Genomic DNA, 57,671 nt, shown 5'->3' with positions numbered 1-57,671 from the left:
TAACAGACTTCCTCAGCATATTTTTCTGTATAATACGTGTCCTGCGGAAAGATATAGAGAACTTCTCTCGCATATTGTGAATGAACGAGAGGAGCTGTAAGCAAGCCTTTTAGCTGTAAAATATACAAGGGTACTGAGATTTTCATAAAATCTTTTTGTTCGATTCCGTTTTCTAAAATTAACTGAAAGAAATATTTTTCCTTCATTAAATAAGTGGAAAGAACCTCTCGATTGAGACTGGAATCCAGTGAGAATTCCCCATAAATAAAGCTGGACGCCAAGAAGTTCTTTCTCTGAAAGCTGAGGATATCTAAAACCATATCCAATAAACATTCTACAGGACCTTTTTTCTTCAAGTCGGCAGCGTTCTTATCTAATATGCTGATATATTCTTCAAAATAGGATATAAAACAATATTCTAGCAATCCTTGTTTATTTTTGAAATAATAAGCGATATTAGCCGTGTTGACCTGGGCCTTGCCCGCAATATCTCTGATGGTAGTGGCATGGTAACCTTTCAGATGAAATAAATAAAGAGCCGCGTCCAAGATAGATTGTTTTGTTTGAGTCTGGCGATTCATACATATCCCCTCGCTTTCCAGAAAACAAGTTTCTTTATAGTTTTATTCTTTTTTTCTCGTGAATAACCTTTTATAATTGCTCGACAAGTTCTTTAGTCCTAGGTTAGATTGCAGGGATATTTGTAAATATATACAGAAATAAGGTGATTATTGATGTTTGATGTCGAATTATATAGAGGAAGTAAGGAAGAAAAGTACCAGCTTTTGTTTAAACAGCTGGCTGCGCTTGTGGAAGATGAAACAAACATGATTGCTAATTTAAGCAATGCATCTGCTCTTCTTAATCATTTTTTGGAAGACGTGAACTGGGTCGGTTTTTATTTAGTGGAAGATGACGGACTCGTTCTTGGTCCATTTCAGGGCTTGCCGGCCTGCATTAGGATACCTTTTGGAAAAGGTGTGTGCGGTACGTCTGCGGCTGGGCGGAGAACACTGCGCGTCGAGGATGTTCATCAATTCCCGGGTCATATTGCCTGTGATGCCGCTTCACAATCTGAGATCGTTATACCCGTCGTGCTAAAGGATGGTAGCTTAATTGGCGTCTTGGACATTGACAGCCCTATTAAGAACCGTTTTGATGAGACGGATCAAAAGATGCTTGAAGAATTCACAGAGATTCTTGCCAAGCATCTCTAAATAGTTTTATAACAGATTAGGGACCCATTCAGAATAATTGAAAGGGTCCCTAATCATTATATGACGCTTAAAAACGGTGTACGTTAACTTTCTTGGACAAGAACTTTGTTTTTTCCACTATTTTTGGCGAGATACAGGGCTTCGTCAGCACGCTTGAACAATTCCTTCACATTATCGGTACGGTCGTTTTTCCAGTAGGAGACCCCACAGGAAATCGTGACTTTGGGACTTGACAGTTCACTGACTTTCTCTAACAGTCGCTCGGCAATACATACACCCAACTGTAAGGGGACTCTCGGTAAATAAATAGCCAGTTCCTCCCCGCCCCATCTCGCTCCGACATCGGATTCACGAATATTGCAATCTATTAACTTCGCGACTTGGATCAATATTTCATCGCCAACCTGATGGCCATACGTATCATTCACTTTTTTGAAATCATCGATGTCAATCAGGATAAACGTTCCCTCTTCATCATCCTCCATGGACTCGTAAATCTTCTTATCTAGATAGTTACGGGAATATAATTTTGTCAGGTGATCTGTAATGACCATCTTCTCAAGCTCTTCCCGAAGCATAGAGTTCGAGAGTGCCAGGCTCGAATGGTGAATGAGTGATTGGAGCAACTTAAACATTTCAAAGGAAAAATAGTAAGGCTTCTCATGCAGAACGACAGCTAAACCCTTCAATGAGTTGTTTTGTACCATCGGGACTGCCATTAATGAGCGGTATTTCATATCCAAGTCGATATTTTGTATGTGTAAATCTCCGATAAATAAGGATTCCTTATCGATATCCATTTTTTCTTTCGTATAAGAGAGGTACGGCTCTGATTCCTCTGTTTCAAAAAAATTCGTGCTTCCTTCCAAGAGCTTTGCCTCGCCATTAGGCAGAAGATAAACAAAACCTACTTCCTGCGCGCGGAATGATTTAATGATCTGTTTTTTCATATAACTCATTGTTTCGTTTAATCGGAGGTTTGAATTTAATCGATGTGATGTTTCATTGATAAGCTGCAAATTTGATATGAGCCTTTTGGATTGCTGGTATAGTTGTGCGTTTTCGAGGGCGCTCCCCGCAGTATTGGCGAGCAATATAATAAACTCCACTTCAGTTTCAGGAAAAACAAGTGAATTAGGAGCCACAACTTGTAAAACACCATAAATCCCCTGCCTGCCTTTGAGAGGTGCATAAAGCACTGAGTTTCTCTCTGCTAATGAATCTTCGAATTGAACGGCGCCCGTCACATATGCTTGCGTGGCGGCATTCTTTTCGCTTCCATATTCCAAATCTTTTATAGGCAGGTTTTCGTGGTTATTATTGTCATGTGAAAGCATCAAATAATAGCTGAAGGATGGATAGACTTCCTGCAATGTGTCAATGATTTCTTTTAACACATCGTCCATGCTCATCGATGAGTGAAATTTCTCAGTAACTCTGTATAATTGCTTGTATCTTTTTTCCTCAAGGATCACTTTATTAATATTGAAGGCATTTTCCAAAAGCTTCGTACATTCTTCCATCAGTTCTTTTCCTGTTTTCGGACCGATTCCCAACAATGAGCCGGAGAATTGTTCCTTTATAGCTACTAGTCCTGTTACTCTTTCTTTCTCTATTAAAGGAAGAATTAACTCATAGTCCTTAAACTCGGGAAGTGGATAGTCGTTATAATAGTACCGTTTCCCTGCTGCCTGTCCTAGGTTCAGGACTAGTTTTTCAGTATGGTACTCCAGCCCATTCAAGCCGGAATCAGTGGAAGCCTCTATGAATAAATTCTCTCTCCAATCATCACACTTAAACAAAGTCACTTCCTTCACCGGAAGAGACTGTTTAATTTGGGCGAACATTGTATGGACAAACTGGTCATATTGAACGTTCCTGTTTACCAAGTCCATGTGATTGAAAAAAATGGTTCTTAAATCATAAAGCAATTCAGTTTTTAGCTGTTCCATCTCTATCATCCCTATAATATACTGCGTTATTTTTGCTGGATATGCATAAAAATTGTTATAGTTCATTATAAACCTTGTTCAACAAAATTTCACCTTAATTGTAAATTTCTTCTTATTAATTAGTCTGAAATCCTTATTTTTGATGACTCTTTATGAATCTTTCTATCTAGCCTATAGATATATCCTTGACTAAGAAGCACGGAAATTATATAATACTCTTTGTGTAAAATATTGCAGCCTATTGTGTTGGCCTTTATGTTTTCATTTTGTTCCTCTATCTAATCATAATCAGATTTTATATCTTTTAATTTAGATTAATGTCTAGCTGCAGCGCCCAGCCCCGACGCACAGGATGTGCTAGTGGCGACTTTGCCACAGGACGTGGCGATTTAGTCGCCCTCGAGGTCATAAGCCAAATTCCTCCAGAAGGCAAAAAACGCCTTCCTACAGAATTCGACTTATGCTGGTCGGGGCTGAACAGGGCGCTTACGCTTTTCATTAGAGGTGTATCACGTAACCCTCAGCTGCTAGGGCGAAGGTACATGAAAACAAAATGATCATGATTGTTATTGCACAACGGTTTTTATTTTACCCAAATAAAAACATTCAAGGAGGAGTCATTCATGTCTCGTTATACTGGCCCAAGCTGGAAATTATCCCGTCGTCTTGGAATTTCCTTAACCGGAACTGGTAAAGAATTAGAAAAGCGTCCTTACGCTCCTGGACAACATGGTCCAAACCAACGTAGAAAGATTTCCGAATACGGAACACAATTACAGGAGAAGCAAAAGCTTCGTCATATGTATGGTGTGAACGAACGCCAATTCCGTACTTTATTCGATAGAGCCGGAAAATTAAAAGGGGTACACGGTGAAAACTTCATGGTACTTCTTGAATCCCGTCTTGATAATGTTGTATACCGTCTTGGCTTAGCACGTACACGCCGCCAAGCACGTCAGCTTGTTAACCACGGTCACATCACTGTTAATGGAAGCCGCGTTGACATTCCATCTTTCAGAGTGGCTGCCGGCCAAACAATCGGCGTTCGTGAAAAATCACGCAACCTTGACATCGTTAAAGAAGCAATCTCAGTGAGCAACTTCGTTCCTGACTTCTTAACTTTTGATGCTGACAAATTAGAAGGTACTTTCACTCGTTTACCAGAACGCTCTGAATTGCCTGCTGAAATCAACGAAGCTCTAATCGTTGAATTCTACTCTCGTTAATGGATTTGCTTCATTAACGACAATATTCAAACTCCTAGAAACCACGTTACTACAACGTTTCTAGGGGTTTTTATTTTTTTCTGCTTTCATCGTTTTATATCACGCTGTTTTGATTAAATTTAATGGTTGTCATATCGAGAAATACAGTTACAATGGTACATAAGGACATGCGCGGGGTGGGTATCGAACCTTCCGGAAGGGAGGTGAGATAGATGGATTTGCCGACTGCAACATTCGTAGTACTATTCATCGGATTAGTCGTACAAATAATCATCGCCACAACAAAAAAGTAATCCACCCCGTCGACCAAAACAGTGGTGGATTACCTTTTGTAATATTTCACTTTAGATAACATCGATCGCCATTCGCGACGCATGTCCTGACCGTTGGTGTTTGCGCACCACGGTCTTTTTTTATTATATGTTGCACTTGTTGAAAACATTTTAAAAAAATAGTTAAAATAATTTTCCAATCTTTACCCGATAAAGTGCTCGCCTACACAGGATAGTAATAAATTAAGACTGTATTAGTGTATTACACTATACTGTCCTGTATTTATCCTGAGTATAACATATGTACGTCGTATTGAAAAATAATTATATTATAAATTTACTTTTAAAAAGGAGTGAGGTCGATTCGTAATTTGGTTAGTAGTATACTACTGTTATTTAGTTATAGCATTATTCTACTTTGATATAATTGCATCCATACTGATCAAATTTTAATAGTAAAATTTACGGAATAATTCTTTTTTAATGAGGTGCTGTGATGGATACTTGCTTATTCTGTGATCCGACGTCTTTTCAAGATCAAAAAAGTGTTTTTCAAAATGAATATTGTCTTTTTCTCTAGATGCCTCAGAATTCCTGGTTGGTTCCGGATTGATTATTCCCAACGCTCATCGAGAGACCGTTTTCGACTTAACGCCGGAAGAATGGACGGCTACCCAACGACTTGCTATTGAGAGTGATAACACTTTTGGATTCCGAATATGCTCCTGATGGCTACAATGTCGGCTGGAACTGTAAGGAAACAGGCGGTCAGAGCATTCCGCATGCCCATTTACATATCAGGACGAACCTTATGCCGGAAGAGACATTCGTTATTGGTTAAAAAGCGAAGCAAATCGGAGATGAACCAGCTGAAGGATAGGTTTCAAACGAAAATTCTGGTGATTCAAACGACAACTTCTCCCATTCAAACGAAAGTCCCTGTCATTCAAACAAAACCCATAAATCAAGCCGGCCCGCGGGCCGGCTTTTTTCATTACTTAATTAATGTATATTTCTTCTTCCCGCGTCGGATCAGGCTGAATTGGCCTTCGATCATATCCTTCTCGGATAACTCGTATGCAAGGTCTATCACTTTGTCACCATTAATTGAGATGGCACCGTTTTGAATATCCTCGCGCGCCTGGCGTTTGGATGGTGAAATATTTGCTTCAACGAGAATATCCACAAGGCTCGCCGCATCCTTGTTGCTGCGTTCAAAGCTTGGGACATCCTTGAAGCCGAGCTTGATTTCTTCAGCTGTCAGATTCTTCACATCTCCGCTAAATAAGGCTGCGGAAATTTTGATGGCCTGCTGCAATGCTTCCTCGCCATGGATTAAGCGGGTCATTTCTTCGGCAAGCGTTTTTTGTGCTTTTCTCAGATGCGGCTCAGTTTCAACGGCCTGGGCCAATGACTCTATTTCCTCATGTGAGAGGAACGTGAAGAACTTCAGGTATTTCACAACATCTGCATCGGCTGTATTAATCCAGAATTGGTAGAACTCGTAAGGCGTAGTTTTCTCAGGATCGAGCCAGACTGCCCCGCCTGCCGTCTTCCCAAACTTCGTGCCGTCCGCTTTCGTCACAAGTGGAATCGTCAGGCCGAATGCCTTCGCACCCTCGTCATTCATTTTCCTGATCAGTTCAAGTCCGGTTGTGATATTGCCCCATTGATCACTTCCGCCGATCTGCAGCTTACAATCCAGGTTTTGGTATAAATGATTGAAATCCATTGCCTGAACGATCGTGTACGTGAATTCCGTAAAAGAAATACCTGTTTCCAGACGCGAAGCGATTGTATCTTTGGCAAGCATGTAATTGATGCCAATGTATTTTCCATAATCACGCAAAAAGGTAATCATGTCGATAGCGCCGATCCAGTCATAGTTGTTAACCATGACCGCTCCATTCTCCCCTTCAAAATCAAAGATGCTCTCCAACTGCTTCTTAAGGCCGTTCACATTGTGCTGAACGGCTTCCATTGTTTGAAGTTTACGTTCTTCGCTTTTTCCACTCGGATCCCCAATCAGCCCTGTCGCTCCCCCTACCAGCACAAGCGGACGGTGGCCGTGCTGTTGAAAACGGCGAAGCGTCAGGAATGGCAGTAAATGACCAATATGCATACTATCGCCAGTTGGATCCATTCCGCAGTAAAGAGAAATTTTTTCATTCTCTAATAGGTTTTTCAGCCCTTCTTCATCTGATTGCTGATAAATAATCCCTCGCCATTCGAGATCTTTCAACAATTCCATTTGTCTTCCTCCTTATGATCGTGATTATTATTTTAAAGCAAATAAAAAACGCCCCTTCATAAATTATGAAGGGACGAATGAAATTCGCGGTACCACCCAACTTGAGGACACATCAAACACGCCCTCCGCTTAAAACGATAACGGTCGCTGCCGTTTGCCGCTACTAAGTTCACAGCAAATGCTCGAGGAGGTAATTCGCTTCTCTATATATACCGGTTTCCACCTGCCACCGGCTCTCTAAAAACAGTGATAGAGTCACTACTGAATCCTGTCATAGCCTTTTGAATAATGTTTTCATTAATATTGATTTTTATCATAAATTAAAATGATTGTCAATATTCCTCTGAGATTATGGGGAAATGTTGAAAATTAGCATCTTGTATTGAGTATATATGCTATAATGATATGTGATTTTTAGGGGGATGACACTATGAAAAATTTTCTAAATCAATTGCCATCTAAATGGAGGAAATTCACCGAATTTCTTCAAAACAAAAAGACGAGAAAATATTCTCGGATTACATATGGGGTAGTTTGGAATTTATCGCTTTTATTCATTATATTATCGGTACTTGGCTTCTCATTTGCCGGTGGTGTCGGTGCGGGTTATTTTGCAGCCATGGTTAAGGATGAGCCTGTCCGGACAGAGACTGAGCTAAAAAAAGATATTTACAACTACGAGGAAACCTCTGAAATATACTTTGCGAATAATGTATACCTCGGTAAGCTTCAAACCGATTTAGAGCGTGAGGAGGTTGCGTTAGATGAGGTATCTCAGCATCTTCGCAATGCGGTAATCGCAACAGAGGACGAATATTTTTATGAGCATGACGGCGTCGTTCCTAAAGCAATCATGCGGGCGTTGTATCAGGAAATGACAAACTCCTCCGTCCAATCCGGTGGAAGTACACTGACACAGCAATTGATCAAAAACCAGGTACTAACCAATGAAGTTTCTTTTGAACGTAAAGCAAAAGAGATTCTTCTTGCTCTTCGCGTGGAAAAATTCCTGGAAAAAGATGAAATTATGCAAACATATCTCAATGTATCCACTTTCGGAAGAAATTCATCTGGACAAAACATTGCAGGTGTTCAGTCAGCTGCAGAAGGAATTTTTGGCAAGGATGCTAAAGACCTGAACATTCCACAATCCGCGTTCATTGCCGGGCTGCCGCAAAGCCCTTTCGGCTATACGCCTTATACACCGCAAGGGACGATTAAGGAAAATTTAGAGCCGGGGCAAAACCGGATGAAAACGGTCCTGAAACGGATGCGGGACGGTAACTATATTACCGAAAAAGAATATCAGGACGCTTTGAAATATGATTTAACGAAAGATTTTATCGGCAAAAGGCCTTCTCCAATTGAGGATTATCCATGGGTCACTTATGAAATCGAAAAACGATCCGTTGAGATTCTTTCCCAAATCCTCGCTACGGAAGACGGCTACGAAGAAAGCGAACTAAAGAAAGATAAAGATTTAAGAGAGCAATATATAACACTCGCTGACCGTAACTTGCGCCAGAACGGTTATAAAATTCATTCAACCATCGACAAAAAGATCTACGATCAAATGGAGAAGGTAGCCAAGAACTATCAATACTATGGAAGCGCGAGACCAGAAGAGGTAACAGATCCAGAAACGAAAAAGACGAAGACAGTTATGGAGCCGGTCGAAACAGGCGCTGTGTTAATCGAAAATAAGACAGGAAAAATCATCAGCTTCGTAGGCGGACGGGATCATGACCGGGAACAAACGAACCATGCTACTGCATCGCTTCGACCAAACGGCTCCACGATGAAGCCGCTTGTTGTTTATGGACCTGGTATTGAGCTCGGAAAATTGTCACCGGGTTCTGTTAAAGTAAATGTGCCGGTAAGAGCCATACCTGGTTCATCAAGAGCATGGCCAAGCAATTATGGCGGAAGTTTTTCTGGGTTATCAACTGCCAGGGAAGCATTAAAAAAATCATATAACGTTCCTGCTGCATTATTTTATAGGGATATCATGAATCAAAGACCTACTAAATATCTTGAAAAAATGGGCTTCACAAGTCTCGATCCAGTTGACCATACGAATGTCGCTCTCTCACTTGGTGGCATGAGACATGGAGTCACCGTAGAAGAAAACGTCAATGCCTATGCCACCTTCGCCAACAAGGGGAAGTTCGTTGACGCTTATATGATCGATAAAATCGAAACGAAAGACGGAAAGGTCATTTACCAGCACAAAGCAAAACCGGTTGATGTCTTTACGCCGCAGGCTTCCTATCTGACAATTGACATGATGAGGGATGTTGTTTCAAGCGGAACTGCCGCTTCTCTGAGAAGCCGCCTTGCGTTCTCGGCCGATTGGGCCGGCAAGACTGGTACGACCACAGACTATGAGGATGCCTGGTTTGTCGCCTCCAATCCAAATGTGACATTTGGGACGTGGATTGGCTATGACACGCCTAAAGCCCTTGAACAGAATTATCGAGGGGTTCCCTACAGCAAAAGGAATATTAACTTGTGGGCGCAGTTAATGAATGCCGCCTATAAGGTACAGCCTGAATTGGTCGCACCAAAGAAAAGGTTTGAAATGCCAGGTGGAATTGTAAGACGTTCCTTCTGTGCCGTTTCTGGCTTATTGCCATCAGATGCCTGCTCAAAAGCTGGCATGGTACAAACAGATTTATTTATCGCGAAATTCGTTCCGGGCCAAACGGATAACAGCTTTTCAGGCTCCGGCAGATTCGTTCAAATCGGAAGCAAAAGGTATGCAGCGCTTCCTTCCACTCCAAGTGAATTTACGACTGGCGGTTTCACTGTAAGTCCTAGTAACTTCGAGCAAATTGGCGGGAAGTATGTGATCGATCCCGGGTCGATATTCCCCGGGTTTAAAAAGGGCGGCGGAAGTATGCTATCGTCCAATGCCGTACTGAACGATAACGGAAAAGCGCCAAGTCCGCTTTCTGCGAGTATGAAAGGAAATTCAATCGTTTGGGGCAAACACCCGGAAGGCGATGTCATTGGTTATAGGGTTTATAGTAATGGCAGAAAAGTTGCCAGCATCAAAGCAGGCGGCAAGTTGTCGTTTAGCGGCGGGGGCGGTTCTTATTACGTAACCGCAGTTGACATTGCCGGTAAAGAGTCGGCTCCATCCAACATCGTTTCCAAGGATGGAAAACCCGTCTCAGCAGAAAAACCGCAAGTTAAACCTAAACCTGAGAAGCCTAAAGAAACCAAACCAAAGCCTGCAGATCCTAAACCTGCGGAGGACCCTAAACCAGAACCAGAGGCACCTCCTGCAGATCCTGCAGTCCCTGAGAATCCAGATGCATAAATCAAAAAATGACGTGCCCATTGGCACGTCATTTTGTTTGATTTTAAGTTAGTCTATAGAAGAGTGCAGCTTAGTCCTCCATGGTCGATAGGTCACCTGTCGGCAAATCAAGCTCCCAAGCTTTTAAGACACGGCGCATGATTTTACCGCTGCGCGTTTTCGGAAGCTTGTCGCGGAATTCAATTTCACGCGGAGCCGCATGTGCAGCGAGGCCCTTCTTAACAAACTGGCGAATTTCTTCAATAAGTTCATCGCTTGGATCATACCCGTCGCGAAGGGCGATGAATGCTTTGATGATTTCGCCGCGAATCGGATCTGGCTTTCCAATTACGCCAGCTTCAGCAATAGCGGGGTGTTCAACCAGCTTGCTTTCTACTTCAAACGGGCCGACACGCTCCCCGGATGTCATGATGACATCGTCCACCCGGCCTTGGAACCAGAAATAGCCTTCTTCATCCATGTAAGCCGAATCGCCTGAAACGTACCAATCGCCAGGCATAAAATAAGATTCATACTTTTGCGGGTTATTCCAGATTTGGCTCATCATCGATGGCCAGCCCTTTTTAATCGCAAGATTCCCCATTCTGTGTGGTGGCAGCTCATTCCCTTGATCATCAACAATGGCCGCTTCAACACCCGGAATTGGTTTGCCCATCGAACCCGGTCTAATTTCCATAGCAGGATAGTTACAAATAACCTGGGCGCCAGTTTCAGTCATCCACCATGTGTCATGGATCCGCTTCTGGAAGACTTTCATGCCCCAGCGCACTACCTCAGGATTCAGCGGTTCTCCAACGCTCAGGACATGGCGGAGAGAGCTCAAATCAAAATTCTTCACAATTTCGTCCCCCGCTCCCATAAGCATGCGGAAAGCAGTCGGTGCACTATACCAAACCGTGACGCCAAAGTCTTCAATTGTTTGATACCACGATTCCGGTTTAAAACGGCCGCCCACAATTACATTGGACGTTCCCGTAAGCCACGGACCGAAAATACCATAGGAAGTACCGGTTACCCAGCCTGGGTCCGCCGTACACCAATACACATCATCATCGCGTAAATCCAGCACCCATTTCGCTGTTTGATAATGTTGGATCATGGCATTATGCACATGAAGGACACCTTTAGGCTTTCCGGTTGAACCGGAAGTATAGTGAAGGATTAACCCATCGTTCCGGTCTACCCATTCAATGGCTAAATGTTTATCAGCCTCTTTCAATTTTTTGTTGAAATCATAATACATCCCGTCTTCTTCAATGTTTTCGCCGACAAGGAAAATATGCTTTAAAGCGGGAAGATCTTCGACTGGAACCCTGGATAATAAATCAGGAGTGGTGATCAAAACTTTTGCTTCGCTGTCTTCGAGCCTGTCTTTAACGGCACCTTCCATGAATGCCTCGAAAAGCGGACCGACAATCGCTCCAAGCTTAATGACACCCAAGAGGGCGAAATAAAGCTCCGGGGACCGAGGCATGAAAATGAAGACACGATCACCTTTTTCCACATCGCCAAAAGTTTTTAATACATTGCCTGCCTTGTTTGTATAGTCCTTCATATCCTTGAAGGTATACTTTTCGTCCCGTTGTCCATCTCTGTAATACAAGGCAACCTTGTTTTTCTTATGCGATTCTGCATGGCGGTCGATTGCTTCATAAGCGAGGTTCACTTTTCCTGTTTCGGACCAGGAAAATTCTTTTTCAGTTTCTGACCAGTCAAATTGCTTGTACGTTTTTTCGTAATTCTGCAGGTTGAATTCTCCCATAACTACTGGTAGCGCTTCCACTTTCATATACCATATCCCCCTTTGATCGACATTACACTATCTATTATAGTATAGAAATACTTTTTTCTCAATTTTTTAAATATTTAATTTTATATTAAGATAGCAATTTACTAGAATTAGATTAAACAAGAAAGTACATAAAAGTTTTGGTTTTTCTATCCTTTTTTTTATGTATAATGAAAAGGACTACTTTACATAGGTGGTGAAGGAATGGATCATAAAAAAACGTATAATGCCAAGGAATTGAAAACGGCACACGGTCCACTGATCATTGAAGGACCGGTTTCATCCGAAAAAATGAAAACGTATGAATTTCACCATGATTTAGTAGCTTTCCGTCCCCCTGCCCAGCAGCATAAAGCTTTAATTGAAATTGCCGACCTTCCCGAAGGACGGATCATCATAGCTAGGCATAAAGATACAATCGTTGGTTATGTAACCTATTTGTATCCGGATCCATTGGAGAGATGGTCCGAAATTGAAATGGAAGATTTAATTGAACTGGGTGCGATTGAGGTAATTCCTGAATTTCGCGGGGCAAAGGTTGGAAAGAATCTTCTGATTGTGTCCATGATGGATGATGCCATGGAGGATTTCATTGTCATTACTACTGAATATTATTGGCATTGGGACCTTAAAGGGACAGGGTTGAATGTATGGGATTATCGGAAAGTCATGGAAAAAATGATGAGCGCCGGCGGACTCGTTTATTACGCCACAGACGATCCGGAAATCAGTTCCCACCCCGCAAATTGCCTTATGGCCCGCATTGGGAAAAGAGTCCCTCCGGAATCCGTACAAAAGTTCGACCAACTGCGATTTATGAATCGCTTTATGTATTAAATCGGAAAAAGGAGGCCTAAAGGATGAAAATTGAAGAAATCATGATAAAAGACGTCGTCACTCTAAGGGAAACCGATACAATACATGAGGCCGTCAAATTAATAAAAGAAAAGCGGATCAGGCATATTCCGATCGTCAATGAACAATTCCAGCTGATTGGTTTAGTTTCTGACAAGGATATCCGTGAAGCGGCTCCTTCCATTTTCCGCACCGAAGAATTCAAAGAGGATCTGCAAAAGCCCCTGGGCATGGTCATGAAAACCGATCTGATCACCGGACACCCACTGGACTTTGTCGAGGAAGTGGGCGCCGTATTCTATGAAAATCATATTAGCTGTCTCCCGATCGTAAAAGAAAATAGATTAGTAGGGATCTTAACCGGAACAGATTTATTGCATAGCTATGTAGAACTAACCGGAGCGCTTCAGCCAGGGTCGCAGATTGAAGTGAAAGTTCCAGACACAGCAGGAATGCTTCACGAGGTTTCATCCATTATCAAGAAAAGAAATGCGAATATCCTGGGTGTGCTCCTGTATCCTTATAAAAATGATGAAGCTTACAAAGTCCTTGTACTTCGTATCCAAACAATGAATCCATTTATGGTGGTGGAGGATTTAAAAAATGAAGGCTATACCGTTTTGTGGCCAAGTCTTCCGGGAAGCCCATCATGAAGAAAAACGCAGTGTTTGTCTACTCCGATGAACTTTTAACTTATAAGTTCCATGACAAACATCCCTTTAACCAGAAAAGGCTACAAATGACGCTTGATTTATTAAAAAAACACCATGCGATAAATGATGAGGATATTGTTGAACCAAGGATAGCTACGGATGAAGAGCTGGAGCTGATTCATGACCCCGGGTATGTAAACGCTGTCAAGCTAGCCGGACAAGGTATGCTAACAGAGGAAAAGGGAGCAAATTTTGGAATTGGCACGGAGGATACACCCATCTTTTCAAAGATGCATGAAGCAAGTGCACTGCTTGTTGGGGGTACCTTGACTGCGGTCGACCAAGTGATGACTGGTCAGACAAAGCATGCATTGAACCTGGGAGGCGGGCTTCACCATGGTTTCAGAGGGAAGGCCTCAGGCTTCTGCATCTATAATGATAGCTCAGTTGCCATCAAATATATGCAGGAAAAATATAATGCAAGAGTGCTCTATGTTGACACTGATGCCCATCATGGGGACGGGGTGCAATGGTCCTTTTACGATGACCCCAATGTTTGTACGTTATCGATTCATGAAACTGGGAGATATTTATTTCCGGGAACCGGAAACATCAATGAACGGGGCCAGGGAAAGGGTTATGGCTATTCTTTTAACATACCTGTAGATGCCTTTACTGAGGACGATTCCTGGCTGGAAGCGTACACGACCGCTTTCAGGGAAGTAGCGGAGTTTTTTAAGCCGGATGTCATCCTGACCCAAAACGGGGCGGACGCCCATTATTATGACCCGTTGACCCATCTGTCATCAACGATGCAGATATACAGGGAAATACCAAAGCTTGCTCATGAAATGGCCCACGAGTACTGTGACGGCCGCTGGGTAGCTGTAGGCGGCGGGGGATATGACATCTGGCGTGTCGTTCCGAGGGCATGGTCTTTGATCTGGTTGGAAATGACGGAGAACAGAAAGAACACCGGGGCCCTACCGCCGGATTGGATTGAACAATGGCAAACAGAGTCTCCAGTAACACTCCCTATGGAATGGGAAGACCACGCGGGCATCTATCAGCCAATCCCGCGCAAGCCTGAAATTATGGAAAAAAACAAGCAAACGCTTGAAAAAGCGCTCTATCCCATTAGATCTAATCGGAAGACTTCGACATCAAATGGAGGCTTTAAATGAATCAAAAAAACGTCCCGAGGGACGTTTTTTATTTGGTGGATTGACGTTTTTCAATGCGATGCGGAAGCACGACCTTTTCCTGCTCATCCGCAGTTTCCTTATTCATCAATTTTGTTAATAATCTCATGGCTACAGCACCGATATCATAAAGCGGCTGGACAATGGTTGTGATCTGCGGGCGGACCATTAGCGTCAAGCGGGTGTTATCAAAGCTGATTACCTCAAAGTCATCCGGAACTTGATTGCCCTTATCCTGGGCTGCGTGCACGATTCCGAGTGCCATCTCATCCGCACCAACAATGATCGCTGTCGGTTTTTCGGATGCTTCCAGCAGCTTATCAAATGATTCAATGCCTGAATCATATGTATAATCCCCATCCACCACATAAGATTCGTCGAAAGGTAAATTCGCGTTCTTCAATCCCCTTTTATAGCCCGCTAATTTTTTCTCATTAATAGGCTCAGACAGGTTTCCGCTGACAAAGGCAATCCTGCGGTGTCCCTTCTCAGCGAAGGAAGTTACCGCATCAAAAGCTGCCGCCTCATAATCAATATTGACAGAAGGAACCTGGCCGGTGTCTTCCACAGAACCCGCAAGCACAATTGGAACAGGAGATTTTTGAAATTCCTCAACATGCTCATTGGTTATATTGGATCCCATAAATACAATGCCGTCCACTTGTTTGCCAAGCATCGTATTTAATAAATGAAATTCTTTTTCTTGATTTTCGTCTGAGTTACTTAAAATAATATTATATTTATACATCGTAGCGATATCTTCAATCCCCCTGGCCAATTCAGCGTAGAAAATGCTGGAGATATCGGGGATGATTACACCGACAGTCGTCGTTTTTTTGCTTGCCAATCCTCTTGCTACTGCATTCGGACGGTAACCCAAGCGGTCAATGACATCCAATACCTTTTTTCTGGTGGCCGGTTTAACATTCGGATTCCCGTTAACAACTCGCGATACCGTGGCCATTGAGACGCTAGCTTCACGGGCCACGTCATAAATCGTTATATTATTCATTTTTACCACTCCTTCATTTCCTGTATTTTTCCCTGAATATAAATTGTTTATTTTGGTTCTTTTCAATCTCTATCTGCTATAGGGCATTTAAAAAGCAAGAATAACAATATGGAATGTTCACGGTTGAACAATAATAGATAGATTATCGGAACAAATAAATCATTTACGATGAGAAAACACACTTTTATGTATATAATCATACGACAGCAACCCATTTACTGCAAATGTATCTGTCTTACTTTTTGGCGAAAATTGTAGAATTTGTACTATATGGTGATCTATACCAATAAAAACAGCCCTAGCAATCGCTGCATAAGGGCTGTTTTTCGTTCGAACTATTTAGAAATGGTATCGGTCAAACCGTTACCCAGTTCTGCTTTTGGATTTCACGGTAGAACTCCTCAAATTGGTCAAAGTCCATTTGCTGGGCCGAATCTGATAAGGCCACAGAAGGATCAGGATGAACCTCAGCCATAACACCGTCGGCCCCGATGGCCAAAGCAGCTTTTGCGGCTGGAAGAAGCAAATCACGTCTACCGGTAGAATGGGTGACATCGACCATGACCGGCAAGTGTGTTTCCTGTTTCAGAATTGGTACCGCTGATATATCAAGCGTATTGCGTGTCGCCCGCTCATATGTCCGGATTCCTCTTTCACAAAGAATAATATTGCCATTTCCTTGAGCCATGATATATTCTGCTGCGTTGATGAATTCATCGATTGTCGCAGCCAGTCCACGCTTTAGCAGCACTGGTTTATTCACGGCTCCCGCCGCTTTCAGCAATTCAAAGTTTTGCATATTTCTGGCGCCGATTTGGATCACATCAATATAATCAACAGCCGTTTCAATATCATTCGGGCTTACGATTTCACTAATAACCGCCAAACCGTATTCATCCGAAACGCGCTTTAAAATTTTCAATCCTTCTATACCAAGCCCCTGGAAATCATAAGGAGAAGTACGTGGCTTATAAGCGCCTCCGCGCAATAATTTTAGTCCTTTACTCTTTACTACTTCCGCAACCTTTGCAACCTGCTCGTAAGACTCGACCGCACACGGTCCAAATACGAAGCTTGGTATGCCATTCCCGATCAACTCGCCTTTAAGATTGATAATCGTATCTTCAGGCTTTTTCTTTCTTGAAACCAATAAGGCTTTTTTATGATCGTCCTTCTGAAGGTCCAGACCGAGCTTAAAGATTTCTTTGAAGATATGTTTAAGGGAAGCTTGGTCAAGCGGTCCGTTATTATTGGACTCAATCAAATCGAGCATCTTTCTTTCACGAACCGGATCATAACGGTTCACACCTTGTTTTTCTTTAACGCGACCGATTTCCTGCACCAGTTCTGCACGCTTGTTAATAAGCTCTAGTAATTCAAGATTAACGTCATCCAGTTTACCGCGCAGTGTTTCAAGTTCTGTGTTGCTCATTATAATCCTTCCTTTCGCCTTTTAAGATACGTCCGGTTCAACAATCATCAGCCTTGTTTTAACTGACTGAGTGGTGACAATCTTTCAATTGCTGCCGGCTGCTTTAATGAATAGAGAATATATGGTACATTCTTATATAATTAGAGATTATTATATATGATATAAAGAAGAATGTCACTATTTTTTCTTTAATAATTAAACGCTTTTAAGCACTAAAGTATATTTTCATAAAGAGAAGGTGTTTTCATTGCAGGAAAAGATATTCGCTCTTGATATCGGGACCCGTTCCGTAGTTGGTATCATTCTGGAAAAACAGGATCAGCATTTTCATGTCAAAGATATCCTGACAAAAGAGCATACCGAACGGGCCATGCTCGACGGCCAGATCCATGATGTAGTTGCCGTATCAAAGGTCATTCAAGAAGTAAAAGCCCGACTCGAGGAAAAGCACGGCCCTCTGCATAGAGTTTGTGTTGCTGCTGCAGGGCGGGCGCTTAAAACAGAACGGGCATCCATTACAACCGATATCAAAGGGAAGCCGATGATGAGTCGTGAGGATATCCTTCATTTAGAATTAAGTGCCGTTCAGCAGGCGCAAGCCCTCGTCGCCGATAAAAATGCCGCTCATGCTTTGTCCCATTATTATTGTGTCGGTTATTCGGTTTTATACTATCGACTTGATGGAGAAGAAATCGGCAATTTAATCGATCAAAGCGGTGATGAGGCTACAGTCGAGATCATTGCGACTTTCCTGCCAAAGGTAGTTGTTGAATCGCTTGTTGCCGCCTTAAAGCGGGCCGACCTGGAAATGCAGGCTTTGACCCTCGAGCCGATCGCCGCGATAAATGTCCTGATACCCCAATCGATGAGACGATTGAACGTGGCACTGGTCGATATCGGGGCCGGCACTTCAGACATTGCCCTTACTGATTCAGGAACGGTCGTCGCCTATGGCATGGTTCCAGTCGCCGGAGATGAAATAACGGAAGCGATCAGCGACCAGCTGTTGCTTGATTTCCCACTTGCGGAACAGGCAAAAAGGCAGCTAAGCGATCAAGAGGAAGTAACAGTGACAGATATCCTTGGGTTTGAGACGTCCTTGCCGAAGCAGGAAGTAATTGAACAAATTTCCCCTGCCCTTGATCGCCTGGCCGGGGCGATAAGCACTGAAATATTATCTTTAAACAGTGACAAGCCGCCAAAAGCAGTAATGCTTGTTGGCGGTGGAAGTTTAACACCTGAGCTCCCTGCCCTTTTGGCTGACAAGCTGGATCTGCCCATAAACCGGGTTGGCATTCGGGGCCTTGATGCGATACAGAATCTTTCATTAGATGACTCCCTGACAAAAGGGCCGGAGCTTGTAACGCCAATCGGGATCGCGATTGCCGCCCATCAAAATCCGATTAAATATATGAGTGTCATCGTAAATGGCCAGGCTGTCAGACTATTCGATATGAAGCGAATGACAGTAGGCGATTGTTTACTAACCGCGGGAATCAAATTAAACAAATTATATGGAAAACCCGGTATGGCAATGATGGTCAGCCTGAACGGGCAAATCGTTACGATCCCCGGCGTGCATGGAAAAAAACCATCCCTTCTTTTAAACGGAGTGGAAGCGTCGCTGGATGACGAAGTGAAAAATGGTGACGAGATAACCGTCGAGAAAGGAATGGACGGCTCTTCATCTTCTGTACGTGTATTCGATCTAATCGATCATGTACCAAAAAAAGTCGTTACGATCAATGGCAAAAAGTATACGATAAAAGCTCAAACTATGAGAAACGGTTCTGTCATAAGCGGAGATGACCTTGTTAAAGACAGGGACGAGATTATTTGCCGCCTTCCGCAAACGATCAAGGAGGCTCTTTCCTTGCTTTCCTTGGAGCATCTGCTTGTCCATGTCCAGCCGTTTGTAATCCGAATAAATGAGAATGACAAACAGATTAGCGATTTTTCCGGAAAGATTGAGAGAAACGGACGGCAGGCACAGCCGGGGAGCCCGTTTGAAGATGGGGATGAAATCAACGTAATGACTGCTTCAATCCCAAATGTTGCTGATCTGGCAAACGCCATCAACGTACAAATGAATCATTCCATCCCTGTCACATTCAATGGAGATAGAATCATATTATCGAAGAGTCTGACTGAATTTCATCACGATGGGGAGCTTTTGACGGAAGAAGATTTGATTAAGAACGGAGCTGTTTTAAAGTGTGTCCAGCGTAAAAGAGAACCGTTTCTTTTTCAGGATGTTTTCAGGTTTGTAGAAATCGATATGCCGAATACGTCAAATGGCCGGTTTTCTCTTTTGAATAATAATCAAGAAACCGGTTTTGATCAACCAGTTTCCGCGGGAGACGAATTGAAAATCGTTTGGACGACGATGCCGCATCGTTCGTAATTTATTGTCTGGACTGCCAGATACCAATAAAGGACCCTCTCTTTGTGATAAAGAGAAGGTCCTTTTAATTACGACAATAGCGCCCGGTCATTTGCCAAGCGTGTTCCGCGGATGCTTTGGAACTCTTGCATCAAGTTTTCTATCGTCAATGTTTTTTTCTTTTCCTCGTCAGCCTCCAGGATGATTTGCCCCTTATCCATCATGATCAGCCTGTTACCCAAATCCAAAGCTTGCTGCATATTGTGCGTAACCATGATGGTAGTTAATTGATACCTTTCCACGATCTCTTTCGTCAGGGAAGTAATGAGCTCCGCACGGGATGGATCTAGGGCTGCTGTATGCTCATCTAATAAGAGGATGGAAGGCTCCGTGAAGGTTGCCATCAGCAAAGATAGCGCCTGTCTTTCTCCCCCTGACAGCAGGCCCACTTTAGCTGAAAGCCTGTTTTCAAGGCCAAGATGCAGGGTTTCCAGAACTTCCTTAAAATATTCTTTTCTTTTTTCGTTACTCCGCTTTTTAAGGTTCTTCTTTTATTGCGGGAATATGCCATCGCTAAATTTTCTTCAATCGTCATAGTTGGGGAAGTTCCGGCCATCGGGTCTTGGAAAACCCTTCCTATCAATTTGGCGCGCTTGTATTCTGGGAGATAGGTGACATTCTTTGTTTCTATTTTCACTTCCCCCAAATCAGGCTGCAGCACTCCTGAGACAAGGTTCATCAGTGTCGATTTTCCCGCCCCATTACTGCCAATCACCGTTACGAAATCTCCTTGTTTCAGATGAAGATTAATATGATCCAAGGCTATCTTTTCGTCAGGTGTGCCTTCATTAAAAACCTTATGAATATTACTCAGCTGTAGCACTTGTGTCACCATTCCCTTCTGCAGGAACACGCAATGAATTTCTGTGTTCAGCCTGTCTCCGGGCTTTTCGTTTCCGTTCTTTATATCCGTCCCTTATCTTTGGAAGAACGAGGGCGAGGATCACAATGAAAGCCGTAATCATTTTCACATCGCCTGGCTCAAAGAATTCAACCCTGAGCGCAAGCGTCACAACGATTCGATAGATAATCGCGCCGCCAATTACCGCCAAAGTAGCCCGGGCGATTGTTTTTACCCCAAACAGGGCTTCCCCGATGATCACGGACGCAAGGCCAATGACGATCATCCCGATTCCCATCCCGACATCTGCGAATCCGCCTTGCTGCGCAATCAATGAACCGGAAAGCGCGACTAATGCATTCGACAACCCGAGCCCTAATACAATCATGATATTCGTATTGGCAGAAAAGCTTCGGATCATTCTTTGATTGTCCCCTGTTGCCCGAAGCGCCAAGCCAATTTCTGTCTTGAGAAAAAGGTCGGTTAAAATTTTTATGATAAAAGTAATCACAAGCATGAATAGTAAAATGCTCCATGTCTGCGGCAGGCTATCCCCCAACCCGATTGCCGTTAACGCATTATTCACTGCCGTATCGATTCCGATGTTGCTCCAGGCATCTCTGATATGTGTAAAAACGGAATCTGTGTTCAGTAAAGGAACATTCGATCTTCCCTCCATAATTCTAAGATTAATAGAATAAAGAGCGATCATCATTAATATTCCAGCTAATAATGAGTTAATTTTACCAACCGTATGCAGAAGCCCTGTCAAGCACCCGGCAAGGAAGCCGGTTAACATAGCAACGACTGTTGCCGTAAATGGATTGACCCCGTTTACAATTAAAATCGCTGCTGTAGCGGCCCCGGTGACAAAGCTGCCGTCAACCGTCAAATCAGGAAAGTCCAGAATTCTGAAAGATAAATAAACGCCAAGTGCCATGATGGCATAGATGATTCCCGATTCAAATGCAGAAAACAAAGCTGTGAACATCGTAAATCACCCTTCCTTATTCTCCTTCATAAATTTCGCCGATTTTTTCCCACTCTGGCTTGATGTTCACTCCCTGTGCCTCTGCAGCCTTTTTATTGATCATCAATTTCAAGTCTTTTGGAAGTTCCACCGGTATATCGGAAGGCTTTTCACCTTTCAAGATAGCCGCTGCCATTACGCCGGTTTGGTAACCAATATCTTCGTAACTAAAGCCACTGGCCGCAACTGCCCCTTTTTTCATGGAATCCAATTCACCGACAAACAACGGAATCTTCTTGCTGTTTGCAACTGAAATAACAGACTCGAGCGCAGAAACAACCGTGTTATCTGTCGGGATGTAAATGGCGTCCACTCTTCCTACTAGTGATTCAGTTGCCTGTTTGACTTCTGCAGTTGTAGAAATGGAGGTCTTTACAAGCTTGGCGCCATTTTTCTTTGCCAACTCCTCCACCTGCTCGACCTGAACTACTGAATTTTGTTCACCTGAATTATAGACCACTCCGATCTCCTTAGCACCGATTTCTTTCGTAATGAAATCAATTGTTTTGCCCGTTGCATCCGGATGATTATCAGTCGTCCCTGTAATATTGCTTCCCGGTTTGTCCAATGCTTCAACCAATCCTGCCCCAACCGGGTCTGTTACGGATGTAAAGACGATTGGAATCTCTTTGGTAGCATTTAATGCACTCACTGCGCTTGGCGTAGCATTGGTGAATATTAGGTCAACCTTATCGCCTACAAAGTTATTCGCAATCGGCTGGGTGTTATTCTGATCGCCCGAAGCGTTTTGGAAATCAAACGTTACATTTTCGCCTTCTTTAAATCCATTGTCTGCAAGGCCTTTCTTAAATCCTTCGGTCGCAGCATCCAACGAGGCGTGCGGAGCAAATTGAGTCATCCCAATTGTGTACTGCTTTTTCTCGTCTGTTTTATTTCCATTGTCACCGTTTGAAGCGTCACTGCTGCAACCCGCTAAAGCGAGAAGGCCTGCAAGGATTAATGGTACTGCACTTATTCTCTTTTTCACTAGAAAGTCCCCCTTGTTTTTAAGTACCGTCAAAAAAAATTATATTCTAAAAATTTAATATATTATGTATGAAAAATCAACCATTCTTTTTTTTTCAAGAAAAAAAGCCTCTCCCTAATTGGAAAAGGCTATTCACATTCATCTATGATTTCAGTGCGTTTGACAATGATTCGTTCGTGATTTTCCAATGGGAAGCATTCCAAACAGGTGCACCGTTTTTAAAAAGAATCGCTTGCGGCGATTCATGCTTTATATTGAAGGTGTCCGCTACATAATTAGAAAGCGAGCGGGCTTCTTGCACGGCAAGATAAGCTGTGTTGAGGTCAGCATGGTCTTCAATGAAGCTTTCATACTCTTCAAAAGCAGCACCGCTTACAGGGCATGTCAAGCTATGCTTGATAAGCAAAAAGCGATCCTGTTTTGCCAGTTCCTCAAATTGTTCTTGTGTTTCAATTTTTTTTGCTGCCATTTCTCTTTCTCCTTTCATCAGTTACACATAAAAGCGATGAAGTCATCTTACCACTTCATCGCCCTCTATGCCAAAAATACGGCTTGTCCTTAATTCGGTTCAGAAAAAAATATTAATTGTAGCGGTTTTCGGTTTCTTCAAACGCCTTTTTTGTTTCGTCCAGCTTCAACTTGGCCGCATTGTTGCCTGGAGTCGTGGCGGAAGAAGAAGTTGCATCAGCGGTAGAAGTGCCGTTAGAAGCAGCTGTTAAATCAGTTGTAGGGGCCTTTGAAGTGGAATAGTCACTTACACTTCCACCACTGTCATTAGAAGAAGATTCCCCGTTACTTCCTTTCATGCTTTTTACTTTATTCATCAAGTCTGCTGATTTGTTTGTTACCATTTCGGTTACATTGTTCGTTTTTTGCTTGGCAGTTTCAGCAAAACTACCTCCTTTTTCCATAGCCGTTTGTCTAAATTGCTCCGTTTTATCCGATAGATTTTTTGCTTGAACATTTAAGTCATTGCGTAAATCCTTGCCCGATTTGGGGGCCATGAAAAGAGCAGTTGCCGCTCCTACTACCCCGCCAATCAATGCTCCCATGATGAAATCCTTTGAACTTGACTGGTCTTCCTGGTAAGGCCTTTGATATTCCCTTGTGTATTCTGGATAATCTTTTTGAGACATGAGTAATTGCTCCTTTCAGATTTTAATGCGATCTTAGAAATCTCTTTTTTGCTAAATTATCTGTTTCTTCTACTCTCGTTTCTGTGAGAGATGTATTCTGAACGGCAGGCAGGTTCGTTTTTTTTCGCGCTTTCCATTTATCACGGATTTCCATTGCCACATTGCCCCATTGAACAATTTGAGAAATCTTTTCCTGATTGTTATCAATGCCCGTCTGTACTTTATCGGACACCTTTTGGATCGATGAATTAAAGTTTTGAATCGATGTTCCCACATTCTTCACCGCGTATACGACTGAATTCAGGTTTTCCGATTTCTTTTGCAGGTCCTCTGCAAGTACGTTCGTTTTATGAAGGAGAGACGCTGTTTCAACCGTTACCCCTTGCATTTGCCTTTCAAGTCCATCCAATGTGTGTGCTACGCTATCAAGCGTTGTCTGAAGCGATTTTAATGTCCTTGATAAGAATATAACCAAGACTAAAAACGCAATCGCTGCTACAGCAGCACTCAAATATAATATAACTTCCATAAAGCACCTCCGATAATTGTTTCAGTACATCGTACCGTTTATGTTGTAATTGTTAAATACCACGTTCCCTTTTATTATAAACGTATTTATTTTTTCAATATAGCCCCTAAAATTCCTGCTTTTTCATAATAGCATTGCTTCTCATTCCTTTATTATTTTCTAATAGACAATATTTTAATCGATACATGCTATTATTTTTAGTATTAAAAGTGAAATTAATCCGTTTTCCGGTTACAATATTGAGGAAATTAGCATTTACATATGGAGGAATGATTATGAAAGACCCTAGAATAGAGAGGCTTGCGAAGAACTTAATCAATTATTCGGTCAAACTTCAAAAAGGGGAAAAGGTTTTAATAGAAAATTTCGGCCTTCAGCGAGAGCTTGTCACAGCACTGGTGAATGAAGCGTATGCCGCCGGTGGTTATCCTTTTGTGACGTTGAAGGATCAACAGGTAGACCGTGCGTTACTGCTGGGTGCCCAGGAAGAGCAATTTAATATGATGGCCGATTTCGAAGCTGAAGTGATGAGCAAAATGGATGCTTACATAGGGCTTCGCTCCGGTGATAACATTAATGAGCATGCCGATGTTCCTTCCGACAAGATGGCGATCCATGGAAACACCGTTTTTAAAAAGGTGCATAGGGAAATTCGTGTACCAAAAACAAAATGGGTAGTTCTCCGCTATCCGACTTCCTCCATGGCCCAGCTGGCAAAAATGAGCACAGAAGCGTTTGAGGATTTCTATTTTGATGTTTGTAACCTCGATTATGGAAACATGAGCGATGCCATGGACAGCTTGGTTGATTTGATGGACAACACAGACAAAGTCCGCCTGGCAGGTCCCGGGACCGACTTAACCTTCTCCATTAAGGGCATTAAAGCCATCAAATGTGCCGGTGAGTTAAATATTCCTGACGGCGAAGTGTACACAGCTCCTGTGAAGGATTCCGTAAACGGCGTTATTACGTACAATACTCCTTCTCCTTACCAAGGCTTTACTTTTGAAAACGTGAAGTTGACTTTCAAGGATGGGAAAATTATTGAAGCCACAGCCAATGACACAGAGCGTATCAACAAAGTCTTTGACACAGATGAAGGCGCGCGTTTTATCGGTGAATTTGCAATCGGTGTGAACCCGTATATTCTCCATCCGATGCAGGATATCCTGTTTGATGAGAAAATCGACGGCAGCTTCCACTTTACCCCGGGACAATGCTATGATGACGCTTATAATGGAAACCAATCCAATATTCACTGGGATATGGTTACTATTCAACGGCCTGAATACGGCGGTGGTGAAATTTATTTCGATGATGTATTAATCCGCAAAGACGGCCGTTTCGTTCTGCCTGAACTGGAAAAGTTAAATCCTGAAAACCTAAAATAAGAATCATTCCGATATTGGTGATATATTCTCGATTTCGTTGATATAAAACACCATTGTAGCTAAAATTGCACAATGGTGTTTTTCATTTATCAAACTTCCAGTAGAATATCTATTTCTTTAGAAATGTTCAAAAGCAAAAAAGCGGAAATCCATCGCACTGGATTTCCGCTTTTCTTATTGGACTTGCTGAATTAATTTTTCATAAGCTTCCTGGAATTTTTGGATATCCCCGGCACCCATAAATAAAATCACGGCATTACTATGTTTTAATAACGGAGCGGTATCTTCTTCACTAAGGATTTCCGCGCCTGGGATTTTCTCCCGTAGATCTTCAATTGAAAGCTTGCCTTGATTTTCACGGGCGGAGCCAAATATTTCGCAAAGATATACCTTATCCGATAAATTAAGCGCTTCGGCAAACTCCCCAAGGAATGCCTGTGTGCGAGTGAAAGTATGCGGCTGGAACACAGCTACGATTTCCCGCTCCGGATATTTTTGTCTGGCTGAATCTATCGTTGCTTTAATCTCAGTATGATGATGTGCATAGTCATCAATTATAATTTGGCTTCCCGCTGCTTTTTCAGTAAAACGGCGCTTTACTCCACTGAAGGTTAAAAGCTGGGCTTTGACCGCTTCTGTATCTAAGTTCTCATATTTACACAAGGCAATGACTGAAAGTGCATTCAGTACACTGTGATTGCCATATGTCGGGATCGTGAATGTTTCATAATACGTATTCCTGACAAAAACATCGAAGGTTGTTCCTTTTTCAGAAGTAGTTATGTTTCTTGCTTGAAAGTCATTTCCCTCGGCAAATCCATAAAAAATCACCGGTACCTTTGCCTGAATCCGCTGAAGCTGTTCGTCGTCTCCACAGGCAATGATTCCTTTGTTCACCTGCAGCGCCATCTCCTGAAACGCCTGAAAAACGTCTTCAATATTCGCATAATAATCAGGATGATCAAAATCAATGTTTGTCATAATCGCGTAATCCGGTACATAGGAAAGGAAATGCCGGCGATATTCGCATGCTTCAAATACAAAATATTCCGCATCCTCTACACCTTTACCCGTGCCGTCTCCTATTAGGAAGGACGTCGGCTTTGGACCGCTCATGACATGCGAAAGCAAACCGGTCGTAGACGTCTTGCCATGCGCTCCGGTTACGGCTACACTTATGAAGTTCTTCAGGAAATCACCAAGGAAACGATGATAACGGATTACAGGCAAGCCAAGCTCCATCGCTCTTGTAATCTCAGGATGCGTATCAGGAAACGCGTTCCCGGCGATGATGGTCATACCCGGCTGTATATTTTCTTCACTGAATGGAAGGATTTTAATTCCGGCCTTTTCTAAAGCAATCTGTGTGAAAAATCTTTTTTCATAATCGGAACCCTGAACATCGAGATTCATATCATGAAGCACCTGTGCCAGTGCACTCATGCCCGAACCTTTGATTCCAACAAAATGGTAAGCAGTCATAAATTGAACCTCCACCAGTCCATATCTGTATGACAGTATATGACGTTTTCTGTTATTTGCCTTCAATGGACAAAGCGTACGGCTTTCCATTTGCCCATATTGGCTTAATTCTTTGCTGTATTACTAAAGTTTTCTACTTCAGTCAATGAAACCAATTATATCACTTTTTCCCCACGTCGACTATGTAAGGTGCATGCCAATAATTAAAAACTTTGGAAATCCCCTGTTATCGACACCTATTCCACTCTTTCAAGTCTTGGATTCGGGCGGTACCTGCGCCCCTCTTTTGCCTGGTGCTTGCCATTCAAAAGCACATTATCGCCAGTGAAGCTTACGGTAATTTTCAAGAGACTGCTGCCAATTCCGTACATATCAACGGGAACACCAGCTTGCTCAAATTCCTCGATCCGTTCTTCGGTAAAACCTCCGCTTACGACGATGCGTACATGTTGAAAGCCTTCTTCATCGAGCGCTTTACGCAAAGCAAACACCAACTCCGCGTTTACTCCTCTTGGATCAAAAGTACCAAGCAGATGTTGATTCCTTACAAAATATTTATCAATCATTGTTTTCGATGTATCTATCCGGACCCCGCGCAAAGTATCACCAAAGGCCCGGGCTAGCTTCAATGAATCGGTAATTACATCATTGTTATAATCAACAAGAGCGATCAATTCATCTTCTGGATATTTTTTATGATAAGCTTCAGAAGCTGCGACAATGTCGCCATTAAATAGCTGAATAAGCGCATGCGGCATCGTGCCCATGCCTTTTTTGCCCCACCATTCGCTCATGGCATGTGTAGCCTGAGCTGTGGCTCCGCCAATATAGGCGGCATAGCCGTCTCCGGCCTGCTGTGTAAAATGATCATCGCGATCACCCATGAAAATAACAGGCTTTTGGGTTCCTGAATAAGCTGCGGCCTTTACAACATTATATACGTTCGTGGCTACGGAAGTTCTGCGGGCGAGAATGCCATCAATGATCCCTTCTAAATAGCCGAATTCCTGATAAGGTCCCGTAATCGTAAGGACCGTTTCAAACGGGCTGATTTGATCGCCGTCTTGTAAAGAGTGAATTTCAAGCGAATCAGGATGGTCCGCGAATGTCTTGATCAATGCAATCACTTCATCTGTTCCGCACAGAACGGCATGCTTTCTTTGAAAGAATTGCATCGTAACGGTATGATCGGGACAAAAATCTTCAGCGATTTCTTTCGTTTTTAAAAAATAAACGGCTGAAAACCATCCTTCTTTCACTCTTTCATCAAATTTAAAAGTATGATTCGTTAATCTCTTGATTTCACCCTTCAATTTCAACTCGATTTCCTTCATCCTAAGTGCTCCCCTAATTCCTATTCAAAGCCTTTAGCTTAGTACCATTTATGATATCCAAAACTGTAAACGATCGCGGCCCGATTGATGGCGTTAGTTTTCGCCATTCTTCTCAAGGATATATTCAAGTTCCTCTTCAGATATTAACACATCGCGAGGTTTGCTGCCTCTTGATTCGGAAAGAATTCCCTGGCGTTCCATCATTTCAATCAATCTCGCGGCTCTGTTATAGCCTACATGAAACCTTCTTTGAAGGCTGGAAGCAGAAGCTCCGTTCTGATTGACCGCGAATTCGCAGGCCTCATAAAATAATTCATCCGTCTCTTCAGAAATCTGGGCCTTGCTCAACAGTTCTTCCTGTTCAAATAAATAGTTCGGCGCTTGCTCGTTTTTCACATGCCTCACGACTTGATCTATTTCTCCATCACTAACATAAGTCCCTTGTAAGCGAACCGATTTCGAAGATCCATTTTCCGCGAACAGCATATCGCCTTTACCGAGCAGCTTCTCGGCGCCGCCGCTATCGATGATCGTTCGGGAATCCACCTGTGAGGAGACGGAGAAAGCAATCCGCGTCGGAATATTAGCTTTAATTAAACCTGTAATGACATCCACAGAAGGCCGCTGTGTGGCCACGATCAGATGAATACCGCATGCACGGGCCTTTTGGGCAATCCGGCTAATCGCTTCCTCTACATCGGCAGGAGACATCATCATTAAATCTGCGAGCTCATCGATAATCACAACGATATAAGGCAGCTTATCAGCGTATTGCCCGGATTTTTCAGCCATTTCATTAAAACGGCTGATATCGCGGACACCAGTATGAGCAAATAGCTCATAACGGCGCTCCATCTCTTCTACCGCCCATTTCAATGCCGCAGTAGCAGCCTTAACATCGGTAATGACCGGGCTCACCAGATGAGGAATGTTGTTATATGGCGCTAGCTCGACCACCTTTGGGTCAATCAGCAAAAGCTTTAATTCCTGTGGTGTAGCTTTATACAACAAGCTGACCAGCATCGTATTAATGCACACACTTTTACCCGAGCCTGTCGCGCCTGCGATTAACCCATGCGGCATTTTATTTAAATCGGTGACGATTGGCTGTCCGGAAATATCCAGTCCAAGCGCAACAGCCAGAGGTGATGTGTTTTTTCTGAACGCTTCACTTTCAAGCACCTCCCGTAAAAATACCGGCTTGCTTTTACGGTTCGGAATTTCAATCCCGATTGTGTGTTTCCCTGGGATTGGTGCTTCCATCCGGATATCCTGCGCGGCGAGACTCAGCTTAATATCATCTGCTAAATTCGTAATCTTGTTGACCTTCACTCCCGGTTCCGGCTGCACTTCAAAACGTGTTACTGCAGGTCCCTGCGTTACATTTACTACTTTCGCCCTGACATTAAAGTTTTTCAGCGTGTCATTTAATAATTGCGACTGATTATTCAACCACTCCCGGTCACTTTGGGCATGGGCCGGCGGTGTCAACAGATTAATGGATGGGAAAGCATAATAAGGCGCCTCTTCAGTATCGTCATCTATACTTTTCATAGCAAGCGCTTCTTCTTGCCCTTTATTCGTTTCATGCTCTAAACGGTTTTTTTTTACAAGTCCTCCGCTTTGCTTCCAGTCGTCTCTGTCTTGCTTTGTCATCATCACATTGAATGGAAGATGTTTTTTTCGCGGGCGTCCTGTCTGCCGCTCTTCTTCGACCTTCTTTTCGGGATTTGCGGAAGCAGCTTTTCCTTCGAATGCATGAAGTCGATTTTCACTTGGAACATTATATCTATCATGCTGTAACTCTGCAGTTTCACTAGGTGGATTAGTCCCCAATTCCGGTCCAGTTGTGGACACCCAGCTGTTATCTATTGGTAATTCAGGTTCAGCAACATCCTCTAATAAAACGGAAGCCTGTGAAGAAGCAGCAACTTCTGATAATATTTCCTGTTCTTTTTTTCGGTAGATGGCAGGAACATCATATGGCTCTCTGTCCAGTTTTACAGCAGTTGGTTCCTTGCTTTTAAGCTCGAATTCAACTACGTCTAGCTCTTTAGGTTTTTTCTTTTCCGGTCGCTGCTCAAATCCGTAAATGGGAGATGGGGTTTCTGTAGGCCGGAACGGAATATTGGAAGGCAGAATCTTCCTTGGCTTATTTTCAGCAGATGCCGGAGTCGCTTTTTTTCTTGTTTCATTCTGCTCCTGGTGTGCTGTCCGCTTCTGTTCGATAGCTCGGTCTCTTTGCCCTGCTTCTTTTTTCCTGTTTAACCGATCATGGTCCGATATCAATGGAAATTTAAATTGTCCTTTCGGGTATTGATAGAGCACCTTTGCATCCGGATCGTTTGTTTTCATTGGAGAAATGGGTGCCGCGCCGGGTCCTGCCTGAATCGATTTTGTTTTTTCCTTAAGCTTCGAAAAGTCCATCTTTTTTAATTTTTCTTTATCAATTGGTTCATCAAGGATAATTTCTTCTATTTCAATGATTTCTTCATCTTGAAACCAGTTTCTCATTTTTTTATACCATTTCAAAAATATCACTCTTTCTCTCACTCGTTCTTTACTCATTCTAACAGGATTTCACAAAATTTGTAGAAAAATTAACAGATTGGTACAATATGCGGATTGTTTGGATAACATTGGCTGTGAGACTGTTTGTAGCCCCTTTTTTCTAGTTCCCCCTACTTATCCCTAAGTAGTGACATTTCAAACATCAACTTTTATTTCGACAAAATTCTACACATATTAATATAGGACAATAAAAAAGGAGTAAAACTTCCATCTGATCCAGCAATATCATTTGCTGTTTCCATGAAAATTTAACTCCGGTTTTATTGCATATTAGAATTATTGCTCGCGTTTCTTATTTTTACCCAATATGAAGATCGGCTCAAGTCCATCTTCTTCATAAAGGAAGGATAATGCAGTGATTGGAACATGTCCGCTTGCAAAAAAGCTCATCGCCATTTGCGCCAATATATCATAACCAGTATCGTTTTCGACATCCACGATAATGATGACATCCTGATGGGGAATGGCGATTGCCATCGTGCCCTTCATTTTGCCTTTCATCTCTCTCAACCATGCCTCATTTAGAATTCTGCTTGCATCATATCCGTCGTTTGTATTTAGAAAATAAAAGGTATTTCCTGCCACCGTATCTGTCTTTACCGGCGTGGTAAGAGAACGGACGTTGAAGCGCGCTACCTGACGAATCCGTTCAGTGTTCCAATTTTCTTTCTGTAACAGCTCCTGGTCTATCAGGCGGTACGTATTTCCAAGGTCCAGTGCATAATAAATTCTTGTCTCAGCTGTATGCTCATCGAACAAGAACCGGTTCCCTTCCGCAGCCTCTTCCGGGAATGATGTAGATCTTATAACAGGATAAATTTGTTTTTCGCGGCCTTCCAACGTATGCTCTTCCCCCATGACGTTCAACGCCTCTTCCACGTAATAGACGACCTCGTCAACTGCTTTTTCCTTAAGTGTTTCCCACTTTGCAATAATCGCTGCCAATTCGATGGATATCCCTTTTCCTGTAGTGGTGTTTTCAATCCGCAGAACATCTTTCTCACTATCAAACCGAAACGTCCGATTTTCCGTACCAATTCTCTGTTTCAACAGGTCCTTCATTTTCTTTCCGTCCATTTTCATTCTGATTCACCCCTATCCGTGTAAAATAAATGGCCCCCATCCTTAAATGGGGGTGATCGATTTAATTTTGTGCTCGATTATCTGGATTTGTGCTCGATAATCCGAATTTGTGCTCGTAGATCCGGATTTGTGCTCGATAATCTGGATTTGTGCTCGTTCATCGCGATTTATGCTCCATGACCCTTCACCAGCACATTTTCAGATTTGATTACAACGATTGAATGAAATTTTCAATCTCCTGTTGCGTCTTACGATCCTTGCTGACAAAACGGCCTAATTCCTTGCCATCTTCATAAGCAATGAAGCTAGGGATTCCAAACACGTCATTTGCTATGCAAATATCGATAAATTTATCGCGATCGACATGTACGAAGCTATATTCCGGGTATTTTTGTTCAATCTCAGGCAAAATCGGTTCAATTACGCGGCAATCAGGGCACCAATCTGCCGAGAATAAAAAGATGTGTTTACCTGCGTTTTTCAATTCATCATATTGCGCTTCAGATTCCAACTGTTTCATATATCCTTCTCCTCCATCGTATATCTATAATCAATTGTTAAAAGCTAGTTTTGTCCAATGCTATTTTGATAATACCAAACAAATAGGCACAGACCAAATAAAATGCAATTTAATGGTGATTATACTAAACTTAGTAACAACATATTAGTTTGGAGGCGACAGTATGAAAATGACCGTTTATTTGGCAGGTGAAATTCACTCGGCTTGGCGAAACGAACTGAAGGAAAAAAGCGAGGCTTTACAGCTTCCGCTCGAATTTGTCGGCCCGATGGAAAATCATGAACGTTCGGATAATATCGGAGAAGAAATCTTAGGCCCTCAGCCTTCCAGTATATTGAAGGACGCTGCAGCTTCAAGCATCAATAATCTGCGTACTGAGCTGCTTTTAAAGAATTCAGACCTTGTCATTGCTTTGTTCGGGGAGAAGTATAAGCAATGGAATACAGCCATGGATGCGAGTGCGGCCATATCTCACGGAAAACCGCTTATTCTGATTCGTCCTGTGGAATTGCACCACCCGCTTAAAGAATTATCAGGCAAAGCAAGCGTGACCGTTGAATCTGTTAACCAGACATTAAAGGTTTTATCCTACATTTTTGAAAAATAACATAAAAATCCTTGTCGCTTAAAGTGTCCGACAAGGATTTTTCTATGCGTATCAATGGTTTTTCTGTTTATATTCGTATTGACCAATAAGCATTTTCATAATATGTTGAAACATTTCAGCACGCGTTACCCGTTCGTTTGTAAAGACACCGATGGCCCCTTCTTTTTTTCGGATGTTTCGCTTTTTTGTAAAATCGTCCATAACCGGACCCAGTTCCTCACCTGCAATCAGCCTTAGGGAGATATTATCGGGCAGTCGTACCCTGGCACCGCCGGCAATCACGATGGATCCATCCCGGTCAGCTAATGCTCCCCAATTGCAGACAAATAAACCATATTCGGTTTGGACAACTCCTCCTTCAAGGCCGATGCCAATCACAGCTTCACTTTGTTTTAAACAATTTTTTGCGCGGTTAACCGCTCCTTCAATGGTTTCTTCATCAGAGAAAGGCTGGTCAGCGACTCCTGATGAAACATCTAGCGAAATGACTTCAGCAGATTGACCATATTCATCCATGACAGCTTGGGTCTTCGCCGGGTTCGTGCTTCCAATTGCAACTTTCAAAATTGTATCCCTCCGAATATTACCCATTGTCCCTAATGCTTGCCAAAGTGGTTTTATCACATGCTCTGACAAGCTTGCCAAGGAGCTCGCGGGCTGCAGCATAATCATCGACATGGATGATAGAAGCATGCGTATGGATATAGCGGGAACAAATACCAATTACGCCGCTGGGTACTCCTTCGCCTGCAATATGTACTTTTCCGGCATCCGTACCGCCCTGGGAAACAAAATATTGATAAGGGATGTTATGGGATTCAGCAGTATCCAGAATAAATTCGCGCATGCCTTTGTGAGTAACCATCGACCGGTCAAGTATCCTCAGTAACGGTCCTTTTCCCAGCTGGCCAAATTCCGACTTATTCCCAGACATATCGTTTGCCGGACTGGCGTCTACCGCAAAGAATATATCTGGTTTTATCATAAAAGCCGCTGTTTGGGCTCCTCTTAAGCCGACTTCCTCCTGAACGGTTGCACCCGAATATAAGGTGTTTGGCAATGTTTCATCCTTCAAATCCTTTAACAGCTCAATGGCTAGGCCGCAGCCGTAGCGGTTATCCCATGCTTTGGCAAGGATTTTTTTCTCATTTGCCATCGGGGTAAACGGTGTAAGCGGGACAATTTGTTGGCCTGGTCTCACTCCGATCCTTTTCACATCCTCCTGATCATCAGCACCGATGTCGATCAGCATATGTTTCATATCCATGGGCTTGGAGCGCTGGGTTTCTTCAAGCAAATGCAAGGGCGTGGAACCAATCACGCCGATAACAGGGCCATTTTCAGTTATGATCTGCACTCTTTGCGCAAGCAAGACCTGGCTCCACCAGCCACCAAGAGCTTGAAAGCGAATCATTCCATTCTCTGTTATTGAAGTCACCATAAAACCTACTTCGTCCATATGTCCGGCAACAAGAACTCTAGGTCCATCAGCACTTCCTTTTTTTACGCCAAAAATGCTGCCCAAATTGTCCTGTACGATCTCATCCGAATATTTATCAAGCTCTGAACGCATAAATTTCCTAACGGCATGTTCATTTCCGGGTGCACCAGGTAATTCAGTTAACGTCTTAAACAGTGATAAACTTTCCTGATCCATTTCTATACCCCTTTTACCAGTCTATTTTCATACATCCCCATTCTACAGAAATATACGATGAGTTGCCATATGAATGCTTATCTGTTTTACGTTTGTTCTTGGAAGAGTGTTGTGATTATTAGGCATTCCTTTTATTCTTTTGTATACTATAAGAAGACTATTCAATTTCAATTTGGAGGGGAACAATATGAAGATAAGAACCTTGCTTCTGGGTGCTGCAGCTGGATTTGCCGCGGGATATGTGACGAAACAAGTAGTGGAACAAACAGGTGGTCCTTCTCCTGAAAAAGTGCTGGAAAAAGTAAAGTCAGCTGTCAAAAAAGATGGAAAAATATATGGCTCCTGGATTCTTATGAAGCCGGAAAATTATCAGAAGTTCGATTTGAATTATCAAGTGTACAAAGGCGGAATCACCCGCCATGAAAACGGGAAACCGGAACAATTTGAATTTATCGCCGACGCTACTACCGGGACTATTATCGATCTCACCAAAAAATAAGCTGAAAATAGGTAACAGGCTGACCTGATAGGGCAGCCTGTTTTTTAATTAGGACATTGACTTAAATTGTGCTTCAAGCCGATAGATTCTGTTTCCTTTTTGGGAAAATCTTTCTTCGTATTCCGTCATGATGTTTCCTTCCAAATCGCTGTGGTGCAAATCCAGGCTTACATATGTGAGCAGCATGCCGTATCGCGAAATGCTCATGAGCGAAGATTCAAATAGTCCCTGATTATCCGTTTTAAAATGAATCTCGCCATTTTCCGGAAGAATATCTTCATACACCTGCAAAAAGGTTTCGTATGTCAGCCTGCGCTTTTCATGGCGTTTTTTTGGCCATGGGTCAGAAAAGTTTAGATAAACCCTTGAAACATCACCTTTGCCGAAAAAATCACGCAGGTCATTCGCATTCACATTCATTAGCTTTAGATTCGGCAATTCCGCTTCTATAAGCCGATCCAGTGCTGACACGATGACATTTTTCGCCAGTTCGATCCCAATGAAATTAACATCAGGATGGGCTTTGGCCATTTCCGTAATAAAACGGCCCTTCCCGGTTCCAACCTCTATATAAAGCGGATGATCATTCGCAAATACTTCTTTCCATTTCCCTTTATGGCTATCAGGCTGCTGAATCACATAATTTGGATATTCCTTTAATCTTTCCTCAGCCCAGGGCTTATTTCTTAAACGCATCGATGGCACCTCTATTTACCTTTAGCTTTCACATCAAAAACAGTTTTATTCAATAATTCAACGTATAATTGCGCGCGCAAAACACACTATAAAAAGAAATCCTACAAACCAAGAAAGGGTGTGCGCATATGCCGCTTTCTCATGAAAATCAAGTTTCCCTATTAAAGGATATATTAAGCAATCATCAAAGTGACTGCTGCGGATCGGTTTCTGAATGCGAGCAGGTGGAGCGGCTCGTAAAATCGTTGATGGTCAACGCGGATATTAATCAAAATGTAAAAACGGTCTTGGAAGAAATCTATCGGTACTGCCAGAATGGAATCAATTCATCAAATCTGGATGCACATATTACGTCACACCAAAACCAGTTGAACACATGGATTGATGATATCGACCAGTTTTCATGATCATTTTTTAAGAATGGAAGCAATGTTTTGAATCAGCCGATTCATTTCCTCAAGGCGATTCTTTTCTTTATGCCACTGAATGGAAGACAACGATTGAGCAATCACATGCCATTTCATCCGCATTTCAAGACTGGCATCGAGGATTATGCCATACTGGCTCAACCACGCGCGCCAATCGTCCTTTGGTATATATGAATAAAGCAAGACTCCCAGATCAATCGCAGGATCGCCAATGATGGCGCCATCCCAATCAATCAAGAACAATTCTTCACCTTTCGTCATGAGCCAGTTATTATGATTCACATCACCATGGCAGACAACTGTTTCGTCACAGTCGATCAGCAATAGGTTATTTTGCAAAAAAGCGATGGCCTCATATACCACCGGCAGCTGAACGATATCATGGTCAAGGCTGGTTTCTAGTTGTGTCAATATGCTTTCAGGCCTTAAAGGGGACTTTCCTAATCTTTTCAACATCGTCAGCAACGGTTTGGATCGATGGATTTTTCGCAAAAGCTTTGCGACTCTCTCCTCATTCATTTCCTGGTGGGAAAGCTCCCTCCCATTCAACCAATGCTGTGCTGTTATCACATCACCGTTTTCAAGACGCTTTGTCCATACAAGCTTGGGGACGATGCCTTCCGCTGACAAAACCGCCAGAAAGGGGGATGAGTTGCGTTTTAGAAAAAGTTTTTGTTCATTATCTTTAAGGGCGATGAAGGCTTCTCCTGTAGCTCCTCCAGCGGGAACTATTTCCCACTCCTGACCTAATAAATGTTCCAAAGTGTGTTCACCTTCAATTTCTTCAAAAGATACCATGAAAAGCGGAAGCGCCCTTGCATAGAAGGAAGAACGACTAAGATCGCCATATCGTTATGTCTTTGTCGTTCTGACCCGTTTAGAGGAATGTCGGCTAAGACCCGCCACGTCGTCCATGTGACGAACGCCGACGCCAGCACATCCTGTGCAAGTCCGAGGGGCTTGGCGCTGTAGCTAGACAACTGTCAAAGTTAAAAAAGTTATACTGCCTTTATCTCCTATGAAAAACAAAACTAAAATAAAAAAGACAGCTACAATAGCCATCTTATTAAATTTTAGTGGAAAAGCCGTTTCTTAGTCAAGTCAAATTATGATATTTTTATGGGAAAATGCTCCTACAAAGCTTTTATGATTCTTTTGCAAGAATTCTTATCTTCCTCATCAACATTTTAGCCCGCACTTTAGAATCCCCGACTATTTCGCCATCAGCCTGAATCTTGACGGGGCTTTTAGAAGTAATCTCCACTTCCCTGCATACAAAGGATGTTACATTTTTCAGACGCAAATGACCACCCCAGAATACAGTTATAAAGACCAATAAAAGTTTTACATGTGGAATGTCATGAACTGCTATTAAATTGAACCAGCCGTCATCATCCTCAGAATGGGGTGAAATATTTATCCCGCCGCCGAAGTAAGACTGATTGGCCGTGACAATAAACCAAACCTTCTTAAACACATGCTCAGTGCCGTCGATTACAACAGTCATATCAGTTCTTTTGTAAGTAAGCAGCTTTTTCAGAAAAAAGTAAATGTAAACCAGCTTTCCCAGCTTCAAAGCATTAAACCGGCTTTTCCAGGCTGAATGATTCACTTCATATGTAATTTCCGCATCTATCCCTATACCAAAACTATTAATAAACGCAGCTTGCGTCTCTTTCGTTTCCAAATGTCCGATGTCGACGCACCTGATTTTCTTTGGACTGTTGTTTAAAATCAGCGATATTGCCTCCATATAGCCTTTAGACCGTTGAATTCCGCGGGCATAATCATTTCCTGAACCAGCAGGAATACTTGCAATAATTCCATGCGGGTAGCCAGCAGCCCCATTTATGACTTCATGGAGAGTACCGTCGCCTCCTACTGCTGCGACTATAGTGTCTTTGTCTGTTTTAGAAAGAATTTCACTCGCGATCTGCTTTGCATGTCCTTTATACTCGGTATAAAAGGAATGATAAGCAATATTGTTAGTAAGCAGTTGTTTTTCGATTTGCTGCCAGATCTTCTGGCTGCCTTTATTCTGTGCAACGGGATTAATAATAAAATATAAATCCTCCGCTACCCCTGTCCTCTTGCGTTCATCATTATTGAATTTGATCGTCTTCATCGATAACACCCTGATCCACATCCCATTCCAACCGTCTGCTCGATGTCGTTTGACAATACTCCAATAAAGCCTGGGCAGCTTTTAATTGCTGGTGCTTTAACGGGGTAGACAGGTCCCTCATTTTCTGAAACCATTCGGGGAACTTACGCTTATCAAGAAGCATCACATCAAATGGCGCAAGGGGATAATCAATATATCCATTCCGCGAAACGATTGCTTTTTTAATCGGCAAAGTGACGTCATAAAGTGAAAAAAGCTGGGCGACAATTTTCTCCATTCGGTTTACGGCAAGCAATGGATTTAATATCTTTTTATCTCTATGCTGATGATGTCTTTTTACCCAAAATCTTTCACTGGAGCCAACAAAAGCCGCATCCTCTTCTCCTTCAATGAAGGTAATGCACCAGGCATCGGTCGGACTTAACAAAATCACTTCCACCTCGACTGGAGCATTCTTTAATAGAAAAATAGGTTTATATAATAATAGAAAAGTATCAGGAAAACGCTGCAAAAAGAAACGAAGCTTTTCATCCAGAAAGAAAGGCTGATCGACAAATGACTTCTCATGTATTGTGGAACTTCCCCATTTTATTTGAAAACGGAGGAGCTGATTCAAGAATGTTTGTTTTAATTCTTCAAGGCTGTTTACACTCGATGAAATTTGCAGGGAAAATAAATTTTCCTCCTGAACCATGGCGGTGGGCCTTTCTTGACCCTGCGCCTCAGGTTCCTTCTTTTCACTTCGTTTAAAAATTCCTTTTACTCTTTCCTTTAAACCTGTTTTTTCATCGAGCATCCAGTCTTCTTCCAGATTCCCGGCTGCCGGACGGGAATACAGTTGCTCCAACTCACCTGCAAGGTAGGCCGCCTTCAGCTTCTCCCATTGCTGCTGCTTCAAGCGGACAAACTGTGTCGGATAACGATATATATCCTGTTCATATCTTGAGATGTAATCCTGCAATTTAATAAGTTGTCCCATGCTATCACACCAGTCTCTATTTTATAAAAAATTCATTGATATTTATTTCAGAGGTATAGTAAATACCGGTTCGTATGACGGAGAGGCTCCGATATGCGTTTGATAAAGCGTGACCGCTGTTGCGGAAAAGGAATGACCTCTTGACGCAAGGCCCGCTTTTATCTGAAGCTCTTCAATTGAAAAAGGTCTTTCCCCTATATATTTTCTCGCCATGGTAATATGCGGTTTAAATGGTTTTTTATCCAATGAAAAACCAGCCTCCTGACAAGCATTGTACACTTTTTTCTGAATTTGAAAAAGCCTCTCCTGAACAGCCACACTGGTCCACAGTATTCTCGGAAGATTTTTGCTGCCAAAAGTGCCGATTTGAAAAAGCTCAAGCTGGAAAGAAGCTTCATCCTCCAAAGCTTCTTTGACGAGATGAATGGATTTTTGCTTCATATCCTCAGGTGCATTTCCAAGAAAGCTAAGGGTGATATGATAATCAGCTTTATGGAGCCATTTTTTGAAAGAAAACTCCGGTTTTATTTGCTCTGTTATCTCGGAAATATATTCTTTCGTTTCATCAGGCAATGTCAAAGCATAGAAAAAGTGAGTATTTGAAGTCATGTTTGATACCTTCCTTTTTTTATCTTATCATAAACACATCTTGCCCTCTTATTCTCCCGTTTAAAATTCCCGCACAAGAATCGTACAGGAATTTCGTCTTTTTCTTATGAATGAGATCCGCACTGTTTTGTTACTTTATCCCGGAACATTTGCTGAAGCTTCCTTGTGAGTTGGCCTGGAGAGCCGTCACCAACAGATTTGCCATCAATTTCAATGATTGGGAGAACCTCAACTGTTGTTCCCGTCAAGAAAACCTCGTCCGCGTTTAGAAGCTCCTCCACTGAAAAAGTTTCTTCCGAGTAAGGAATTCCATTTTCTTTGCAAGACCTGAGCATCACCTGTCTCGATATCCCGTTAAGGATCAAATTCGTTGCTGGATGTGTCTTCACCTTTCCATCCACAACAATTGAAACGTTGGATGAACTTCCTTCCGTAACGATCCCGTCCCGATGCTGCAGCGCTTCAAAGCAACCCGCTTCTACCGCCTTTTGTTTTGCGAGGATATTCCCGAGCAGGTTTAAGCTTTTGATATCACATCTTAGCCAGCGAATATCTTCTGTCAAAATCGCTTTTACACCCGTTTCGGCTAATTCAGTGGAATAAACTAAAGGCTTCGTATAGGCTACATAAACCGGATCAACGGCAGGAACAGGGAAGGCATGATTCCTTGGCGAGACGCCTCTTGAAAATTGCATATAAATCGTTCCATCTACCAATCCGTTTTCTTGAATCAACTGTTTGAGCTGCTCTTCAATCTCCGGCACCGTAAAGGACATCTTCAACGAAATACTCTCAGCGCTTGCCATGAGACGATTGAGATGATCCCTGCTTGTGAAGAGCTTTCCGTTATATACACGGATTACTTCGTAAATCCCATCGCCAAACTGGTAACCGCGATCATCTAAATCTAGCTTTATATCCGATTTCAAGGTGATTTCACCGTTGAGAATCATTTTATCCATCGTGTATCTCTCCCTTGATTTCTTATTTTGCCAATTCATAAATAGCGTGGGCATATATCGCCGCAGCCTTCAACAAATCATCTATATCAATGTATTCATCCTTTTGATGTGCGATATCCTCGCTTCCAGGGAATAATGGCCCGAATGCAACCCCTTCTTCAAGCGATCTCGCATAGGTTCCGCCACCGATGGAAAGCAGTTCTGCTTTCTGTCCTGTTGCTTCTTCGTACACCCTTTGAAGCGTTTTAATCAGGAAGCTGTCACTTTTCACATGATGCGGCCCAGAATTGGAGTCGGATTCTATCTGAAAACCAAGCCTGTTTCCTGTACTTTCGAGGACTTTGTAGCCTTCTTCCCATTGAAAGGTAACCGGGTAGCGCATAGAGAAGGAGATGCTCCCGCCTTTTTCTTTATAGTAGCTAAGGATTCCCGCATTAAGAGTCAAATCGCCTGTGATTTCATCTGAATAGGCAATGCCTAGTTTGTTGCCGCGGGAATCTCCGAATAAGTAATCATGGACGAAAGTAAAATAATTTTTAGCCTGCTGCGGGATGGCGAGCCCTGATAAAAACGCCGCCAAATATAATCCAGCGTTGACGCCGTTGTTCGGCTCCATACCATGAGCCGAAACCCCTTCAACCTCCAAGATGATATCCTCATGCTCAATGGTGGCTTTGCCATTCAGCGAATGCTTTTCGGTAAACGTCTTGAATCGCTGGGTCAATTCATCCAGCTGTCCAGGTGCATGCAGGCGGGCAATCGCGTAATCCGGTACCATATTCCGCCGTCTGCCTGAGGTGAATTCCACAATATCCAGCTCGACTTTGGCTCTACTTGCAGTATCCCGATTTTGTTTAATCGAAAAATCCCAGATTCCTTTTTCGGCGTTGATGATCGGGAAATCCGCATCAGGAGCAAAGCCTAGAGTCGGCATTTCTTCGGTTTCGAAGTAACGGTCGACACATCTCCATTCGGACTCCTCATCTGTCCCGATAATCATTCGGACGCGTTTGTTTAAGGGAAGTCCCAGTTCTTTGATGATTTTCATCGCATAATAAGCCGCCATTGTCGGTCCTTTATCATCAATTGCGCCTCGCGCAAAGATTTTCCCGTCCCTGATTTCTGCGCCATAAGGATCTGAGCTCCAGCCGTCTCCCTCAGGCACCACATCGACATGGCAAAGGATGCCGACTAAATCATCACCCTGCCCCATTTCCAGATGTCCTGCTATATGATCGACATTCTTTGCCGTAAAACCGTCCTTTTCACCCAGCTGCAGCATAAATTCGAGCGCTTCCTTCACCCCTTTGCCGAGCGGTGCCTCGGGAGAAGTGCTTTCTTCATCTAGAACACTTCTAATATGAAGAAGGTGTTGGGTGTCCTTTAGCAAGTCACCCTTCCGATTCTCTACTTCTTTTTGCCAATTGATTTCTGTCACGGACGACACTCCTATTCTTTGGATAATCTAATGTTATTTTATCATTATTTGCTAAAATTAACGCTCTACGTAAATAACTGAGTGAATTTATTAGTGGGTTAAGCTCCCTCCTTCCTCTTGTTTCATACTGTAAAGAGATAAGAATGAAAAGGAGACAAGAAAATGAACCAAAATAATCCACGAACACTTGCCTGGCATGAAACGCTTGAACTTCATGAATTGGTTGCTTTTAGCTCAATCGGTCTGATGAAGGTTAAGAAGGGCTTAAAAAAAATTAAAGATGATGCATTGGAGCGTATTTACCTGCAAACCATTCAGGACCTCGAGAAAAACTTGCAAGAACTGCTTCAATTTTATCCATATGCTCCTAAACCGGGAGAATCAGATGAATATAGGATGTATGGGGACGGCTTTTTTGCAGGGGATTTGCTTGCCTTTGCAAAATCCAGTGTAAGAAACTACGCTGTCGCCATTACCGAAACAGCAACACCAATGCTAAGAGAAGTGCTGAAAAAACAGTTGAACGGGGCCGTCAAAGTCCACGAACGGATTTTCAATTATATGTACCAAAAGGGATTATATCCGGCGTATGACCTGAATAAGCTTCTCGAAAATGATGTCAAGCTTGCGAGGAAGGCTCTGTCTTAATGGATTAAATCGTACAGAATTCCATTGCAGCTCGACATACTTTTTAGAAAGTTATTCCATTTTAACTTTCTTTGCCGAACAGCCACTTGTTTTGTCACCCTGAAAGGAAACATACACGAAAAAGAGAATATGTACCTCAAGGGGTGATAGAATGAATACAAGTACGGTTTCAAAATTGTTGGGCGTTTCTCCAAGCACTATTAAACGTTGGATTAAAGAGCTGCATTTGGATATGGAACGCAATGATCTTGGCCACTATTTGTTTTCAGAAGGTGACATTGAACTATTAAAGCAGATACAGGAACAGCTATGCAGCGGAATGGTTCTGCAGGATATCGCGGTCACCAAAAAGAAAATACGCAAAGGATCAATTAAAAGCCATAATAGCGATCCTTCCATAGAAAAACTGGCATTCAATGTGAATGAGCTGGAGAGAAGACTGGATAAAAAAGCGGACGGCGTAGCCTTCTATCAAATATTACAGCATCGAAGTGAGATAGATGAACTTCAGCAAGAAGTGCAGAGGCTACATGAACGCTTAGATGCCTTGGAGGATAAACAAAGCGAAATAAAGAAAAGTCCTCCTGCTGATTTGCTCGTTTTTGATCAATCAAGACCAATGAAAAAAACGCGAAAGAAAAAGTTGTTATCCATATTGTTTGGATTTTGAGGATGATAGTATTCTTTTAAATATATGTATATCAAGAATATAAGACGCCTGGAGAAAAAAATCCAAGCGTTTTTTTGTTCTATTCATTTTGTAGAATATGATTTGAAAATAAATGATAAAACGAAAATTAATGCTCTAATGGATTCTCGCCGTAAATCTCCCAAAGACGAGGGAATTTGTTACGGAGTCTTTCCTCATCATCCTCATCCCAATCCAATTCTAATTCCGAATCAAGCATTGCATCATCGGTGAGTTTGGTATACAAATCATAATAATCATCAGGATCCAGTCCCGTTTTCTCCTCATAAGCCAAACAGGCCAAAGAAAGTATATCTTCGAAATCAGGCATATCCTCTTCTTCCAACGCTTCCAAGTGCGGGATGATTGACTCAGGATCCTTAATAGCCTCTTCGTACATATCCTTGCCAAGATATAAAAGCCATGCCCTGAAATAGTCGAAACTATCATCCGAGCAACCTCCCATGACAATATAGGCAGCTGCCCATAAATCAGAGGTGTATGACTTCTTATAGTGCTTGTTAAAAATATAATCAAACCTTACAATCTCTTTTATAGGGCTTTTGGACAAATGGGTGACCAGCCACTCAAACTGCTCCTCCTGGTCTTCACCCTTATTCTTGGCTTTTTCAAGCAAGCCCCAAAAATACTCTTCTGTCATGGTACTGTCCTTGATAATGTGCCCGGAGTATTCTGAGACTGTATAGCCCTTTTTCAATTTGGATTGAATTAATTTTTCCGCTTCTTTTAAGCAATTTTCTTCAGAATTGAAGTCTTTTGTTTTAACATTTCCGACCGTACCTATTTTTCCATAGGTTACTGTATAAGAACTTCCTAAGACATTAATCTTCCAAAACTTATTAGAGGATCCATCTTGGTAAATGAGTAAAATCTCCATACTTTCCTCTCCTTATTAATTTATAACTCTATGATAATGCAATTACACAATGTGTGGAAGCTACCTCGTACCCAAACTATTTCCGTCTGCCCTTTGACTTCTGTTTCTGAATGCTTTTGTCCCCGGCTGGGATTTCATCCATTTTGAATATTTCCCGATGTCTTCATCAGCTTTGAGCAAAATACCGAATGCAAACAAAATTATACTGACTATTAATACATCGGGAATTAAATCTTGCGTTTCACCATCCAAGAAGTTCCATATATATAAGAAGCCTATCCCTGTTCAGAACAGAAATAGGCTCCAATTCGTTATTATTTAGATAAAAGATCAATAATCTCTTCGTTTTCATAATCTTTAGCATAATCCAAAGCTGTCATTCCTTCTTCGTCCTTTATTGTGGTATCTGGATTATATCCTAGAAGTAACTCCACCATTTCGGAATCTTCAAAGCTTGATGCGTAGATCAAAGGTGTCGATTTCCAAGTATCGATCGTGTTAATGTCTGCTCCGTTTTCAAGCAAGAATTTTGCCGCCTCGGTATCTTCGGAACTAACTGCCCATTGAAGTGCAGTGGAACCATCTTCATCCTTTGCTTCAATATCTTCCCCTTCAGAAATCATTTTTTCCATTTCTTCAATATCCCCGATGTCTGCAGCTTCCATCAAAGGTGTAGCCCCTTCAATCTCATAATCCTCATAGATTCCGACCTCATCACTGAATATCCCCGACAACGCATCCATACTTGCTAACTTATAAATAGCCACTCCGACCCCTACAGGTAAAGCGATGAAGACAACGGCAGAAATGATCACCCCTGCTACAACCGTCCTCTTTTTCTCCTTCACCAATAAATGATCTTCCGGTGCTACCCAATGGTCAAGGGCATTTAGTCTTTTGGGGAGATGTGGATGAGAAGCCAGCTTCTCACTGAGCCAGGCAAAAAATCCGCTTTCTTCCCTGATTTGTTCAATAAATGCTTCCTTGTTTACCTTATGGGAAAGCTTCTTCCCGATTGCCAGCATCGTCAGCGCCTCTTTAGAAGCTTCCAGGTTTTTTGTATAAAAAGCAGCATATCGATCGCATGTATACTCGCAGGCCCTCAAATATGCTTCTCCCAAAAACGGGATATACATGGCCGGAAGGAGCAGAAAATGCACCAATACATGGCGGCGTTTCAAATGGGCAAATTCATGTACCAGCACAAATAGCAGCTCATCCTCTTTTCCTTCCTCGCTTAAATCAAAAATCTCCGAATACATAACAACCATATTTTTCCCGAAAAAACGGGTCGCAAAAGCATTCAAAACACCAGTGGCTTCCACCACGTAAATGGATGGCATTTTTTCCAGTCCCATTTCGTTTGCCACTTGGACCGCTTTTTCATAGATTTCCGGAAATTGTTTTTCACTTATTCGGACACCATTCCGCCGGATTGATGCCATCGAAAGAGCATGAGAAAAATAAGATATTAGAATAATTACCGCAATGATGATGATTCCGATTATCGAAAATAGCAACGATATGTATGCCAAAATAGAAAATAGCATGGTAAGTGCAAAATACCTATTTTCTTTCGGGTGTACAAGCTGGTGTCTTAATGTTTCTTCTTGAATCAAAAATGTTTCCCCCTAGTAATCTCTCTGTTTATAGTTAGTAAAGACTAAAAAAGTATAAAGGAATTAAAATATTATTAAAAGATGCAATTTTTCCCTTTATATGGTTTTAGATATTTTAATTGTTTCTTCACCAAAAGAAGTGGTTTAAGCTTTTAATTATCCGTTGATTCCCGCTCCAGGCGCTCGCTTTCCGCGGGCAGTCCGGGAGCCTCCTCGGCAAAGGGCACGCCTCCGGGACTTACACAGGATGTGTTGGCGTCGACGTAAGACATAAGGACGTGGCAGATCTTAGTCGACGTTCCGTTAACTGGCCTGCTTTTCCCGCAGGACGTTGAATCATCATCCATGAATAGGCACCGCACGAGAAAATGCGTATGCATTTTCGAGGAGTCTCGCATATCCTCGCCAATCAACTTTGTTGCAAAATTGACTGAGATATTACGTTAATCAATATTAAACCACCAGTTATGGTGAAGAACCTTTTAATTTTGTATATACATATCACAGGAAGGTAAATATTGCAATTCTTTTGTAAATTCAGTTATTTACCATGGAATTTCACATACTATAAGAGTAAAATAAAACCAATGACAGCTAGTGTATACATCTTGGTTATAGAGGAGTTATTGGTGGTATAGCAAGTACATAAGGCAGCTGAAAAGCTTCCTGATATCGGTTGTTTTTCACTTCGTTTTTGAAGTGAGTTAAAAATGAATAGGAGTGATTTTTTGAAACCTTCAACTAATCGCATGTTAACCCGTATTAAATCCGTTTATATGTTTATTAATGATAACGGTACGGTTTCTACTCAAGAGCTTGTGGAAGAATTTGGCATCACTCCCCGGACAATACAGCGCGATTTAAATGTGTTAGCTTATAACGACTTAGTACAAAGCCCAAGCCGAGGTTTGTGGACAACTACCAACAAACGGGTAAAAATATCATCTTAAAAAGAGTAAACTTGCTTTAAACCATAGAGAACTCCACCTAAGTAGTGTTTGTTAAAAAGAAATGAGGCGAATCCTTTTAAAGGATCCGCCTCAATTTTTATTCTTTTCCATATGATTTAAGAGCTTCAATTTCCTCATCCGTCAATTCCCGATATTGCCCAAGCTCCAACTCTTCGTCAAGCTGCAGGCTGCCCATTGAGAGTCTCTGTAAGTATATGACCCGTTTCCCGACAGCTTCAAACATCCGCTTTACCTGGTGAAACTTACCTTCTGTAATCGTGAGCTTAATATCAGAACGGATTCCGGACTTAAGAATCTCAAGTTTACCCGGCTTTGTCTGATAGCCATCATCCAAGGTAACCCCATTTTTAAAGGCTTGAATATCTTCTGCGCCGACTTCTCCGTCAATGACAGCGAAATATATTTTTGGTACGTGCTTTTTCGGTGATAACAGCTGGTGTGCAAGCTGCCCGTCATTGGTCAGCAATAATAATCCTTCCGTATCCTTATCAAGACGGCCTACTGGAAATGGTTCGAAAACGGCATCTTCAGGTTCCAGAATGTCAATCACCGTTTCTTGATAATTGTCTTCCGTTGCCGAGAGGATACCCTGGGGCTTGTTCATCATCAGATAGATAAACTCTTTGTATTCCACAGTCTCCCCATGCACGGTTACCAGGTCTTTCTCAGGATCAACATGTTCCTTCGCATCCTTTAACACCTTTTCATTAACGAGGACAGCGCCGGATTTGAGCAGTTTTTTTACTTCCTTCCTGCTACCATAACCTGTATTGGCTAGTAATTTGTCAATTCTCATATGGCCCTCCCAGATATGAAAAAACCTTGCTGCTTTGCTAAGCAGACAAGGCATTCTTTATGAATATCTTAAGCAATATCTTACACTTTTAGTTTTAATTTTCTTTGGAGCTTCTCGATGCGATTTCCGAATAGCCTATGGGCAAGCGTACTCTTTAATGAAAGAACCGCATATACAAGACCGCCAAACAACATGCAAAGCGCAGTAATTAAAACCGCCTGCCACCGGCCTTCAGAATCCAATATGAGAAACATAATGCTTTCCATTACCCAAACGACCAGCGCCATGATTCCCGAGAGAATAAAAATCAACATTGTTCTTTTTACAATAAGTTTATAGCTGTATTCGGTGAAGAAACGAATGAAATATAAATTCAGCAAACATGCAGCCAGATAGCCTAATGTTGTTGCATAAACAGCACCTGCTGTATCAAATAGCTTAATCAATGGAATATTTAAGCTTAATTTAATCAGCAATCCTACTAACAAGCCCAGCACTGTGAATTTTTGCTGATTAATCCCTTGTAACACGGCAGCTGATACGGAGAATAAAGCAAATAAAATGGCAGTTGGTGCGTATGTTGCCAGGATATTAGCCCCAAGCTGGTTGTGTCCATAAAATGCCGTATAAATAGGATCTGCAAGAATAGCCATTCCGATAACTGCTGGGATCGTGACAAATAATAATATTTGAAATGCTTGATCAAGCTGATGCCGGAATGCATTCATATCGCTGCTGACAAATGCACTGGTTACTGATGGTACAAGCGCCATCGAGAAAGCAGTTGCAAGCGTCATTGGGATAACTACAAGCTTTTGCGTATTAAAATTCAAAATACCAAAGGCCTGGGTCGTCGCGTCCCTATCCATTCCGATCGAAGCCATTGCCCTGCTAAAAGTAAGGTTGTCCACGAACTGGAAAAGCGGCATCGCAATAGCTACAAAGATAAATGGGATAGAAGAAAAGAAAATTTCCTTGTAAACTTCGATCAAGGAAATATCCACCGTTCCCTTATCGGCAGCCAATAGCTGATTTAAATATGGTTTTTGCTTTTTCCAATACAGTAAAAGGAAAGCTAAACCGCCTATCGCACCGATCGTTGCTGCAAAGGTAGCGACACTAACTGCTGTTACTATATCGCCATCTAAAATTTTTAAGACGACAAATGCTCCACTTAATAGGAAAATGATACGGACCAACTGTTCAATAACTTGCGAAACAGCAGTCGGCTTCATATCTTGATGTCCTTGAAAAAAACCGCGGATAATGCTCATGGCAGGCACGATAATTAGCGCAAAGCTGACTGCACGAATCACCGTCGTCAAATCTTCTTCAGAGAACTTTCCATAACTGCCCAAACTAGCCAATCCCGGCGCCATCGCATACATAAGTAAAAAGGCTAAAAAGCCCGTAACCACCATTAGCTTTAAACTGGATTTAAAAAGCTTTTGACTGACCGCATACTCTTCGATCGCATTATATTTCGAAACAGTTTTTGATACGGCAAGCGGCATCCCTGCCGTTGCTAAACTGATAAAGATTGTATATGGAATATACGAATATGAATAAAGTCCGGCTCCTTCTTCGCCTAACAATGCATCAAATGGAATGACATATAACAAACCCAGAACTTTAGATAATACCGAACCAAGGGTTAATATAAACGCCCCTCTTAAAACCTTAGATGACATACAATCCCTTCCTACCATTCAGTTGCATTCGCACGTTCTTAATCTTATCATAATTCATTCTATATCGGAAAAATAAATCTTAGAAATATATGGGCAGATAACCTGTAACAGACTTGGTTTTTTATTATGCTGCCGTTTACTATATAATGAAGAGATGAAAATCAGAAAAAGCGGTGATTAAAATGAAATATGATGTAATTGTGATCGGCGGCGGCCCTTCCGGATTGATGGCTTCGATAGCGGCCGGAGAAAAAGGGGCACAGGTGCTTCTGATTGATAAAGGAGAAAAACTTGGCAGAAAGCTTGCCATATCAGGCGGAGGGCGGTGTAATGTAACGAACCGTCTCTCGATTGACGAAATCATAAAACACATACCCGGCAACGGACGTTTTTTATACAGTGCTTTTTCGGAATTCAGCAATGAAGATATCATTGCCTTTTTCGAAAAGCTTGGCATTGAATTAAAGGAAGAAGATCACGGACGGATGTTTCCTGTCAATAATAAAGCGCAAAGCGTGGTTGATGCACTGATTAACCGGATGAAGGATTTAAAGGTTACCGTTTATACAAATTCTCCTGTTGCGGACGTATCATATGAAAACGGGAAAACGAGCGGCGTGCGTTTAAAGGATGGCCACTATTTTGAGACTGATTCTGTTGTCGTGGCAGTTGGCGGCAAGTCTGTTCCGCATACCGGCTCCACCGGCGATGGCTACGCTTGGGCAAAAAAAGCCGGACATACTATTACTGATCTATTCCCTACCGAAGTACCCGTGTTAAGCGATGAGCCATTTATTAAGCAGAAGACATTGCAGGGACTGTCACTCAGGGACGTATCATTGAGTGTATTGAATCCTAAAGGTAAGCCGCTGATCACTCATAAAATGGACATGATCTTTACCCATTTTGGGGTATCGGGACCCGCCGTATTGCGGTGCAGCCAATTCGTCGTGAAAGCGATGAAAAAGTGGAATCTGTCTCATGTAACGATGAAACTTGATGTCCTGCCTGATAAAAACAAGGAAAAGCTTTTTCAGGAAATCATTAAAGAGATTAAGGCGGAACCTAAAAAAGCTGTAAAAAACATTTTCAAAGGGATGTTGCAGGAGAGGTACCTTCATTTTCTTCTGGAAAGAAGCGGTATCGACCTTCAAGAACAAGGGAGCGCGATCTCGCATGATAAACTTCGTAAGTTCGCTGAGCTTTGCAAAGACTTTCATTTCACCGTTAATGGAACTCAGCCACTTGAGAAAGCTTTTGTCACCGGCGGAGGCGTGTCGGTGAAAGAAATCCACCCGAAGGAAATGGGCTCCAAATTAATGAATGGATTATATTTTTGCGGGGAAATTCTCGACATACACGGGTATACAGGCGGGTACAACATTACTTCCGCTCTTGTCACAGGCAGGCTCGCCGGGAAAAATGCAGCCTTATACAGCCGGAACGAAAAATAGCACGCTATCCGCGTGCTATCTTTATAAAATCCTATTATAAATCCATACTCAAATATCGCTCACCTGTATCCGGTGCGATACAAAGCACTCTTTTGCCTTTTCCTAAACGTTTTGCGATTTCAATTGAGGCATATATAGCGGCTCCTGCTGAAGGACCGACAAATATTCCTTCTTCACTCGCTAATCTTTTAAATGTATCAACTGCTTCCTCATCTGCTATTTGAATAATCTCGTCATAGACGTCTGTATTCAGTATGTTAGGAACAAATCCCGGACTCGTGCCTACCAGTTTATGAGGTCCAGGCTGGCCTCCTGATAATACAGGTGATCCTTTTGGTTCAACCACGGCAATGTATAAGCCAGGGATTTTCCCTTTTAAAGCTTCCCCGGTTCCGGTAATTGTTCCTCCCGTGCCAGCAGTTGCCACGAAAGCATCAAGCTGTCCATCCATCTGTTCGAAGATTTCCAGTGCTGTCGTACTCCGGTGAATATCAGCATTTGCTTTGTTTTCAAACTGCTGAGGAATGAAACTGCCCGGAATTTCACGCTGTAATTCAAGGGCTTTTTCAATCGCTCCTGGCATTTTCTTTTCGCTTGGCGTCAGCACAACTTCCGCACCATAAGCTTTTAAAATATTGATTCGTTCTTTTGTCATATTATCAGGCATAATCAAAATCGCCCGATAGCCTCTCGCTGCTGCGGTCATGGCCAAACCAATGCCCGTATTGCCGCTCGTCGGTTCAATGATCGTATCTCCTGGACCCAGCAGCCCTTCTTCCTCAGCCACCTTGATCATATTAAAAGCTGCGCGATCCTTTACACTTCCTGAGGGATTAAACATTTCGAGTTTTACATATACATCCGCTGCATTTTCAGGGACAAGCTTATTAAGTCGGACAACAGGCGTTTCCCCGATTAAATCTGTGATATTATTGACAACCTTCATTTTAAAAGATAACCTCCAATATTAGATAAAACGTGACTTCCGTACTAAGTATACAATGGTTTCTTGAAAGTTGCTTAGTTGTAAATCTGCAATGACCAGTTTTTTCACATTTATAACAAACTATTTAAAAAGGAGAGGCTTGTATGATTTGGCTTATGATTTTTCTACCGCTACTTATCGTCACTGCCCTAGCCCTATATTTAAATCGAAAAAATAAGATGGGGAACCCCCTGATATGTTTGAGGGAAAAAACGACAACGTTGAATCAGCAAAGGCTGAAGCACTGAAGGGGCCGTTCTGCGGAAATAGCAGCGTATAAAACATAAAGAAAACATTTCAACCATGATCATTGAAATGTTTTCTTTCATTATTTTTTATAAATGATCATTGCACTGAAACAGTAAATTTGTTCTTCTTCCTCTTCAGCGGTTGCCGCAACATTGTATTTAATATCGACAATCTGCTTATCACGGATGTCTTCAAGAAACGAATTCATCTCTTCCTCTAGATCCTTTTCATGCTCATAATCAAATAGCTTCACTTGAATCATGGCTTTCCCCTGCCCTTTTTACAAACAGGGTTGCCCCTAATCCTGAATTTTATACAAAAGTCGGACATAAATCAGGTTCCGGGCATATATTTTAATTTTCGGGCATATATCTTGGATTTCGGGCATATCCCAAATCTCGGGCATATTTCTAAAATTCGGGAGTTATCCAACATTCCGATCGTATCCATTCTATTTCAGGATTACTTTACAATCACTTCTCCATCCCAATTCATCATGCCTCCAACCATGTTGCGCACTTTATAGCCTTGTTCCTGCATGTAGTGACAAACATTCAGGCTTCTGCTTCCTGATCTACAGATGAAAATATATTCCTTATCTTTGTCAAAGTAATCAAGATTCTCGGGAATCGTACCCATCCGGATGTGCTTTGCTCCTTCGATCATCCCATACTCCACTTCCTCATCCTCGCGGACATCCACTAACTCGAGCTTTTCTCCTGCTTCCAGCTTTTCCTCTAATTCATCAGTTGTAATCGTTTTGATCTCTTCCATATGGGCACCTCATTACTTTAGAATTTCGTTCCTTCATTATAGCAATAACAACCGCTTCCACCAAACTTTTAACTCCACACAAAAACCTCCCTCATTATAAGGGAGGCTTCCATTTAGTTTGCCACAATATTGACGAGCTTGCCAGGTACGGCAATTACCTTGCGTACGGTTTTGCCGTCGATTTGTTCTTTGATCGTCTCATCATCCATTGCAATTTCCTCTAACTGCTCTTTCGTAATATCCGTTGGCACCATTAATTTCGTTTTGACTTTGCCATTGATTTGGATGACGATTTCGACTTCATTGTCGATCAGTTTTGCTTCGTCATAAGCCGGCCATGTTTCGTAAGAGATGCTTTCTTTATGGCCAAGCTTTTCCCAAAGCTCTTCGGTAATATGAGGAGCTACCGGGGAAAGCAATTTAGTAAACCCTTCGATATAAGCTTTCGGAAGCGTATCCGCTTTATAGGCCTCGTTGATGAATACCATCAACTGCGAAATCGCTGTATTGAACTTAAGCTCTTCATAGTTCTCGGTCACTTTTTTCACCGTTTGATGATACACTTTTTCCAATTTGCCGCTGTCATCGTTATCGACTACTTTAGAGGTAAGTGAGCCATCTTCCTCAATTAATAATCGCCATACACGGTCAAGGAAGCGGCGGGATCCATCAAGGCCGTTGGTCGACCAGGCAATCGAGGCATCCAATGGCCCCATGAACATTTCATAAAGGCGAAGCGTGTCTGCGCCGTGGCTTTCAACAACCTCATCAGGGTTTACGACATTGCCTTTTGACTTGCTCATTTTTTCATTGTTTTCCCCAAGAATCATCCCCTGGTTAAATAGCTTCTGGAAAGGTTCCTTCGTAGGAACAACGCCGATATCATATAAGAATTTATGCCAGAAACGGGCATACAATAAATGAAGGACAGCATGCTCTGCCCCGCCAATATAGATATCAACCGGAAGCCATTCTTTCAGTTTTTCATAATCGGCGATTGTCTCGGCGTTTTTCGGATCGATGTAGCGCAGGAAATACCAACTGCTGCCTGCCCATTGCGGCATCGTATTTGTCTCGCGACGCCCCCTGCGACCGTTTTCGTCCGTTACATTTACCCAATCCTCGATATTGGCTAGTGGAGATTCCCCTGTACCGGACGGTTTGATTTCGGTAGTTTTCGGAAGCAGCAACGGAAGATCTTCATCTTTTACTGCTTCCACACTGCCGTCTTCCCAGTGGATGATTGGAATCGGCTCCCCCCAGTATCGTTGGCGGCTGAAAAGCCAATCGCGCAGGCGGTAGGTAATTTTCTTTTCACCAATGCCTTGTTCGCTAAGCCATTCAATCATCGCCTTGATCGCTTCTTCTTTTTTCATTCCATCCAGGAAACCTGAGTTGACATGCTCGCCGTCACCGGAATAAGCTTCTGCTTCGATATTTCCTCCAGCAACGACTTCTTTGATTTCTATCCCGAATTTTTTCGCGAATTCATAATCCCGTTCATCATGGGCCGGAACCGCCATGATCGCTCCCGTTCCATAGCTCATTAATACATAGTCCGCAATCCAAATCGGAATGTTTTCCCCGTTAACCGGATTGATCGCATAAGCACCGGTGAATACGCCGGTTTTATCCTTTGCTAAATCAGTCCGTTCCAGCTCCGATTTATTTTTGACGGTTTGAACATAATCCTCTACCGCACGCTTTTGTTCCTTGGTCGTTATTTTATCAACAAAGGGATGTTCGGGAGAAAGCACGGTATACGTTGCACCAAATAGTGTGTCAGGACGAGTCGTGAATACGGTGAATGATTCATCGTGTCCGTCAATTGCAAACGTTACTTCAGCACCTTCAGAACGGCCGATCCAGTTTCTTTGCATATCCTTGATGCTTTCAGGCCAGTCAACCTCTTCCAGGTCGTCGAGCAAACGGTCTGCATACGCCGTAATCTTAAGCATCCATTGCTTCATCGGACGGCGTTCAACCGGATGGCCGCCGCGCTCGCTTTTTCCGTCGATGACTTCTTCGTTTGCCAAAACCGTCCCGAGTGCCGGGCACCAGTTAACCGGCACTTCGTCGATGTAAGCGAGGCCTTTTTCATATAATTTCAAGAAAATCCACTGGGTCCATTTATAATAGTCTGGATCTGTCGTATTGATTTCACGGTCCCAATCATAGGAGAAACCAAGCGACTTAATCTGGCGCCTGAATGTATTGATATTCTTCTCTGTGAATTCAGCCGGATCATTCCCAGTATCTAAGGCATACTGCTCTGCCGGCAACCCGAATGCATCCCAGCCCATCGGATGAAGCACTTTATAGCCTTGCATCCTCTTCATACGAGATAGTATATCGCTTGCCGTAAAGCCTTCCGGGTGTCCTACATGTAGGCCGGCACCGGATGGGTATGGAAACATATCAAGCGCATAGAATTTGCGTTTTCCCTTTTCTTCGCTTGTTTTGAAAGTCTTATAATTCTCCCAATATTTTTGCCATTTTTTTTCGATTTGCTGATGATCGAAACTCATAATGTTTTCCTCCTATTTTTCTTTAAGCATTTCCGGTTGTTTAAACCAATAAAAAAAAACCCTCATCCCAAAAAGGGACGAGAGGATTATGTATATCTTCCCGCGGTACCACCCAAATTGGCGACTTTGATATCGCCCCGCTCAAAATCCGTAACGTGGAAACTACGTTAAGCACTACTATGGTTCATGCTTAAAACTCAAAGGCGAGTTCACGACTGGTCCCGGTTGGCTTGCACCATTCGCCAACTCTCTGCACAGGAGCTAAATCGTTATTAATCCTTATCATCGTCATTTTGCAATTATGAGATTATATAATATTCTATTAAATTTCAGTCATAAAATCAATAGCCGTTAGCTAAGATTATAAACAGGTTCACAGTTATATATGCAGCCGCGGGAAAAAAAGTGTGTGATTTCCAATATTAAATCTTATTTTGCTTGTGAAATGATTCGATTTTCATCATTGGATCTCCTTAGCGAGCGGTCAAATAGGATCGTCGTCATGATCGCGACCACAAATAGAACCGACAAGACGCTGAACATCATGTCCATTCCATGGATGTCGACCAAAAAACCACCGAGCAATGGACCAATCATTCTTCCCGCTGTCGCCGTGCTGTTTACGACCCCCTGGTAGAAACCTTCTTTACCTTTTACAGCAAGCTCATTCGCTGCTGCAGGGACTGCTGGCCAAACAAACATCTCGCCAATGGTCAAAATCACCATAGCCGTTAGAAACCCGGCAAAACCATTGGCATTAGCGGCTACCGAGAAGGAAACAATAAAAATAAGCATTCCAACAATCAATTGAACCTTTAACGTTTTCGCAAACCATTTGATAGCCGCCGTTACAATCGGCTGGGCCAATACAATCAAAGCACCATTGATCGTCCAGAGAAGACTATATTGCTTAAGCGATATGCCGATTTCCTGAGTATAGGCAGCAATTGTCGATTGCCATTGAACATAACCGATCCAGCATAAAAAGTAGCCGATACAAAGGATAAACAAGGCGTTTAGCTTTGCACTGTTTTTCAAAGGTCTCTGTTCATTTAAGATGGATGTCTGACTGCCAGTCTCTCCATCCATTCCTTTAAAACCAAAAAAAGCAAGCAGCATGAATAGCAGATACAAACCTGTATTAGCGGCGAATATATACTCAAAGGATATGGAAGCAATTACCCCGCCTAATGCGGAACCTATGGCAACCCCGAGATTTTGGGCAACATATATGGCGTTAAAGGCTTTTCTTCCTCCTTCTTTCCAGCTCGTTCCAGCCATAGCAAAGATGGCCGGGAAAACGATTCCCGTACCAAAACCCGAGAGTGTCAAAAATACAATATAAGGGATCCATTCATGATTGACCGTCAAGCCTAGCGAAGAAACCAAGGTAATTACAATACCGGCAAGTGACGTTTTGTAACCGCCGATTTTATCAAATAAGCTCCCCCCGATAAGATTCCCGATAACACTTGCCAAGGCGTTCGCCATCAGCACAAGACCCGCTACTGACAATGATTTCCCAAGCTGATCATGAATGAAAATGGTATTCAAAGGCCATAAAAAAGAAGAAGCCGTTACATTTATAATCATTCCAATAATTAATATCCAAAATGAACGAGGCATGAAAAACTTCCTTTGCTTAAATTGTTTCGTTAACCTAAACAATTTTATGGTTTTTCATCCCCCACTGCAATATTTTTTTCTTAGGCTCTGTTAAATTCCATTGTTGATTTTCAAATGGTCATGGAATCTACCCGCTTTCCGTGGACGAACTGGCAAGCCTCCTCACTTGTACCTCGCTGCGGGGTCTTGCCAGCCCGTTTTTCCGCAGGA

At 42.5% G+C, this 57,671-nt stretch carries 51 protein-coding genes, 1 pseudogene and 2 other annotated features (1 of these 54 running past the window's edge); of the genes and pseudogenes, 16 read left to right on the top strand and 36 right to left on the bottom strand.

Translation table 11 applies throughout. The annotated features are described in order from the left end of the window. A protein-coding gene (gene refZ, locus D0463_RS01565) for a forespore capture DNA-binding protein RefZ (RefSeq protein WP_117304334.1) crosses the window boundary here: on the bottom strand, positions 1 to 581 show its 5' portion. 76 nt of this gene lie to the left of the window's left edge; 581 of the gene's 657 nt are visible here — the first part of the coding sequence; its start codon is at positions 579 to 581; its stop codon lies beyond the left edge, outside the window. A gap of 153 nt (positions 582 to 734) precedes the next feature. On the opposite strand from refZ, the gene D0463_RS01560 reads away from it, so the two are divergent. Next, positions 735 to 1,217: a GAF domain-containing protein gene (locus D0463_RS01560; RefSeq protein WP_117304333.1), complete on the top strand. Its 483-nt coding sequence runs from the start codon at positions 735 to 737 to the stop codon at positions 1,215 to 1,217. A gap of 83 nt (positions 1,218 to 1,300) precedes the next feature. Here the strand turns inward: D0463_RS01560 and D0463_RS01555 are convergent, their stop codons facing one another. Then, entirely contained in the window at positions 1,301 to 3,169 is a 1,869-nt protein-coding gene (locus D0463_RS01555; protein ID WP_117304361.1) for a sensor domain-containing diguanylate cyclase, read from the bottom strand. Between the two features lie 623 nt (positions 3,170 to 3,792). On the opposite strand from D0463_RS01555, the gene rpsD reads away from it, so the two are divergent. Beyond that, positions 3,793 to 4,395: a 30S ribosomal protein S4 gene (gene rpsD, locus D0463_RS01550; RefSeq protein WP_117304331.1), complete on the top strand. Its 603-nt coding sequence runs from the start codon at positions 3,793 to 3,795 to the stop codon at positions 4,393 to 4,395. 94 nt (positions 4,396 to 4,489) lie between these two features. On the opposite strand, the gene D0463_RS19185 is transcribed toward rpsD, so the two are convergent. After that, the gene (locus D0463_RS19185; protein WP_133299552.1) at positions 4,490 to 4,675 is read right to left on the bottom strand and encodes a hypothetical protein; all 186 of its coding nucleotides are present in this window, start codon (positions 4,673 to 4,675) and stop codon (positions 4,490 to 4,492) included. Between the two features lie 698 nt (positions 4,676 to 5,373). Between D0463_RS19185 and D0463_RS20190 the strand changes: the two genes are divergently transcribed. Beyond that, positions 5,374 to 5,508 carry an HIT family protein gene (locus D0463_RS20190; RefSeq protein WP_367946556.1) on the top strand — a complete coding sequence of 45 codons (135 nt, stop codon included), beginning with the start codon at positions 5,374 to 5,376 and terminating at the stop codon, positions 5,506 to 5,508. Positions 5,509 to 5,661: 153 nt separating this feature from the next. On the opposite strand, the gene tyrS is transcribed toward D0463_RS20190, so the two are convergent. Continuing rightward, positions 5,662 to 6,918 carry a tyrosine--tRNA ligase gene (tyrS, locus tag D0463_RS01540; protein ID WP_117304329.1) on the bottom strand — a complete coding sequence of 419 codons (1,257 nt, stop codon included), beginning with the start codon at positions 6,916 to 6,918 and terminating at the stop codon, positions 5,662 to 5,664. A gap of 66 nt (positions 6,919 to 6,984) precedes the next feature. Then, positions 6,985 to 7,202: a binding site (T-box leader), on the bottom strand. A 146-nt stretch (positions 7,203 to 7,348) separates the two neighbouring features. On the opposite strand from tyrS, the gene D0463_RS01535 reads away from it, so the two are divergent. Then, on the top strand, positions 7,349 to 10,243 hold the full coding sequence (locus D0463_RS01535; protein WP_117304327.1) for a transglycosylase domain-containing protein: 2,895 nt from the start codon (positions 7,349 to 7,351) through the stop codon (positions 10,241 to 10,243). Positions 10,244 to 10,313: 70 nt separating this feature from the next. On the opposite strand, the gene acsA is transcribed toward D0463_RS01535, so the two are convergent. After that, complete coding sequence (gene acsA / locus D0463_RS01530) at positions 10,314 to 12,032, bottom strand: acetate--CoA ligase (protein ID WP_117304325.1); 1,719 nt, start codon at positions 12,030 to 12,032, stop codon at positions 10,314 to 10,316. A 204-nt stretch (positions 12,033 to 12,236) separates the two neighbouring features. Here acsA and D0463_RS01525 point away from each other — a divergent pair, with 204 nt between their 5' ends. The 3 genes from D0463_RS01525 to D0463_RS01515 are packed head-to-tail and all read left to right on the top strand — an operon-like array spanning position 12,237 to position 14,724. Beyond that, the gene (locus D0463_RS01525) at positions 12,237 to 12,869 is read left to right on the top strand and encodes a GNAT family N-acetyltransferase (RefSeq protein WP_117304323.1); all 633 of its coding nucleotides are present in this window, start codon (positions 12,237 to 12,239) and stop codon (positions 12,867 to 12,869) included. 23 nt (positions 12,870 to 12,892) lie between these two features. Beyond that, positions 12,893 to 13,540, top strand: a complete 648-nt coding sequence (locus D0463_RS01520) for an acetoin utilization AcuB family protein (RefSeq protein ID WP_117304321.1) — start codon at positions 12,893 to 12,895, stop codon at positions 13,538 to 13,540. Continuing rightward, positions 13,537 to 14,724 (top strand): acetoin utilization protein AcuC, encoded by a 1,188-nt coding sequence (locus D0463_RS01515; RefSeq protein WP_117304319.1) that lies wholly within the window; start codon positions 13,537 to 13,539, stop codon positions 14,722 to 14,724. The genes D0463_RS01520 and D0463_RS01515 overlap by 4 nt, the downstream gene beginning before the upstream one ends. Positions 14,725 to 14,752: 28 nt before the next feature. Here D0463_RS01515 and ccpA read toward each other — a convergent pair whose 3' ends face one another. Together ccpA and D0463_RS01505 are read right to left on the bottom strand one after the other, a co-directional pair. After that, a complete protein-coding gene (ccpA, locus tag D0463_RS01510; protein ID WP_117304359.1) occupies positions 14,753 to 15,754 on the bottom strand; it encodes a catabolite control protein A in 1,002 nt (333 codons plus the stop codon). Positions 15,755 to 16,109: 355 nt separating this feature from the next. Then, positions 16,110 to 17,186, bottom strand: coding sequence for a bifunctional 3-deoxy-7-phosphoheptulonate synthase/chorismate mutase (locus D0463_RS01505; RefSeq protein ID WP_117304318.1), 1,077 nt, complete (start codon positions 17,184 to 17,186; stop codon positions 16,110 to 16,112). Positions 17,187 to 17,433: 247 nt separating this feature from the next. On the opposite strand from D0463_RS01505, the gene D0463_RS01500 reads away from it, so the two are divergent. Continuing rightward, positions 17,434 to 19,590 (top strand): cell division protein FtsA, encoded by a 2,157-nt coding sequence (locus tag D0463_RS01500; protein ID WP_117304317.1) that lies wholly within the window; start codon positions 17,434 to 17,436, stop codon positions 19,588 to 19,590. Between the two features lie 68 nt (positions 19,591 to 19,658). Here D0463_RS01500 and D0463_RS01495 read toward each other — a convergent pair. From D0463_RS01495 to D0463_RS01470, 6 genes and pseudogenes are all read right to left on the bottom strand, one after another. Beyond that, positions 19,659 to 20,452: pseudogene (locus D0463_RS01495) on the bottom strand (ABC transporter ATP-binding protein). Further along, positions 20,436 to 21,461, bottom strand: coding sequence for an ABC transporter permease (locus D0463_RS01490; protein WP_117304315.1), 1,026 nt, complete (start codon positions 21,459 to 21,461; stop codon positions 20,436 to 20,438). The pseudogene D0463_RS01495 and the gene D0463_RS01490 overlap by 17 nt, the downstream one beginning before the upstream one ends. A 16-nt stretch (positions 21,462 to 21,477) precedes the next feature. After that, a complete protein-coding gene (locus D0463_RS01485) occupies positions 21,478 to 22,488 on the bottom strand; it encodes an ABC transporter substrate-binding protein (RefSeq protein ID WP_117304313.1) in 1,011 nt (336 codons plus the stop codon). A gap of 142 nt (positions 22,489 to 22,630) precedes the next feature. After that, the gene (gene ytxJ / locus D0463_RS01480; protein WP_117304311.1) at positions 22,631 to 22,957 is read right to left on the bottom strand and encodes a bacillithiol system redox-active protein YtxJ; all 327 of its coding nucleotides are present in this window, start codon (positions 22,955 to 22,957) and stop codon (positions 22,631 to 22,633) included. 112 nt (positions 22,958 to 23,069) lie between these two features. Further along, positions 23,070 to 23,624 carry a YtxH domain-containing protein gene (locus tag D0463_RS01475; RefSeq protein ID WP_117304309.1) on the bottom strand — a complete coding sequence of 185 codons (555 nt, stop codon included), beginning with the start codon at positions 23,622 to 23,624 and terminating at the stop codon, positions 23,070 to 23,072. 22 nt (positions 23,625 to 23,646) lie between these two features. Continuing rightward, the gene (locus D0463_RS01470; protein ID WP_117304307.1) at positions 23,647 to 24,153 is read right to left on the bottom strand and encodes a DUF948 domain-containing protein; all 507 of its coding nucleotides are present in this window, start codon (positions 24,151 to 24,153) and stop codon (positions 23,647 to 23,649) included. A gap of 275 nt (positions 24,154 to 24,428) precedes the next feature. Between D0463_RS01470 and D0463_RS01465 the strand changes: the two genes are divergently transcribed. After that, entirely contained in the window at positions 24,429 to 25,544 is a 1,116-nt protein-coding gene (locus tag D0463_RS01465; RefSeq protein ID WP_117304306.1) for an aminopeptidase, read from the top strand. Between the two features lie 174 nt (positions 25,545 to 25,718). Here D0463_RS01465 and murC read toward each other — a convergent pair whose 3' ends face one another. The 5 genes from murC to D0463_RS01440 all read right to left on the bottom strand — a co-directional run bounded on the left by murC (position 25,719) and on the right by D0463_RS01440 (position 32,534). Beyond that, positions 25,719 to 27,026, bottom strand: coding sequence for a UDP-N-acetylmuramate--L-alanine ligase (gene murC, locus D0463_RS01460; protein ID WP_117304304.1), 1,308 nt, complete (start codon positions 27,024 to 27,026; stop codon positions 25,719 to 25,721). A gap of 236 nt (positions 27,027 to 27,262) precedes the next feature. Continuing rightward, a complete protein-coding gene (locus tag D0463_RS01455) occupies positions 27,263 to 28,360 on the bottom strand; it encodes a nicotinate phosphoribosyltransferase (protein WP_117304302.1) in 1,098 nt (365 codons plus the stop codon). 93 nt (positions 28,361 to 28,453) lie between these two features. After that, complete coding sequence (locus tag D0463_RS01450) at positions 28,454 to 30,892, bottom strand: DNA translocase FtsK (RefSeq protein ID WP_483295708.1); 2,439 nt, start codon at positions 30,890 to 30,892, stop codon at positions 28,454 to 28,456. Positions 30,893 to 31,207: 315 nt separating this feature from the next. Continuing rightward, a complete protein-coding gene (locus D0463_RS01445) occupies positions 31,208 to 32,014 on the bottom strand; it encodes a DUF1444 domain-containing protein (protein ID WP_483295707.1) in 807 nt (268 codons plus the stop codon). A 208-nt stretch (positions 32,015 to 32,222) separates the two neighbouring features. After that, positions 32,223 to 32,534 carry a thioredoxin family protein gene (locus D0463_RS01440; protein ID WP_117304300.1) on the bottom strand — a complete coding sequence of 104 codons (312 nt, stop codon included), beginning with the start codon at positions 32,532 to 32,534 and terminating at the stop codon, positions 32,223 to 32,225. A 163-nt stretch (positions 32,535 to 32,697) separates the two neighbouring features. Between D0463_RS01440 and D0463_RS01435 the strand changes: the two genes are divergently transcribed. After that, positions 32,698 to 33,141, top strand: a complete 444-nt coding sequence (locus D0463_RS01435) for a YtoQ family protein (protein WP_117304298.1) — start codon at positions 32,698 to 32,700, stop codon at positions 33,139 to 33,141. A gap of 51 nt (positions 33,142 to 33,192) precedes the next feature. Here D0463_RS01435 and D0463_RS01430 read toward each other — a convergent pair whose 3' ends face one another. Together D0463_RS01430 and D0463_RS01425 are read right to left on the bottom strand one after the other, a co-directional pair. Further along, the gene (locus D0463_RS01430; RefSeq protein ID WP_117304296.1) at positions 33,193 to 33,705 is read right to left on the bottom strand and encodes a DUF84 family protein; all 513 of its coding nucleotides are present in this window, start codon (positions 33,703 to 33,705) and stop codon (positions 33,193 to 33,195) included. A gap of 19 nt (positions 33,706 to 33,724) precedes the next feature. Further along, on the bottom strand, positions 33,725 to 34,798 hold the full coding sequence (locus D0463_RS01425; protein ID WP_117304294.1) for a M42 family metallopeptidase: 1,074 nt from the start codon (positions 34,796 to 34,798) through the stop codon (positions 33,725 to 33,727). A 187-nt stretch (positions 34,799 to 34,985) separates the two neighbouring features. Here D0463_RS01425 and D0463_RS01420 point away from each other — a divergent pair, with 187 nt between their 5' ends. Continuing rightward, positions 34,986 to 35,297 carry a PepSY domain-containing protein gene (locus D0463_RS01420; protein ID WP_117304292.1) on the top strand — a complete coding sequence of 104 codons (312 nt, stop codon included), beginning with the start codon at positions 34,986 to 34,988 and terminating at the stop codon, positions 35,295 to 35,297. A gap of 48 nt (positions 35,298 to 35,345) precedes the next feature. On the opposite strand, the gene trmB is transcribed toward D0463_RS01420, so the two are convergent. Then, positions 35,346 to 35,993: a tRNA (guanosine(46)-N7)-methyltransferase TrmB gene (gene trmB / locus D0463_RS01415; protein WP_117304290.1), complete on the bottom strand. Its 648-nt coding sequence runs from the start codon at positions 35,991 to 35,993 to the stop codon at positions 35,346 to 35,348. Between the two features lie 128 nt (positions 35,994 to 36,121). On the opposite strand from trmB, the gene D0463_RS01410 reads away from it, so the two are divergent. Next, positions 36,122 to 36,400 carry a YtzH-like family protein gene (locus D0463_RS01410; protein ID WP_117304288.1) on the top strand — a complete coding sequence of 93 codons (279 nt, stop codon included), beginning with the start codon at positions 36,122 to 36,124 and terminating at the stop codon, positions 36,398 to 36,400. Here D0463_RS01410 and D0463_RS01405 read toward each other — a convergent pair whose 3' ends face one another. The 6 genes from D0463_RS01405 to pepV all read right to left on the bottom strand — a co-directional run bounded on the left by D0463_RS01405 (position 36,401) and on the right by pepV (position 42,534). Next, complete coding sequence (locus D0463_RS01405; RefSeq protein WP_117304354.1) at positions 36,401 to 37,183, bottom strand: phosphotransferase family protein; 783 nt, start codon at positions 37,181 to 37,183, stop codon at positions 36,401 to 36,403. It abuts the gene before it with no gap. Positions 37,184 to 37,565: 382 nt separating this feature from the next. Then, the gene (locus D0463_RS01400; protein ID WP_160118342.1) at positions 37,566 to 38,546 is read right to left on the bottom strand and encodes a diacylglycerol/lipid kinase family protein; all 981 of its coding nucleotides are present in this window, start codon (positions 38,544 to 38,546) and stop codon (positions 37,566 to 37,568) included. After that, on the bottom strand, positions 38,524 to 39,525 hold the full coding sequence (locus D0463_RS01395) for an NERD domain-containing protein (protein WP_117304286.1): 1,002 nt from the start codon (positions 39,523 to 39,525) through the stop codon (positions 38,524 to 38,526). Before D0463_RS01395 ends, D0463_RS01400 begins: the two co-directional genes overlap by 23 nt. A gap of 42 nt (positions 39,526 to 39,567) precedes the next feature. Then, entirely contained in the window at positions 39,568 to 40,134 is a 567-nt protein-coding gene (gene thpR, locus D0463_RS01390; RefSeq protein WP_117304284.1) for an RNA 2',3'-cyclic phosphodiesterase, read from the bottom strand. A 104-nt stretch (positions 40,135 to 40,238) separates the two neighbouring features. Then, entirely contained in the window at positions 40,239 to 41,096 is an 858-nt protein-coding gene (gene dat, locus D0463_RS01385; protein ID WP_117304281.1) for a D-amino-acid transaminase, read from the bottom strand. A 22-nt stretch (positions 41,097 to 41,118) separates the two neighbouring features. Further along, complete coding sequence (gene pepV, locus D0463_RS01380) at positions 41,119 to 42,534, bottom strand: dipeptidase PepV (protein WP_117304279.1); 1,416 nt, start codon at positions 42,532 to 42,534, stop codon at positions 41,119 to 41,121. Between the two features lie 162 nt (positions 42,535 to 42,696). Between pepV and D0463_RS01375 the strand changes: the two genes are divergently transcribed. After that, positions 42,697 to 43,182, top strand: coding sequence for a spore coat protein (locus tag D0463_RS01375; protein ID WP_117304277.1), 486 nt, complete (start codon positions 42,697 to 42,699; stop codon positions 43,180 to 43,182). Positions 43,183 to 43,333: 151 nt separating this feature from the next. After that, positions 43,334 to 43,852 carry a MerR family transcriptional regulator gene (locus D0463_RS01370; protein WP_117304275.1) on the top strand — a complete coding sequence of 173 codons (519 nt, stop codon included), beginning with the start codon at positions 43,334 to 43,336 and terminating at the stop codon, positions 43,850 to 43,852. A gap of 127 nt (positions 43,853 to 43,979) precedes the next feature. On the opposite strand, the gene D0463_RS01365 is transcribed toward D0463_RS01370, so the two are convergent. Together D0463_RS01365 and D0463_RS01355 are read right to left on the bottom strand one after the other, a co-directional pair. Continuing rightward, positions 43,980 to 44,768, bottom strand: coding sequence for a DUF4240 domain-containing protein (locus D0463_RS01365; RefSeq protein WP_117304272.1), 789 nt, complete (start codon positions 44,766 to 44,768; stop codon positions 43,980 to 43,982). Positions 44,769 to 45,082: 314 nt separating this feature from the next. Then, positions 45,083 to 46,387 carry a M48 family metallopeptidase gene (locus tag D0463_RS01355; protein WP_254052684.1) on the bottom strand — a complete coding sequence of 435 codons (1,305 nt, stop codon included), beginning with the start codon at positions 46,385 to 46,387 and terminating at the stop codon, positions 45,083 to 45,085. A gap of 728 nt (positions 46,388 to 47,115) precedes the next feature. On the opposite strand from D0463_RS01355, the gene D0463_RS01350 reads away from it, so the two are divergent. Next, positions 47,116 to 47,337 carry a DeoR family transcriptional regulator gene (locus D0463_RS01350; protein ID WP_117304269.1) on the top strand — a complete coding sequence of 74 codons (222 nt, stop codon included), beginning with the start codon at positions 47,116 to 47,118 and terminating at the stop codon, positions 47,335 to 47,337. A 97-nt stretch (positions 47,338 to 47,434) separates the two neighbouring features. On the opposite strand, the gene D0463_RS01345 is transcribed toward D0463_RS01350, so the two are convergent. After that, a complete protein-coding gene (locus tag D0463_RS01345; protein ID WP_117304267.1) occupies positions 47,435 to 48,154 on the bottom strand; it encodes a pseudouridine synthase in 720 nt (239 codons plus the stop codon). An 80-nt stretch (positions 48,155 to 48,234) separates the two neighbouring features. Next, entirely contained in the window at positions 48,235 to 49,845 is a 1,611-nt protein-coding gene (locus tag D0463_RS01340) for a putative polysaccharide biosynthesis protein (protein ID WP_117304265.1), read from the bottom strand. A 182-nt stretch (positions 49,846 to 50,027) separates the two neighbouring features. Between D0463_RS01340 and D0463_RS01335 the strand changes: the two genes are divergently transcribed. Further along, complete coding sequence (locus D0463_RS01335) at positions 50,028 to 51,299, top strand: BaiN/RdsA family NAD(P)/FAD-dependent oxidoreductase (protein WP_117304263.1); 1,272 nt, start codon at positions 50,028 to 50,030, stop codon at positions 51,297 to 51,299. A gap of 34 nt (positions 51,300 to 51,333) precedes the next feature. Here the strand turns inward: D0463_RS01335 and cysK are convergent, their stop codons facing one another. From cysK to D0463_RS01310, 5 genes are all read right to left on the bottom strand, one after another. After that, on the bottom strand, positions 51,334 to 52,245 hold the full coding sequence (gene cysK, locus D0463_RS01330; protein WP_117304261.1) for a cysteine synthase A: 912 nt from the start codon (positions 52,243 to 52,245) through the stop codon (positions 51,334 to 51,336). Between the two features lie 367 nt (positions 52,246 to 52,612). Continuing rightward, entirely contained in the window at positions 52,613 to 52,795 is a 183-nt protein-coding gene (locus D0463_RS01325; protein ID WP_117304258.1) for a sporulation protein Cse60, read from the bottom strand. A 200-nt stretch (positions 52,796 to 52,995) separates the two neighbouring features. Then, the gene (locus tag D0463_RS01320; RefSeq protein WP_117304256.1) at positions 52,996 to 53,307 is read right to left on the bottom strand and encodes a rhodanese-like domain-containing protein; all 312 of its coding nucleotides are present in this window, start codon (positions 53,305 to 53,307) and stop codon (positions 52,996 to 52,998) included. A gap of 113 nt (positions 53,308 to 53,420) precedes the next feature. Beyond that, positions 53,421 to 55,835 carry a leucine--tRNA ligase gene (gene leuS, locus D0463_RS01315; protein ID WP_117304254.1) on the bottom strand — a complete coding sequence of 805 codons (2,415 nt, stop codon included), beginning with the start codon at positions 55,833 to 55,835 and terminating at the stop codon, positions 53,421 to 53,423. Between the two features lie 70 nt (positions 55,836 to 55,905). After that, positions 55,906 to 56,130 (bottom strand) — a binding site (T-box leader). Positions 56,131 to 56,264: 134 nt separating this feature from the next. Next, a complete protein-coding gene (locus D0463_RS01310; RefSeq protein WP_117304251.1) occupies positions 56,265 to 57,461 on the bottom strand; it encodes an MDR family MFS transporter in 1,197 nt (398 codons plus the stop codon). Positions 57,462 to 57,671 lie beyond the last annotated feature (210 nt).

This window comes from Bacillus sp. V59.32b, assembly GCF_003429085.1.
Taxonomy (GTDB): domain Bacteria; phylum Bacillota; class Bacilli; order Bacillales; family DSM-1321; genus Peribacillus.
This window is presented reverse-complemented; position numbering and strand designations above follow the sequence as displayed.

Coding starts and splice junctions, on each gene's coding strand:
- D0463_RS01560 (WP_117304333.1), top strand. CDS start 735: ATGTTTGATGTCGAATTATATAGAGGAAGTAAGGAAGAAAAGTACCAG.
- D0463_RS01555 (WP_117304361.1), bottom strand. CDS start 3,169: ATGGAACAGCTAAAAACTGAATTGCTTTATGATTTAAGAACCATTTTT.
- rpsD (WP_117304331.1), top strand. CDS start 3,793: ATGTCTCGTTATACTGGCCCAAGCTGGAAATTATCCCGTCGTCTTGGA.
- tyrS (WP_117304329.1), bottom strand. CDS start 6,918: ATGGAATTGTTGAAAGATCTCGAATGGCGAGGGATTATTTATCAGCAA.
- D0463_RS01535 (WP_117304327.1), top strand. CDS start 7,349: ATGAAAAATTTTCTAAATCAATTGCCATCTAAATGGAGGAAATTCACC.
- acsA (WP_117304325.1), bottom strand. CDS start 12,032: ATGAAAGTGGAAGCGCTACCAGTAGTTATGGGAGAATTCAACCTGCAG.
- D0463_RS01525 (WP_117304323.1), top strand. CDS start 12,237: ATGGATCATAAAAAAACGTATAATGCCAAGGAATTGAAAACGGCACAC.
- D0463_RS01520 (WP_117304321.1), top strand. CDS start 12,893: ATGAAAATTGAAGAAATCATGATAAAAGACGTCGTCACTCTAAGGGAA.
- D0463_RS01515 (WP_117304319.1), top strand. CDS start 13,537: ATGAAGAAAAACGCAGTGTTTGTCTACTCCGATGAACTTTTAACTTAT.
- ccpA (WP_117304359.1), bottom strand. CDS start 15,754: ATGAATAATATAACGATTTATGACGTGGCCCGTGAAGCTAGCGTCTCA.
- D0463_RS01505 (WP_117304318.1), bottom strand. CDS start 17,186: ATGAGCAACACAGAACTTGAAACACTGCGCGGTAAACTGGATGACGTT.
- D0463_RS01490 (WP_117304315.1), bottom strand. CDS start 21,461: ATGTTCACAGCTTTGTTTTCTGCATTTGAATCGGGAATCATCTATGCC.
- ytxJ (WP_117304311.1), bottom strand. CDS start 22,957: ATGGCAGCAAAAAAAATTGAAACACAAGAACAATTTGAGGAACTGGCA.
- D0463_RS01475 (WP_117304309.1), bottom strand. CDS start 23,624: ATGTCTCAAAAAGATTATCCAGAATACACAAGGGAATATCAAAGGCCT.
- D0463_RS01470 (WP_117304307.1), bottom strand. CDS start 24,153: ATGGAAGTTATATTATATTTGAGTGCTGCTGTAGCAGCGATTGCGTTT.
- D0463_RS01465 (WP_117304306.1), top strand. CDS start 24,429: ATGAAAGACCCTAGAATAGAGAGGCTTGCGAAGAACTTAATCAATTAT.
- murC (WP_117304304.1), bottom strand. CDS start 27,026: ATGACTGCTTACCATTTTGTTGGAATCAAAGGTTCGGGCATGAGTGCA.
- D0463_RS01455 (WP_117304302.1), bottom strand. CDS start 28,360: ATGAAGGAAATCGAGTTGAAATTGAAGGGTGAAATCAAGAGATTAACG.
- D0463_RS01445 (WP_483295707.1), bottom strand. CDS start 32,014: ATGAAAATGGACGGAAAGAAAATGAAGGACCTGTTGAAACAGAGAATT.
- D0463_RS01440 (WP_117304300.1), bottom strand. CDS start 32,534: ATGAAACAGTTGGAATCTGAAGCGCAATATGATGAATTGAAAAACGCA.
- D0463_RS01435 (WP_117304298.1), top strand. CDS start 32,698: ATGAAAATGACCGTTTATTTGGCAGGTGAAATTCACTCGGCTTGGCGA.
- D0463_RS01425 (WP_117304294.1), bottom strand. CDS start 34,798: ATGGATCAGGAAAGTTTATCACTGTTTAAGACGTTAACTGAATTACCT.
- D0463_RS01420 (WP_117304292.1), top strand. CDS start 34,986: ATGAAGATAAGAACCTTGCTTCTGGGTGCTGCAGCTGGATTTGCCGCG.
- trmB (WP_117304290.1), bottom strand. CDS start 35,993: ATGCGTTTAAGAAATAAGCCCTGGGCTGAGGAAAGATTAAAGGAATAT.
- D0463_RS01410 (WP_117304288.1), top strand. CDS start 36,122: ATGCCGCTTTCTCATGAAAATCAAGTTTCCCTATTAAAGGATATATTA.
- D0463_RS01400 (WP_160118342.1), bottom strand. CDS start 38,546: ATGAAGACGATCAAATTCAATAATGATGAACGCAAGAGGACAGGGGTA.
- D0463_RS01395 (WP_117304286.1), bottom strand. CDS start 39,525: ATGGGACAACTTATTAAATTGCAGGATTACATCTCAAGATATGAACAG.
- thpR (WP_117304284.1), bottom strand. CDS start 40,134: ATGACTTCAAATACTCACTTTTTCTATGCTTTGACATTGCCTGATGAA.
- dat (WP_117304281.1), bottom strand. CDS start 41,096: ATGGATAAAATGATTCTCAACGGTGAAATCACCTTGAAATCGGATATA.
- D0463_RS01375 (WP_117304277.1), top strand. CDS start 42,697: ATGAACCAAAATAATCCACGAACACTTGCCTGGCATGAAACGCTTGAA.
- D0463_RS01370 (WP_117304275.1), top strand. CDS start 43,334: ATGAATACAAGTACGGTTTCAAAATTGTTGGGCGTTTCTCCAAGCACT.
- D0463_RS01365 (WP_117304272.1), bottom strand. CDS start 44,768: ATGGAGATTTTACTCATTTACCAAGATGGATCCTCTAATAAGTTTTGG.
- D0463_RS01345 (WP_117304267.1), bottom strand. CDS start 48,154: ATGAGAATTGACAAATTACTAGCCAATACAGGTTATGGTAGCAGGAAG.
- D0463_RS01340 (WP_117304265.1), bottom strand. CDS start 49,845: ATGTCATCTAAGGTTTTAAGAGGGGCGTTTATATTAACCCTTGGTTCG.
- D0463_RS01335 (WP_117304263.1), top strand. CDS start 50,028: ATGAAATATGATGTAATTGTGATCGGCGGCGGCCCTTCCGGATTGATG.
- cysK (WP_117304261.1), bottom strand. CDS start 52,245: ATGAAGGTTGTCAATAATATCACAGATTTAATCGGGGAAACGCCTGTT.
- D0463_RS01325 (WP_117304258.1), bottom strand. CDS start 52,795: ATGATTCAAGTGAAGCTATTTGATTATGAGCATGAAAAGGATCTAGAG.
- D0463_RS01320 (WP_117304256.1), bottom strand. CDS start 53,307: ATGGAAGAGATCAAAACGATTACAACTGATGAATTAGAGGAAAAGCTG.
- leuS (WP_117304254.1), bottom strand. CDS start 55,835: ATGAGTTTCGATCATCAGCAAATCGAAAAAAAATGGCAAAAATATTGG.
- D0463_RS01310 (WP_117304251.1), bottom strand. CDS start 57,461: ATGCCTCGTTCATTTTGGATATTAATTATTGGAATGATTATAAATGTA.